Origin of the sequence: Actinokineospora enzanensis DSM 44649 (assembly GCF_000374445.1) — a bacterium.
Taxonomy (GTDB): domain Bacteria; phylum Actinomycetota; class Actinomycetes; order Mycobacteriales; family Pseudonocardiaceae; genus Actinokineospora; species Actinokineospora enzanensis.
Genome location: NZ_KB894425.1, coordinates 57,672 through 113,956 on the forward strand (window position 1 = coordinate 57,672; position 56,285 = coordinate 113,956).

At 72.4% G+C, this 56,285-nt stretch carries 60 protein-coding genes (1 of these 60 only partly in view); 45 read left to right on the forward strand and 15 right to left on the reverse strand.

All coding sequences use genetic code 11. From position 1 onward, the window contains the following. Positions 1 to 37: 37 nt before the first annotated feature. A complete protein-coding gene (locus C503_RS40585) occupies positions 38 to 883 on the reverse strand; it encodes a PucR family transcriptional regulator (RefSeq protein WP_342663402.1) in 846 nt (281 codons plus the stop codon). 114 nt (positions 884 to 997) lie between these two features. Here C503_RS40585 and C503_RS0124065 point away from each other — a divergent pair, with 114 nt between their 5' ends. After that, positions 998 to 1,372: a TFIIB-type zinc ribbon-containing protein gene (locus C503_RS0124065; protein WP_084477285.1), complete on the forward strand. Its 375-nt coding sequence runs from the start codon at positions 998 to 1,000 to the stop codon at positions 1,370 to 1,372. Positions 1,373 to 1,385: 13 nt separating this feature from the next. Beyond that, on the forward strand, positions 1,386 to 1,991 hold the full coding sequence (locus C503_RS0124070) for a P-loop nucleotide/nucleoside kinase family protein (RefSeq protein WP_018684792.1): 606 nt from the start codon (positions 1,386 to 1,388) through the stop codon (positions 1,989 to 1,991). 203 nt (positions 1,992 to 2,194) lie between these two features. On the opposite strand, the gene C503_RS0124075 is transcribed toward C503_RS0124070, so the two are convergent. Next, positions 2,195 to 2,701, reverse strand: a complete 507-nt coding sequence (locus tag C503_RS0124075; RefSeq protein ID WP_018684793.1) for a DinB family protein — start codon at positions 2,699 to 2,701, stop codon at positions 2,195 to 2,197. A 125-nt stretch (positions 2,702 to 2,826) separates the two neighbouring features. Between C503_RS0124075 and C503_RS0124080 the strand changes: the two genes are divergently transcribed. The 6 genes from C503_RS0124080 to C503_RS0124105 all read left to right on the forward strand — a co-directional run bounded on the left by C503_RS0124080 (position 2,827) and on the right by C503_RS0124105 (position 6,406). Then, positions 2,827 to 3,261, forward strand: coding sequence for a helix-turn-helix domain-containing protein (locus C503_RS0124080; RefSeq protein WP_018684794.1), 435 nt, complete (start codon positions 2,827 to 2,829; stop codon positions 3,259 to 3,261). Further along, a complete protein-coding gene (locus C503_RS0124085) occupies positions 3,258 to 3,932 on the forward strand; it encodes a hypothetical protein (RefSeq protein ID WP_018684795.1) in 675 nt (224 codons plus the stop codon). The genes C503_RS0124080 and C503_RS0124085 overlap by 4 nt, the downstream gene beginning before the upstream one ends. A gap of 81 nt (positions 3,933 to 4,013) precedes the next feature. Further along, on the forward strand, positions 4,014 to 4,307 hold the full coding sequence (locus tag C503_RS0124090; RefSeq protein ID WP_018684796.1) for a DUF2516 family protein: 294 nt from the start codon (positions 4,014 to 4,016) through the stop codon (positions 4,305 to 4,307). Beyond that, complete coding sequence (locus C503_RS0124095) at positions 4,301 to 5,035, forward strand: alpha/beta fold hydrolase (RefSeq protein WP_018684797.1); 735 nt, start codon at positions 4,301 to 4,303, stop codon at positions 5,033 to 5,035. Before C503_RS0124090 ends, C503_RS0124095 begins: the two co-directional genes overlap by 7 nt. Further along, positions 5,022 to 5,585, forward strand: coding sequence for a YbaK/EbsC family protein (locus C503_RS0124100; protein WP_018684798.1), 564 nt, complete (start codon positions 5,022 to 5,024; stop codon positions 5,583 to 5,585). The genes C503_RS0124095 and C503_RS0124100 overlap by 14 nt, the downstream gene beginning before the upstream one ends. Before the next feature lie 128 nt (positions 5,586 to 5,713). Then, positions 5,714 to 6,406 carry a response regulator gene (locus C503_RS0124105; RefSeq protein ID WP_018684799.1) on the forward strand — a complete coding sequence of 231 codons (693 nt, stop codon included), beginning with the start codon at positions 5,714 to 5,716 and terminating at the stop codon, positions 6,404 to 6,406. Here C503_RS0124105 and C503_RS0124110 read toward each other — a convergent pair. Beyond that, positions 6,395 to 7,516 carry an LOG family protein gene (locus tag C503_RS0124110; RefSeq protein ID WP_018684800.1) on the reverse strand — a complete coding sequence of 374 codons (1,122 nt, stop codon included), beginning with the start codon at positions 7,514 to 7,516 and terminating at the stop codon, positions 6,395 to 6,397. The genes C503_RS0124105 and C503_RS0124110 overlap by 12 nt on opposite strands. A gap of 43 nt (positions 7,517 to 7,559) precedes the next feature. Here C503_RS0124110 and C503_RS0124115 point away from each other — a divergent pair, with 43 nt between their 5' ends. Further along, positions 7,560 to 7,994, forward strand: coding sequence for an SRPBCC family protein (locus tag C503_RS0124115; RefSeq protein ID WP_018684801.1), 435 nt, complete (start codon positions 7,560 to 7,562; stop codon positions 7,992 to 7,994). A 143-nt stretch (positions 7,995 to 8,137) separates the two neighbouring features. Then, positions 8,138 to 9,571 (forward strand): NF041680 family putative transposase, encoded by a 1,434-nt coding sequence (locus C503_RS0124120; RefSeq protein ID WP_018684802.1) that lies wholly within the window; start codon positions 8,138 to 8,140, stop codon positions 9,569 to 9,571. A gap of 172 nt (positions 9,572 to 9,743) precedes the next feature. Here the strand turns inward: C503_RS0124120 and C503_RS0124125 are convergent, their stop codons facing one another. From C503_RS0124125 to C503_RS0124145, 6 genes are all read right to left on the reverse strand, one after another. Continuing rightward, positions 9,744 to 10,931 (reverse strand): acyl-CoA dehydrogenase family protein, encoded by a 1,188-nt coding sequence (locus C503_RS0124125; protein ID WP_018684803.1) that lies wholly within the window; start codon positions 10,929 to 10,931, stop codon positions 9,744 to 9,746. 154 nt (positions 10,932 to 11,085) lie between these two features. After that, positions 11,086 to 11,238, reverse strand: coding sequence for a hypothetical protein (locus tag C503_RS48045; protein WP_245572574.1), 153 nt, complete (start codon positions 11,236 to 11,238; stop codon positions 11,086 to 11,088). Between the two features lie 454 nt (positions 11,239 to 11,692). After that, positions 11,693 to 12,565: a formyltetrahydrofolate deformylase gene (purU, locus tag C503_RS0124130; RefSeq protein WP_245572575.1), complete on the reverse strand. Its 873-nt coding sequence runs from the start codon at positions 12,563 to 12,565 to the stop codon at positions 11,693 to 11,695. A gap of 261 nt (positions 12,566 to 12,826) precedes the next feature. Beyond that, entirely contained in the window at positions 12,827 to 13,588 is a 762-nt protein-coding gene (locus C503_RS0124135) for a MerR family transcriptional regulator (RefSeq protein ID WP_018684805.1), read from the reverse strand. A gap of 66 nt (positions 13,589 to 13,654) precedes the next feature. Then, complete coding sequence (locus C503_RS0124140; protein WP_018684806.1) at positions 13,655 to 14,470, reverse strand: hypothetical protein; 816 nt, start codon at positions 14,468 to 14,470, stop codon at positions 13,655 to 13,657. A gap of 4 nt (positions 14,471 to 14,474) precedes the next feature. Beyond that, positions 14,475 to 14,960, reverse strand: coding sequence for a DUF2505 domain-containing protein (locus C503_RS0124145; protein ID WP_018684807.1), 486 nt, complete (start codon positions 14,958 to 14,960; stop codon positions 14,475 to 14,477). Positions 14,961 to 14,985: 25 nt separating this feature from the next. Here C503_RS0124145 and C503_RS0124150 point away from each other — a divergent pair, with 25 nt between their 5' ends. Beyond that, the gene (locus C503_RS0124150; protein WP_018684808.1) at positions 14,986 to 16,074 is read left to right on the forward strand and encodes a UDP-N-acetylmuramate dehydrogenase; all 1,089 of its coding nucleotides are present in this window, start codon (positions 14,986 to 14,988) and stop codon (positions 16,072 to 16,074) included. On the opposite strand, the gene C503_RS0124155 is transcribed toward C503_RS0124150, so the two are convergent. Then, positions 16,055 to 16,801, reverse strand: a complete 747-nt coding sequence (locus C503_RS0124155; RefSeq protein ID WP_018684809.1) for an SDR family NAD(P)-dependent oxidoreductase — start codon at positions 16,799 to 16,801, stop codon at positions 16,055 to 16,057. The two genes, C503_RS0124150 and C503_RS0124155, sit on opposite strands and share 20 nt — an antisense overlap. A 185-nt stretch (positions 16,802 to 16,986) precedes the next feature. Between C503_RS0124155 and C503_RS0124160 the strand changes: the two genes are divergently transcribed. From C503_RS0124160 to C503_RS40600, 13 genes are all read left to right on the forward strand, one after another. Next, the gene (locus C503_RS0124160; protein WP_026316647.1) at positions 16,987 to 18,159 is read left to right on the forward strand and encodes a L,D-transpeptidase; all 1,173 of its coding nucleotides are present in this window, start codon (positions 16,987 to 16,989) and stop codon (positions 18,157 to 18,159) included. A gap of 47 nt (positions 18,160 to 18,206) precedes the next feature. Further along, on the forward strand, positions 18,207 to 18,986 hold the full coding sequence (locus C503_RS0124165) for an alpha/beta fold hydrolase (protein WP_018684811.1): 780 nt from the start codon (positions 18,207 to 18,209) through the stop codon (positions 18,984 to 18,986). A gap of 6 nt (positions 18,987 to 18,992) precedes the next feature. Then, positions 18,993 to 20,285 (forward strand): D-inositol-3-phosphate glycosyltransferase, encoded by a 1,293-nt coding sequence (gene mshA, locus C503_RS0124170; RefSeq protein WP_033400983.1) that lies wholly within the window; start codon positions 18,993 to 18,995, stop codon positions 20,283 to 20,285. After that, positions 20,282 to 20,812: a type III secretion system chaperone family protein gene (locus tag C503_RS0124175; protein ID WP_018684813.1), complete on the forward strand. Its 531-nt coding sequence runs from the start codon at positions 20,282 to 20,284 to the stop codon at positions 20,810 to 20,812. The genes mshA and C503_RS0124175 overlap by 4 nt, the downstream gene beginning before the upstream one ends. Positions 20,813 to 20,881: 69 nt before the next feature. Beyond that, positions 20,882 to 21,859, forward strand: a complete 978-nt coding sequence (locus tag C503_RS40590) for a DUF4349 domain-containing protein (protein WP_084477287.1) — start codon at positions 20,882 to 20,884, stop codon at positions 21,857 to 21,859. 485 nt (positions 21,860 to 22,344) lie between these two features. Beyond that, complete coding sequence (locus C503_RS0124185; protein WP_018684815.1) at positions 22,345 to 23,091, forward strand: phosphoglyceromutase; 747 nt, start codon at positions 22,345 to 22,347, stop codon at positions 23,089 to 23,091. Positions 23,092 to 23,494: 403 nt separating this feature from the next. Continuing rightward, positions 23,495 to 24,736 carry a sensor histidine kinase gene (locus C503_RS0124190; RefSeq protein ID WP_018684816.1) on the forward strand — a complete coding sequence of 414 codons (1,242 nt, stop codon included), beginning with the start codon at positions 23,495 to 23,497 and terminating at the stop codon, positions 24,734 to 24,736. Continuing rightward, positions 24,733 to 25,422, forward strand: a complete 690-nt coding sequence (locus C503_RS0124195) for a response regulator transcription factor (protein ID WP_026316650.1) — start codon at positions 24,733 to 24,735, stop codon at positions 25,420 to 25,422. The genes C503_RS0124190 and C503_RS0124195 overlap by 4 nt, the downstream gene beginning before the upstream one ends. Positions 25,423 to 25,456: 34 nt before the next feature. Continuing rightward, entirely contained in the window at positions 25,457 to 26,410 is a 954-nt protein-coding gene (locus C503_RS0124200) for a Ppx/GppA family phosphatase (RefSeq protein WP_018684818.1), read from the forward strand. A 97-nt stretch (positions 26,411 to 26,507) separates the two neighbouring features. Further along, positions 26,508 to 28,202: a hypothetical protein gene (locus tag C503_RS47390; RefSeq protein WP_211222451.1), complete on the forward strand. Its 1,695-nt coding sequence runs from the start codon at positions 26,508 to 26,510 to the stop codon at positions 28,200 to 28,202. Next, positions 28,199 to 28,996 carry a sugar phosphate isomerase/epimerase family protein gene (locus tag C503_RS0124210; protein ID WP_018684819.1) on the forward strand — a complete coding sequence of 266 codons (798 nt, stop codon included), beginning with the start codon at positions 28,199 to 28,201 and terminating at the stop codon, positions 28,994 to 28,996. The genes C503_RS47390 and C503_RS0124210 overlap by 4 nt, the downstream gene beginning before the upstream one ends. A gap of 176 nt (positions 28,997 to 29,172) precedes the next feature. After that, the gene (locus C503_RS0124215; RefSeq protein WP_018684820.1) at positions 29,173 to 30,099 is read left to right on the forward strand and encodes a proline dehydrogenase family protein; all 927 of its coding nucleotides are present in this window, start codon (positions 29,173 to 29,175) and stop codon (positions 30,097 to 30,099) included. Positions 30,100 to 30,254: 155 nt separating this feature from the next. Then, the gene (locus C503_RS40600) at positions 30,255 to 31,115 is read left to right on the forward strand and encodes a thioesterase family protein (RefSeq protein ID WP_051114929.1); all 861 of its coding nucleotides are present in this window, start codon (positions 30,255 to 30,257) and stop codon (positions 31,113 to 31,115) included. 9 nt (positions 31,116 to 31,124) lie between these two features. Here the strand turns inward: C503_RS40600 and C503_RS0124225 are convergent, their stop codons facing one another. Further along, the gene (locus C503_RS0124225; protein ID WP_018684822.1) at positions 31,125 to 33,185 is read right to left on the reverse strand and encodes a hypothetical protein; all 2,061 of its coding nucleotides are present in this window, start codon (positions 33,183 to 33,185) and stop codon (positions 31,125 to 31,127) included. Between the two features lie 89 nt (positions 33,186 to 33,274). On the opposite strand from C503_RS0124225, the gene proC reads away from it, so the two are divergent. The 5 genes from proC to C503_RS0124250 all read left to right on the forward strand — a co-directional run bounded on the left by proC (position 33,275) and on the right by C503_RS0124250 (position 36,821). After that, positions 33,275 to 34,105, forward strand: a complete 831-nt coding sequence (gene proC, locus C503_RS0124230; protein WP_018684823.1) for a pyrroline-5-carboxylate reductase — start codon at positions 33,275 to 33,277, stop codon at positions 34,103 to 34,105. A 120-nt stretch (positions 34,106 to 34,225) separates the two neighbouring features. After that, on the forward strand, positions 34,226 to 34,441 hold the full coding sequence (locus C503_RS0124235; RefSeq protein ID WP_018684824.1) for a helix-turn-helix domain-containing protein: 216 nt from the start codon (positions 34,226 to 34,228) through the stop codon (positions 34,439 to 34,441). 134 nt (positions 34,442 to 34,575) lie between these two features. Further along, positions 34,576 to 34,677 carry a 30S ribosomal protein bS22 gene (locus C503_RS44850; protein WP_018684825.1) on the forward strand — a complete coding sequence of 34 codons (102 nt, stop codon included), beginning with the start codon at positions 34,576 to 34,578 and terminating at the stop codon, positions 34,675 to 34,677. Between the two features lie 174 nt (positions 34,678 to 34,851). Then, a complete protein-coding gene (locus C503_RS0124245; RefSeq protein WP_018684826.1) occupies positions 34,852 to 35,880 on the forward strand; it encodes an NAD-dependent epimerase/dehydratase family protein in 1,029 nt (342 codons plus the stop codon). Next, positions 35,877 to 36,821, forward strand: coding sequence for a lysophospholipid acyltransferase family protein (locus tag C503_RS0124250; protein ID WP_033400984.1), 945 nt, complete (start codon positions 35,877 to 35,879; stop codon positions 36,819 to 36,821). The genes C503_RS0124245 and C503_RS0124250 overlap by 4 nt, the downstream gene beginning before the upstream one ends. Positions 36,822 to 36,828: 7 nt before the next feature. On the opposite strand, the gene C503_RS0124255 is transcribed toward C503_RS0124250, so the two are convergent. The 4 genes from C503_RS0124255 to C503_RS0124270 all read right to left on the reverse strand — a co-directional run bounded on the left by C503_RS0124255 (position 36,829) and on the right by C503_RS0124270 (position 41,352). Continuing rightward, a complete protein-coding gene (locus C503_RS0124255; protein ID WP_018684828.1) occupies positions 36,829 to 38,088 on the reverse strand; it encodes a cytochrome P450 in 1,260 nt (419 codons plus the stop codon). 37 nt (positions 38,089 to 38,125) lie between these two features. After that, positions 38,126 to 39,016: an HAD family hydrolase gene (locus C503_RS0124260; protein ID WP_026316651.1), complete on the reverse strand. Its 891-nt coding sequence runs from the start codon at positions 39,014 to 39,016 to the stop codon at positions 38,126 to 38,128. A 100-nt stretch (positions 39,017 to 39,116) separates the two neighbouring features. Further along, positions 39,117 to 40,595 (reverse strand): DUF5667 domain-containing protein, encoded by a 1,479-nt coding sequence (locus tag C503_RS43545; RefSeq protein ID WP_169514607.1) that lies wholly within the window; start codon positions 40,593 to 40,595, stop codon positions 39,117 to 39,119. A gap of 103 nt (positions 40,596 to 40,698) precedes the next feature. Continuing rightward, positions 40,699 to 41,352: a sigma-70 family RNA polymerase sigma factor gene (locus tag C503_RS0124270; protein ID WP_018684831.1), complete on the reverse strand. Its 654-nt coding sequence runs from the start codon at positions 41,350 to 41,352 to the stop codon at positions 40,699 to 40,701. Between the two features lie 207 nt (positions 41,353 to 41,559). Between C503_RS0124270 and C503_RS0124275 the strand changes: the two genes are divergently transcribed. From C503_RS0124275 to C503_RS0124350, 16 genes are all read left to right on the forward strand, one after another. Further along, positions 41,560 to 43,113 carry an AMP-binding protein gene (locus tag C503_RS0124275; RefSeq protein WP_018684832.1) on the forward strand — a complete coding sequence of 518 codons (1,554 nt, stop codon included), beginning with the start codon at positions 41,560 to 41,562 and terminating at the stop codon, positions 43,111 to 43,113. A gap of 9 nt (positions 43,114 to 43,122) precedes the next feature. Further along, entirely contained in the window at positions 43,123 to 43,356 is a 234-nt protein-coding gene (locus C503_RS0124280) for a glutaredoxin family protein (RefSeq protein ID WP_018684833.1), read from the forward strand. Positions 43,357 to 43,411: 55 nt separating this feature from the next. After that, positions 43,412 to 44,998 carry a molybdopterin-dependent oxidoreductase gene (locus C503_RS0124285; RefSeq protein ID WP_018684834.1) on the forward strand — a complete coding sequence of 529 codons (1,587 nt, stop codon included), beginning with the start codon at positions 43,412 to 43,414 and terminating at the stop codon, positions 44,996 to 44,998. Between the two features lie 109 nt (positions 44,999 to 45,107). Next, the gene (locus tag C503_RS0124290; protein WP_018684835.1) at positions 45,108 to 45,791 is read left to right on the forward strand and encodes a fasciclin domain-containing protein; all 684 of its coding nucleotides are present in this window, start codon (positions 45,108 to 45,110) and stop codon (positions 45,789 to 45,791) included. Between the two features lie 315 nt (positions 45,792 to 46,106). After that, positions 46,107 to 47,030 carry a redox-sensing transcriptional repressor Rex gene (locus tag C503_RS0124295; RefSeq protein ID WP_018684836.1) on the forward strand — a complete coding sequence of 308 codons (924 nt, stop codon included), beginning with the start codon at positions 46,107 to 46,109 and terminating at the stop codon, positions 47,028 to 47,030. Then, positions 47,027 to 48,376 carry a glutamyl-tRNA reductase gene (locus tag C503_RS40610; RefSeq protein ID WP_051114930.1) on the forward strand — a complete coding sequence of 450 codons (1,350 nt, stop codon included), beginning with the start codon at positions 47,027 to 47,029 and terminating at the stop codon, positions 48,374 to 48,376. Before C503_RS0124295 ends, C503_RS40610 begins: the two co-directional genes overlap by 4 nt. Next, positions 48,376 to 49,332, forward strand: coding sequence for a hydroxymethylbilane synthase (gene hemC, locus C503_RS0124305; protein ID WP_018684838.1), 957 nt, complete (start codon positions 48,376 to 48,378; stop codon positions 49,330 to 49,332). Before C503_RS40610 ends, hemC begins: the two co-directional genes overlap by 1 nt. A 20-nt stretch (positions 49,333 to 49,352) precedes the next feature. Then, the gene (locus C503_RS0124310) at positions 49,353 to 50,885 is read left to right on the forward strand and encodes a bifunctional uroporphyrinogen-III C-methyltransferase/uroporphyrinogen-III synthase (protein ID WP_018684839.1); all 1,533 of its coding nucleotides are present in this window, start codon (positions 49,353 to 49,355) and stop codon (positions 50,883 to 50,885) included. A gap of 62 nt (positions 50,886 to 50,947) precedes the next feature. Further along, positions 50,948 to 51,925 (forward strand): porphobilinogen synthase, encoded by a 978-nt coding sequence (hemB, locus tag C503_RS0124315; protein WP_018684840.1) that lies wholly within the window; start codon positions 50,948 to 50,950, stop codon positions 51,923 to 51,925. Positions 51,926 to 51,976: 51 nt separating this feature from the next. Then, positions 51,977 to 52,462, forward strand: coding sequence for a hypothetical protein (locus tag C503_RS0124320; protein ID WP_018684841.1), 486 nt, complete (start codon positions 51,977 to 51,979; stop codon positions 52,460 to 52,462). Then, positions 52,459 to 52,929, forward strand: coding sequence for a hypothetical protein (locus C503_RS0124325; protein WP_018684842.1), 471 nt, complete (start codon positions 52,459 to 52,461; stop codon positions 52,927 to 52,929). Before C503_RS0124320 ends, C503_RS0124325 begins: the two co-directional genes overlap by 4 nt. A gap of 42 nt (positions 52,930 to 52,971) precedes the next feature. Next, a complete protein-coding gene (locus C503_RS40615) occupies positions 52,972 to 53,511 on the forward strand; it encodes a hypothetical protein (RefSeq protein ID WP_156893433.1) in 540 nt (179 codons plus the stop codon). A 162-nt stretch (positions 53,512 to 53,673) separates the two neighbouring features. Beyond that, positions 53,674 to 54,081: a hypothetical protein gene (locus C503_RS46160; protein WP_018684844.1), complete on the forward strand. Its 408-nt coding sequence runs from the start codon at positions 53,674 to 53,676 to the stop codon at positions 54,079 to 54,081. Between the two features lie 41 nt (positions 54,082 to 54,122). Next, positions 54,123 to 54,449, forward strand: a complete 327-nt coding sequence (locus C503_RS40620) for a hypothetical protein (RefSeq protein ID WP_018684845.1) — start codon at positions 54,123 to 54,125, stop codon at positions 54,447 to 54,449. A gap of 36 nt (positions 54,450 to 54,485) precedes the next feature. Continuing rightward, positions 54,486 to 55,805: a glutamate-1-semialdehyde 2,1-aminomutase gene (hemL, locus tag C503_RS0124345; protein ID WP_245572577.1), complete on the forward strand. Its 1,320-nt coding sequence runs from the start codon at positions 54,486 to 54,488 to the stop codon at positions 55,803 to 55,805. Further along, positions 55,802 to 56,285 carry the 5' portion of a histidine phosphatase family protein gene (locus C503_RS0124350; RefSeq protein WP_018684847.1) on the forward strand. 146 nt of this gene lie beyond the right edge of the window, so the window shows 484 of its 630 coding nt (coding positions 1-484); its start codon is at positions 55,802 to 55,804; its stop codon lies off the right edge, out of view. The genes hemL and C503_RS0124350 overlap by 4 nt, the downstream gene beginning before the upstream one ends.

Here is a 56,285-nt window from a genome sequence, read left to right on the forward strand (position 1 = left end):
GACCCGTGGTGACCGGCCCGCCACCGAATTCACCTGTCTACGCCGAAGTAAGTCCGAACAGCCGCAGCGCCAGTTGGATCTCCAGCGCTCGCTCCTGCTCCTGCCAGCCGGAACCCAGCAGCGAGCCGATCCGCTCCAGCCGCTGCACGACCGTGTTCACGTGCACGTGCAGGAGGTCCTTCGCCCGGGTGAGGTTAGCCCCGGCGGAAAAGTACGCCTCCAGCGTGCGTAGCAGCTCGGTGCCGCGCCGCTCGTCGTACTCCAGCACCGGCCCGAGCGTGGCGTGCACGTAGCTCTCCAGGTCCTCCGGTGTGTGCTCGCCCAGCAGCAGGCCGACGAAACCCAGGTCCGACCGACCGCCGCCCTGGCCCGCGCGGCCCAGCGCCGACAACGCCCGCGCGCAGCGCTCCGCCTCGGCGTGCGTGCGGGCCAGGGCGTCCACTCCGGACACCGGGCCCGCGGCGCCGACCGTCACCGGTGTGTCCACTGTGGAAGTCAGGATGGCCGCAAGGCGGGCGGCGGACTCGCCGGGGTGGCTCGCGCGCACGAGCAGGACCACGTGGTCGGCGTGCACGCCCGCCAGATCCGCGTGCGGCGCGGCCGCGGCTGCCAGCCGCCGTCTGGGCAGGTGTTCGGACAGTGCCACCAGCACCGCGCGCGGCACGGCGAGATCGATGCCGAGCCGGTGTCCGCGGGTGAGTAGGGCAACTGGGTCCGAGCGCGCGCCCGTCAGCAGGTCCGCGAGCAACTCGCCGCGCGCGTCCTCGGTCGTCCGGGCGGCGGCTTGGCGCAGCAGCACCAGCACGAGGGCGGTCAACCCGGTTGCCCGCCGCCCGGCCCCGTTCTCGGCGAGCAGCGCCCGCGCGGCGTCGTGAGGCCTCACGCGGGCCATCGTCGCACCGATTCCCGCTGCACGCGCCCGTACGTGAGGATCTGTCATTCCCAGACGGGTCGTCGGCGCCGACACGGGCGCGGTCATCTGCGTAGGCTTGCGGGCGTGATTTGTCCGAAGTGTCAAAACGTGATGCGCACCGTCGACCGGCTCGGCGTGCACATCGACCAGTGCGAAGGCTGTCGGGGAATCTTCCTCGACCGCGGTGAGCTGGAGCAGATCGCTGCCGCCGAGCAGCGCCACTACTCGCCGCCACCGCCCTACCAGGGCGCGCCCCCACCCACCGCCGCCTACCCGCCGCCCGCGCAGCACTACCCGCAGCAGGGGTACGCGCAGGGCTACCGCGACTCGCCCCCGGGATACCGGGACTCGCCTCCCGGGTACCGCGACTCGCCCCCCGGATACGGCCACCAGGGTCACCACGGCCACTACGGGCACAAGAAGCGCAAGAAGAGCTTCCTCGAAGACCTCTTCGACTGATCCGTTGCACCCGATGATCTGCCCGGCCTGCGGTGAGTGGGCCGAGGCGCCCCGGGTCGACGGCGACGTCCGGGTCTGCCCGTCGTGCGGGCACCGGGAGCCGTTCGCGCGACTCCCGCTGTTCGCGCTCACCGGGCCCAGCGGCACCGGCAAGTCGACCGTGTGCCGCGGGCTCGGCGGCCTGCTGGGCGGCCGCGCCGTCGTGCTGGAGCAGGACGTGCTGTGGATCGGCGCGCTGCGCGACCCGTACGACGACTTCGGCTCGTTCCGCCGGACCTGGCTGCGGATGGCGGCCATGCTCAACCAGAACGGCAGGCCGACGGTGCTGTGCGGCACCGTGGCACCGCCGCAGTTCGAGCAGCGCCCGGAGCGTGCGCTGTTCAGCGAGATCCACTACCTGGCCCTGGTGGCCGACGACGACGTGCTCGACCGCAGGCTGCGGGCCCGTCCGGCCTGGCGCGGTTGGGACGACGAGCAGCGGATCGCGGACATGCTGGCGTTCAACGCCTGGGTGCGGTCGACGGTGACCACACCACCGATGACCCTGCTGGACACCTCCGACACCCCGGTCGCCGAGACGACCCGCGCTGTCGCCGACTGGGTCCTCACCCGCCTCTGACCCCGGTTGTCCACAACCTCCCCGACTTATCCACAGGCCGCCGCGAACCATTGTTTCCGCAGCTCAGCAACCGATAGGCTGAGAAAGGGCCCCGGGCCCCAGGGAGGGCGGGGCCGGGTCGCGGGATGATCTTGAAAGTGGAGATGATCTTGGAGTGGGGTGGGGTCTCGGGCTGGTGATCGGTGCGTGGCAGGCGCGGTGGATCAGGGGCCGGTGGAGCCGTCGACGGCCTCGCGGAGCAGGTCGGCGTGGCCGTTGTGGCGGGCGTACTCGTGGATCATGTGCTGCAGCACCAGGCGCAGCGAGACGTCGGCGTCCCAGCGGGGCTGGTGGAAGGTGGCGTCCAGGGAGTCGATGCCCGCCTCGATCCGGCGGGCGTGCTCGACCTCGTCCCGCCAGGCGGTGAAGGCGGACGCGCCGTCGGCGTCGGTCGTGTCGAAGGCGGCCTGGTAGTCGAGGCTGTCCGACCACACCAACGGCAGCTCCTCCCGGTTGACGATCATGCGAAACCAGGTGCGCTCGACCTCGCACATGTGCCGCAGCAGGCCGAGCAGGGACAGGGTGGACGGCGGGGACGCCCGGCGGCCGAGCTGCTCGTCGGTGAGTCCCTCGCACTTGCGGGCCATGGTCGCGCGGTGGAAGTCGAGGAAGCCGCGCAGCGTCTCGCGTTCGGTGCCGGTCAGCGGTGGCGTGGGGCGCTCGGTGGTCATGGGTCGATCCTTCCGCGATCCGCGGACCGGTGTGACGTGATCCACCGGACCTGCGCAAGCATTGCGCTTGCAGTAGCTAGCACCCGGGCGTACCGTCGGAGGCGGCACGGGGAGGTGGTACCGGGATGGACAACTCGGGTGAGGGTGCGTTCGACCGGGTCGCCGACCTGGGCCGGGACATCGGCGAGTACATCAAGCAGCAGCGCAACCTGGCGAAGATCTCGTTGCGCCAGCTGTCCCGGCTCGCCGGGGTCTCCAACCCGTACCTGAGCCAGATCGAGCGTGGCCTGCGCAAGCCGAGTGCGGAGATCCTGCAGCAGATCGCCAAGGGGCTGCGGATCTCCGCCGAGGCGCTCTACGTGCAGGCCGGGATCCTCGACCTGCCGACCGGGGGACCGGTCACCGACGCCGTGCGCGCCGACGAGCACCTGACCGAGCGGCAGAAACAGGTGTTGTTGGACATCTACGAGTCCTTCCGCCGCGAGAACTCCGCCGCCAAGTCCACACCGGACGCCACGGCGTCCACAGTGGAACCAGAACCGAGGAGTGAACGAGAATGACGCCGACCACCGACGACGCCCGCAAGGCGGGCGGGCAGGCCGTGGCCGTGGTGCACACCGCGATCGAGCAGGCGCGCACCCCCTTGCTGGCCGCGCTCGGCGCGGGTGACCTGGCCGCCCGAGCCGTGCTGGACGCGGTCACCCGGGCCCGCGGCCGGGCCGAGGCGACCCGCTCCGAGCTGCCCACCGACCTGACCGGGCTGCGCGAGCGGCTCGACCCGGCCGAGCTGCGCAGGCTGCTCGACGAGTACACCGCCGCGGCCGTGCGGCTCTACCAGCAGCTGGCCGACCACGGCGAGGACGCGCTCGGCAAGCTGCGCGAGCAGCCGCAGGTCAAGAAGCTGGAAGAGGTCGTCGAGGAGGCGATCGCGGCCGCGCAGAGCCGGGTCGGCGGTGCCGCGGGCGACGCCCGCACGCTGGCCGAGGAGGTCCTGGCCAAGGTCACCGGCAAGACCCGCGCGGCGGGCGAGCAGGTCGCCACCGCTGCGCAGGACGTGGCCGCCGACGTCGCCGAGACCGTGCTGGACGCGGGCGACCAGGTCGCCGAGAAGGCCAAGGCGGGCGCGGACAAGGTCGCCGACCAGGCGGACAAGAGCGCTCCCACCCGCAAGCCCGCCGCCCGGACCGGCGTGAACACGCGCAAGCCCGCGGCGAAGCCGACCGAGGACTGAGCACCGGCTCCGCGCGCTCCCGACGGGTGAGCGCGCGGAGTCTTGTGGTGGACATGCCGGGGACACACGTAGTCTGACGGGGTGCCACAGTTCGCGTACTGGATCCTGAAGGTCATCGACTGGGCCGCCGTGCCCGTCGCGGTCTTCGCGCTCGTCCATGCGCTGATGCAGCGGCCGGATGCCTACTCGGCCGCCGAGCGCCTCACCAAGCCCGCCTGGGTGGGCATCACAGCGGGGGCCACGGCGGCGCAGTTCCTGTTCAGCTTCGCGGGCACGGGCTGGATCTTCTGGATGGCGAGCCTGGTCGCGGCCCTGGTCTACATCGTGGATGTCCGCCCCCGACTGATCGAGGTGCAGCGCGGCCAGCGGTGGTGATTTCCCGGGCGTACGGCTCGGGTGACCCACGCACGGTGGTCGTGCCCGGGTTGGGTGCCACCGCCGGGGAGGCGCGGATTCCCGCGTCCGGGTTGCCGGGTACACGGATCGTGCTGACCCTGCCGGGTCATGTGGACGCTCCACCCGCCCCGGCGGAGTACTGGACCTATCCCTCGATCGCGGCCGACATCGCACCCGTCGTGCGCACTGCCCGCCGGGCGATCGGGGTGTCGCTCGGCGCGGGCGCACTCTGCGCGCTCGTTGCCGACGAACCGGACATCCTGGACCGACTGGTGCTGATGCTGCCCGCTGTGTTGGCGAAACCGCGGCCGACCGGGGCAGCCGCGGTCGTGCTGGACATGGCCGCGGCGGCCGACAGCGGTGATCGCGACCGGCTGCGTGCCCTGGTCGCCGAGACGTCCCCGGTCGGACCGGCGGCCTACATCGAGGAACGCACCACCGCGCTGCTGCGGCTGGGACCGGCGTTGCGGGCCGCGTCCGGCCAGCTTGCCGTCACCGATCCGGTGACGCTCGACCGGGTGACCGCCGACGTGCTCGTCATCGCCGCGACCGGGGACCGGCTGCACCCGTCCGAGGTGGCCGAGGAGGTGGCGGCCGCCTTCCCCCGCGCCCGACTGGCGCGCTTCGACTCCGCCGCCCCGCTCGTTACCCACCGCGATGACGTGCGCGTTCTGGTGCGGGACTTCCTCGATCATGAACGGCGCTAACATCGGGTCGGTGACCTGGACAATCGCCGGAAGCCTCACCGTTCTGCCCGCCGCCGACCACCCCGAACTGCTCGCCGATCCCGTGGTCAAGGCGCTCGCCGACCTGGACGCGAGCCGGATCGGTGTCGCGGAGATCGACCCGGGGCTCGCCGACACCGCCGCCTTCTGCGAGCACTACGGCTCCTCGTTGAGCGCCTCCGCCAACTGCGTGGTCGTGCTCGGCAAACGCGGCGGCGAGGAACGGCTGGCCGCCTGCCTGGTACTGGCCACCACCCGCGCGGACGTGAACGGCGTGCTGCGCAAGCAGATGGACGTCCGCAAGGCCTCCTTCGCGCCCATGGACCGGGCGGTGAGCGACAGCGGTATGGCCTACGGCGGCATTACCCCCATCGGGCTGCCCGCCGAATGGCCGCTCTACATCGACGCCGCGGTCGCGGCCGCGCCGGAGTTGGTGATCGGCAGCGGAATCCGCGGCAGCAAGTTGCTGGTTCCCGGTGATCTCATGGCCGCGCTCCCGGGCGCCACGGTGGTCGAGGGTCTCGCGCGTTGACCACCCGCCGATAGACCGAACGAGCGTCCTTTGCCCCGACGATCGTCGGGTTGACGCCACATTCCCTGTTCCGCTTCGCATTCCTGTGCTTGCATACGCCCCGTGGGCGGGTAAGGAGGGGCACGGAAGTGACTACACAGACCGAGATCGATGGAATAGCCGTCGAGCGGGGGACGATCCGGGTCGGCGTCGTTGACGACGAACCGATGGCGCGCTCGTTCGTGACCAAGATCCTCGGAGCGGCGGCCGACGTGGAGGTCGTCGCCGAGGGGGCGGACGGTGCCGAGGCCCTGGAGCTGGTGCGCACCAGGGAGCTCGACGTACTGCTGCTTGACCTGCGCATGCCGCGCATGGACGGGCTCGACACGCTCCGCGAGCTGCGGAGACAGCCGCGGGTACCCGCGGTGGTGGTGTTGACGACCTTCCACGCCGACCAGGCCGTGGCCACCGCGCTGCGGCTCGGTGCGAAAGGTTTCCTGCTCAAGCACATCGAGCCTGCGGAGCTGGTGCGCGCGGTGCGGGTGGCGGCCAACGGCGGCGCGGTCCTCGATCCGACGCTGACCAACGACCTGATGGGCCACCTGGCCACGCACCACCTGGACCGGATCGGCGCGGCCGCCGAGGTGGCGCGGCTGTCGGCCCGGTTGCGGGACGTGCTGCGGCTGGTGGGCCTTGGCCGCAGCAACGGCGAGATCGCCGAGGAACTGCGGCTCTCCGACTCGACCGTGCGGGGTTATGTGTCGGAGATCCTGGCCGCGACCGGGTGCGCCAACCGGGTGACCGCGGCCGTGCTGGCCCAACGCGCCGGTCTACTGGACTGACGCGTAGGAGATCAGGAACTCGACCGCTTCCGCGGTGTCGTCGGTGATCAGTATCCACCGTTCGGCAGGACGCCCGGCCGCGAGCTTGCGCACCAATGGCGCGGCCGGGACGTCCTCGGTCCAGAACCGGGTGCCGAGGAATATCATCGGCGCCGCCGGACCGACCGAACCGTAGTGGTTCTGCGTGTAATCCTGGAATACTTCCTGCACCGTCCCGGCGCTGCCCGGGGTATAGACGATCCCGCCCGTGGCCACGGTCAGCAGACCTTCCTCGCGGACGGAGTTGGCGAAGTACTTCGCGTGCAACTCGCAGAACGGGTTCGGCGGTTCGTGACCGTAGAACCAGGTCGGTATGCCAATCGTGCGGGCGGTCGGGTGGGCGGGCAGGTCCACCGCGAGGCCCGCGGCGAGCCAGCGGCCGATCTCGGCGGCGTCCACGGTCGCGCCACTGGCGAACCGGGGCGCCGCCGCCAGCCCGGCCAGCACGTCGTCCACTGTGGACCTATCGGTGAGCCGGACCCCCAGCGGCACGGCCTCCATCGCACCCGGGCCACCGCCGGTCAGCACGGTGAAACCCGCCTTGCCCAGCAGCACGCCGAGCTCCACCGCGTCCCGGTACCCGGCGGAGTCGCGGGTCAGCGCGTGGCCGCCCATCACCGCCACCGGCAGGCCGGTGAGCACCTCGTTCAACGCCTCGGTGATGCCGTGGTCGTGCAGCCGCTCGGCCAGCGCGTGCAACGGGTCCGGCCGCGCGCCCCGGGCGCGGGTGTGCTGGTAGATCCGCGCGTCCGGTGTGTCCGCATAGGACTCTGGGCGTGCCGGGTCGAAACCCGCGAACAGCTCCGCGCAGGTGTAGAGGCGTGACCGGTACACATCGTGCGGTAGACCGGGCACGATCGGGAACAACAGGGCACCCGCCGCGTGCGCGCGTCGCTGGGTCTCCGGGCGGAGTGTGCAGCCCAGGAAGAGCGCGCCGTCCAGGGCAGTGCGCAGCAACTGGTCGACCTCGGGATCGGTGAGATCCAGGCTGATCAGCGTCACCCGGATCAGGTCCCGGCCCGCGGCCCGGTGACGGCGCAGCATGTCCACATCGGTGATCTCGATCCGCACGTCGGTAGCCTACGGAGACCCGGTCGCCGACGTACGGAGAACCATGAACCAGGTGCAGGCGCTCGCCGAGCGCACCATCGCCGCCCCGGTCGAGCGGGTCCGGGCCGCGGTCGCCGACTACGTTGGCGTGCGCGCGCGGATCCTCAGCCCGCACTACGGCGAGTACGAGGTGCGGTCGGGCGGGATCGGCGCGGGCACCGTCGTGCACTGGCGGCTCCAGGCCACCAGCAAGCGGGTGCGGGACTGCCTCATCGAGGTGAGTGAACCCACGCCGGGCAGCCTGGTCGAGACCGACCGCAACTCGACGCTCATCACGACCTGGACGGTCGAGGGCAACCAGAACACCTCGACCGTGCGCGTGGCCACCACCTGGGAAGGCGCCAACGGCATCGGCGGGTTCTTCGAGCGGCTGTTCGCCCCGGCCGGTCTCAAGCGCATCCACGACCAGGTGCTGGCGAACCTGGCCAGGGAGCTCTAGCTTGAGTTTTAACCTCTGAGCTGCTGGGTGAGACCCTGGTTGATCATGAGTGAAGCCCTTGGTTGATTCTTCTTCTTGCGACAGACGAAGATCGAGACCAAGGGCTTCAGTTGATCAGTGTGCACCATGCTCACGGCACGAGCGTGTCCGGGGAGTTGTCCGGGTTGCGGCAGGAGTTCTACCGATGCCTGCTCACACGCGCGGACGCGTTGTTCGAGCTGACAGACGCGGTGTTGTGCGCGGACGGGCCGGTGCGGTCGGTCGCTGAGCTGTCGCTGGCGGGTGAGCATCGTCGTGGTCATGGCAGCGGCTATGCCGCGCTGGCCCAGGGGCGGATCGACGTCGACCGGTTACGCACCGCGCTCACCGCGGTGTCACTGCCGCGTGCCGCTGACGGGCGGTTGGTGCTGGCGGTGGACGTGACCTGCTGGCTGCGTCCGGAAGCGCACACCTGTCCGCAGCGGATCCTGTGTCACACCTACGGCCGGGGCAAGGACCAGCACATGATGGTGCCGGGCTGGCCCTACTCGGTCGTCGTCGCACTGGAAACCGGGCGCGGTTCGTGGACTGCGCCGCTGGACGCGGTCCGCCTCGCACCCGGCGACAATACCGCGAGCGTGACCGCCCGGCAGATCCGCGACGTGGTGGTCCGCCTGATGACCGCCGGGCATTGGCGGCCGGGAGACCCGGACATCCTGCTGGTCGCCGACGCCGGCTACGACGGACCCCGGCTGGCCCACGTCCTGGCCGACCTGCCGATCACTGTGCTGGTCCGGATGCGCTCCGACCGGGTCCTGCACCGCCCGGTCCCACTACAGCCGCCCGGCACGATGGGCAGGCCCCGCCGCCACGGCGGCGAGTTCGCTTTCGGCGACCAGGCCACCTGGGGCACACCGGATATCACCATCGAGACCACGACCCGGCTTTATGGTCCCGCGCTGATCCGGGTCTGGGACCGGCTGCACCCCAGGTTGACCCACCGCATCGCCTGGGCCGACCACGACGGGACCCTGCCCATCCTGGAAGGCACCGTGATCCGACTCGATGTCGAGCGCCTGCCCTCGGGCGCGATCCCGAAACCCGTGTGGCTCTGGCACTGTCGCACCGGCCTGGACCAGGCCGAGGTCGATCTGGCCTGGCAGGCGTTCCTGCGCCGCTTCGACATCGAGCACACCTTCCGCATGCTCAAGCAGACCCTCGGCTGGACCACCCCGAAACTGCGCTCACCCGAGGCCGCGGACCGCTGGACCTGGCTGCTGATCACCGCCTACACCCAACTCCGCCTCGCCCGCGACCTCACCGAAGACCTGCGCCGGCCTTGGGAGAAACCACGATCAGCCCAGCGACTGAGCCCGGCACGAGTCCGCCGGGGGTTTCGGAACCTACGCTCGCGACTCACCTGCCCGGCCGCCGTCCCGAAACCCTCACGCCCAGGCCCAGGACGTCCCGCTGGAACACCCAACCACCGGCCCGCCACACGACACGACGTCCACCCCGTCACCAGCACCAACAAACAGAAGACCAAGCGCGGCAACAAGAAGACATCCAACAATCCACAGCCCCGCCGAACAGGTTAAAACTCAAGCTAGGCGCTGTCCTGTAAGTCCGGCACGCGCTATCCGCGCCCGCGCGGCCTCTGGCCGCACGGGCGGAAAGCCCAAGTACAACCCGGTACGTGCGGCTTCCCGCCCGCACGCCCAGAGGCCACGCGGATCACGGATCTCGCGCACCAGACTTACAGGACAGCGCCTAGAGCAGGGGCGTGGTGGGCGGCAGGCCGCACAGGGCGCGGCCGTAGTGCTCGATGCCGGTGTTCGGCAGCATCGACGCGTGCGTGGACAGCGCCTGCACGTCCCGCGCCACCTGCTGGATCGGCATCCGCTCGCCGATACCGGTCGCGCCCGCCGCGTTGCGCAGCATTTCGACGGCCTCCGTGCAGAGCCGGACCGCGTAGCTGATCAGGCCCCACACCCTGGGCTTGTCCTCGGGCCCGTACGGCGCGCCGGTCTCCCGGCGGTCCTGCATCAGCGCGGCGGCCTGGTAGGACAGTGCCTCGGCGGCGTCGATCTTCATCCGGGCCTCGGCGGTGACCTGGTGGGTGATCGGCGCCTCGCGGTGCGACGGGTATCCGGTGTAGGCGATCGGGCCGCGCTCGGGCAGCCGGTCCACGTGCAGCTCGTAGGCGTGCTTGGCCATGCCGATCAGCGAACCGGCGGCGCTGGTGAGCAGGTAGGGCAGCAGCGGGGCGTGGTAGAGGCCGGATTCGGCGTTGCGGGCGCTCGCCGGGTTCTGGCTGAGCACGCGCGCCATCGACAGCGCCTTCACGGTGGGGACGAAGATGTCCGTGCCGCACATCGTGTTGCTGCCCGAACCCTGCAGGCCGCTGACGAACCAGTCGTCCTCGACACTCAGCTCGCGGGTGGGGATGACGAAGTGCATGACCTCGGGCTCGTCGCCCGCCAGCACCGCGGGCTGGACGCACCAGGTGGCGTCGAGGCAGCCGCTGTTGAACGGCCAGCGCCCGGAGACCAGGTAGCCGCCGTCGGTGCGCACGGCCCGGCCCGCCGGGATCAGCGTGGCGCAGTGGAAGGCCTCGGGGTCGGCGAAGACCTCGTCCTGGACCTCGTCGGGGAACAGCGACAGCAGGAAGACCGTGTCCGTGTAGATCGTGCTCACCCAGGCGGTCGAACCGCAGCCGCGGGCGACCTCGATATACGCCGCCAGTTTGGTCCGGATATCGGATTCGGCACCACCGAACGCACGGGGCAGGGCGATTGTGGCGAGGCCCGCTTCGCGAAGTGCTTTCAAGTTCTCCGCCGGGACGCGACGCTCCCTGGCACAGCGCTCCGCGTTCGTCCGCAGCAGCGGGACCAGGTCGGCGGCCCGCCGGACGAGCTCGACGGAGGCCTGCTCGGGGTGGCCGGGGATGTGCGTCACGACGGTGCCTCCGAAAAACAATTCCCCAGTCGGCCATTTTTCGGCAACACCATCCCACAGCGATTCCGGGAAAAGGCTGGACCGCGGTGGATCGCACCCGAATGCAGTCCGGCGGACACCCGTGGTGATCACGGACCGGCGGCGGCTGCGCCGATCAGGGGGTGGGTCGGCCGACCACCCGCGGGAAAGATGACCGCACGCGTCGAGGTGCCTGGGTGGACCGGCCTGGACTGGCCTGGCCCGCCTGGGCGATGACGTGCGGCAGCAGCCGGGTGGCCAGGCCGCGGCGGGCGCACCGCGCGGCCACAGCACCATGCTGATGGCCGCGAGGTCGCCGCTACGGGTCAGGATCGCCGAGGCGACAAGGTCGCCTGCGGTGTCGGCCAGGCCGTAGCCCTGGCCGACGTGCAGCGGGGACTCCCACTTGCGGTCTTCACGCCCACTCCCGGTCGTCCGCCCGCGCGATGCGGGCGGGCACGTCGGCAGTGGACAGCGGAACAGGTCGCACCTCTCGTACATCCCCAGTGGTCACACCGCAGATGGTCGCGCCGGTTTGCCTTGCGCGGCAACCGAATTTGCCGCCATAGCGCTCGCGAGGGGTGTTCGTCAAACGGCTATCCCCACCCCATCGTGGCACTGACAGCGCAACCAGGGTCGGCCTACTGTGGCGGCATCGCACCAGAGAGGAACCTGTTATGTGGCAACCACTCCGTCGCACCGGAGGGACCGGCCGTCGCCCTCGGCCGATCCCGTTCCGGGGGCTAGAAGACGACGGTCTTGTTGCCGTGCAGCAGGATCCGGCTCTCCAGGTGCGCCCGCAGACCGCGGGCGAGCACCACCTTCTCGATGTCCCGGCCCTTGCGGACCATGTCGGCAACGGCGTCGCGGTGGCCGACCCGGATCACGTCCTGCTCCACGATCGGACCCTGGTCCAGCTCGGCGGTCACGTAGTGGCAGGTGGCGCCGATCAGCTTGACCCCGCGCTTGTGGGCCTGGTGGTACGGCCGCGCCCCGACGAAGGAAGGAAGGAAGCTGTGGTGGATGTTCAGCGCTCGCCCCGCCCACTCCACGCACAGCTCCGCGGGCACCACCTGCATGAACCGGGCCAGCACGATCGCGTCCGGGGAACAGGCGTCCACCAGCTGGCGCAGCTGGGCGAAGGCCGCCGCCTTGCCCTCCGCGTCGGCGGCCGGGAACGGCACGTGGTGGAACGGGATGCCGTGCGCGCGGGTGATCCCGGCGAGGTCGTTGTGGTTGCCGATCACGGCCCGCACGTCCACGTCCAACTCGCCACTGTGCACCCGGCCGAGCAGGTCGTAGAGGCAGTGCCCCTCCTTGGACACCAGGATCACCACCCGGCGCCGCACCCCGGTGTCGATGACGCTCCAGTCCGATATGGGGCTCAGCTCCGCGGCCACCCGACCGAACCGCTCGCGCAGCTCGTCCATGCCGAAGGGCAGCGAGTCGGCGCGCACCTCCTGGCGGGTGAAGAACCAGTTGGTCTCCTGGTCGGTGTGGTAGGCCGCCTCGACGATCCACCCGCCCGCCTCGGCCAGGAACCCGGCGATCCGGGCGACGACACCCGTGCGGTCCGGGCAGCCCAGCCTGATCACATAACGACGCTCGTTCGACACCCGCCAATCCTCGCAGCCCCTGTCCACTCGACCGTCCATCCGGGCACGTCGGGTGGCTCGGCCCGGCTCGTTCGGCCGCTCACGCGGTCGATTCTGGACCGGGTGCGCGGTGCGGTGGCGGGCGGCGCGCGGGTTCGTCAACGGGTGTGGACGCGGTGTCGACTGTCGGGTTCGCCGTCGGGCCGGGAGATCTGCAGCTCTCCCGGGCCTCTGGTCGGTCGCGTGCGGACCTCGATCCCGGTCCGGCCTGACCCGGTCCGGCTACGTCAGGCGGGTGCGGGCGTATTCGGCGATGGCGGCGCGCAGGAACTCGGCCAGCCTCGGGTCGGTCTTGTCGAGGTTGGTCCGGAACCGCGGGTCGTCGGCGTAGAGGTTGCCCAGGCCCGGGTACGAGGCGCGGTCCGGGGTCCAGAAGTTCCGGATCCAGTGGTAGTGGCCGTCGATGGTGTCCTGCACCGGGGCGTCGGCCGCGGCGCGGCCAGCGTCGAGGTGCGCGACCAGCTCGTCGAGGATGGCCGTCCACTCCTGGCCCTGGGAGCGCCACCAGCCGCCGTCCTTGTCGGCGACGCCCTCCTGGGCGGCGTCGACCCGGTCGGCGCCCCAGCGCTGCCGGGCCTCCTCACGGAGCTGGTCCTGGGTGGCCGCGTCGAAACCGTCGAACCAGTGCGCGGCGGACTTGCCGGTCATCGTCCTGTCTCCTTCCACATCGGTGATCGTCCGGGACACGGTGGCGGCCAGGCGGTCGAAACGGTCGCGCTCGGCCAGCAGCCAGCGGTGGTGCGTGCGCAGCACCGTCACCTCGTCGCGGCCCTCGCGCACGATCTCGGCGATGGCCTCCAGGCCAAGACCGAGCTCGCGCAGCACGAGGATGTGCTGCAACCGCAGCAGCTGCTCCCGCTCGTAGTAGCGGTACCCGTTGGCGCCCACGTGCGCGGGCGGCAGCAGGCCGATGTCGTCGTAGTGCCGCAGCGTCCGCGAGGTCACCTTGGACATCCGCGCCACCTGTGCCGTCGACCAGGCCATCGTCGCCTCTCCCACCTGGGCTTTCGTGTCCCGGGAACAACGGTAGAAGTTGACGCGGCGGAAGAGTCAAGCGTTCGGCGCGACTGCCGCCCAGGAGAGCGTCAGCTCGCCGAGGCGCCAGCGGCGGCGGTCGTCGAGCACCGGCCAGCCCTCGGCCGCCAGCAGCCGGGCCGACTCCACCCACCGGGCGCGCGGGCCGAACGGGGCGAACGGGGCCGCGGTCGCCCAACAGGCGTCCAGCGCGCACAGCAGCTCGTGCACCGGTTCGCCCGGGACGTTGCGGTGGATCAGCGCCTTGGGCAGCCGCTCGGCCAGATCGGACGGCCGGTCGATGCCCGCGGGCAGGCAGGACAGGGTGAACGTGCGCGGGCCCTCCGCGTCGAGCAGCACCCAGGAGCACCGCCTGCCGATCTCGTCGCAGGTGCCCTCGACCAGCAGGCCGCCCGGGGCCAGGCGCGCCAGCATGGTCGCCCAGGAGCGCGCGGCCTCGTCCTCCGGGTACTGGCGCAGCACGTTGAACGCGCGCAGCAGCACCGGGCGGGTGCCCGCGAGCTCGAAGCCGCCGCGGCGGAAGTCGAGCGCGGGCGGGTCGGCCGCGGGTTTGGCCGCCTCGACCCGCTCGGGGTCGATCTCCAGGCCGAGTACGCGCACGTCCGGCGCCACCGCGCGCAGGCGGGTGGCCAGCTCCACGGTGGTCACCGGGGTGGCGCCGTAGCCGAGGTCGACCACCAGCGGGTCCTGGCCCGTCAGCGCCGCGCGCACGGTGGACGAGCCGACCAGCCAGCGGTCGACCCGGCGCAGCCGGTTCGGGTTGGTGGTGCCGCGGGTGGGCGCGCCGAGCGCGCGGGCCCGACCCGCGGCCAGGCGTGGGGTGCGGGCCACGCGGTCAGTACTCGGCGGCGAACGCGGCCTCGTTGGCCAGCAGCGTGCGCACCTGCTCGGCGATCACGGACTCGATCTTGCCGCCGACCAGCGGGATGCGGACTTTCACCTCGGCGTCCGTGCGCAGCTCGCTGCCCGCCGCGGTGTCCGCCAGCCGATAGCGGCCGCGGATCTCGCCGGGGACGCCCGCCACCGCGGCCGCGGTGGTGCCGACGAACTCGTCGCCGTGCGGGCGCCAGGTCTCCGAGCGCTCCACCACCAGATCGCCCTTGACCAGGCCGCGGACCACCGAGGGCAGCTTGGCGGCGGGGATGCCCTGGCGCAGGGTGTAGCCGACCGTGGTGCCGTCGGTGGTGTATGCGACCAGGGCCGCGTCCTGGCCGCCGAGGGCGCGCAGCCGCTCGCGCAGGAAACCCTGGTCGACCAGTCGGGCGTGCACGGTGGCGGCCGGGGCGGGGAATCCCGCGCGGTGCTCGATACGGCTGGTCATGCGCGGGAGGTTACCGTTGGCGCCCGTGACCAGCCTCCCCCTCGGTGCCGACGTCCGCGGCGGCGTCCCGCTCAGCGGATACACGACCCTGCGGCTCGGCGGGCCCGCCGCCCGATTCGTCTCGGCGGGGACCGCCGCCGAGGTAGTCGACGCGGTGCGGGCCGCCGACCGGGACGGCGGTCCGCTGCTCGTCCTCGGGGGCGGCTCCAACCTGGTGGTCGGCGATCTCGGCTTCGACGGCACGGTCGTGCTGGTCGCCAACCACGGCAGCAAGATCGACTGCACGGTGCCGGGACGGGTCCAGCTCACCGTGGAGGCGGGCGAGGACTGGGACACCGTGGTCGCGGGCACCGTCGAGGCCGGGCTGGGCGGGCTGGAGTGCCTGTCCGGCATCCCCGGGCTGGTCGGCGCGACCCCGGTGCAGAACGTCGGCGCCTACGGCGTCGAGGTGGCCCAGGTGCTGGTGTCGGTCGACCTGCTGGACCGGGCCACCGGCGAGGTGCGCACGCTGCGCGCCGACGAGCTCGGGCTGGGTTACCGGACCAGCGTGCTCAAGGGCACCGACCGGGCCGTGGTGCTGCGCGCGCGGTTCGAGCTGGTCGACGACGGGCTGTCGGCGCCGATCCGGTACACCGAGCTGGCCCGCGCGCTGGGGGTGCGGCAGGAGGAGCGGGTGCCGGTCGCCGAGGCCCGGGCCGCGGTGCTGGACCTGCGCCGGGGCAAGGGGATGGTGCTCGACCCGGCCGACCACGACACCTGGAGCGCGGGGTCGTTCTTCACCAACCCGGTGGTCGCCGACGCGGCGGCCGGGGAGATCCTGGAGCGGATCGCCCACGCGGTCGGGGCCGACACGCCGGTGCCGCGCTACCCGGCGGGTCCGGGCGCGTCCAAGCTGTCGGCGGCCTGGCTGATCGAGCGCGCCGGGTTCGCCAAGGGCTACACCCGGGGGCGGGCCGCGTTGTCCGACAAGCACACGCTGGCGCTCACCAACCGGGGCGGGGCCACCACCGCGGACCTGCTCGCGCTGGCGCTGGAGGTCCGCGACGGTGTGCTGGCCGCGTTCGGGGTCGAGTTGCGCCCCGAACCGGTGCTGGTCAACTGCTCGCTGAACTGACCCGGTGGGCGCGCGACGCGGAAGCCTGGGCGCGCGGCTTGAGCACGATCTGGTCCAGGTTCACGTGCGCGGGCCGGGTCACCGCAAACGCGATCACCTCGGCTACATCGTCCGCGGTCAGCGGCTGCAGGCCGGTGTACACGCCGGACGCCCGCTCGGCGTCGCCCTCGAAGCGGGTCAGCGCGAACTCGGTCTCGACCATGCCCGGCAGGATCTCGGTGAACCGCACCGGCTCGCCCAGCAGCTCGCCGCGGAGCGTGCGGTGCAGGGCGGACTGGGCGTGCTTGGCGGCGGTGTAGCCCGCGCCGCCGTCGTAGATCTCGATGGCCGCGATCGAGGTGACGGTGACCACGTGCCCGTCGCCGGACGCGATCAGCTTCGGCAGCAGCGCCTTGGTCATCCGCAGCGTGCCGAGCACGTTGGCCTCGTACATCCAGCGCCAGCGCTCCTCGACCGCCGCGTCCACGCGGTCCAGGCCCTGGGCGCCGCCTGCGTTGTTCACCAGCACGTGGCACTCTGGGACCCGGTCGGTGAACGCCTGGACCGAGGCAGGGTCCGTGACGTCCAGTTCGACCGCCACGCCGCCGACCTCCTCGGCGACCTCGGCCAGCCGGTCGAGTCTGCGGGCGCCGAGCACGACGCCGAACCCGGCCGCCGACAGGTGCCGGGCGGTCGCCGCCCCGATGCCCGAACTCGCTCCGGTCACTACCGCGATGGGGTTGTCCACGGCACCGATCCTCCCCGCCGGGGGTGCGGCGGCGGGCGGTGGGACCCTATGAGCACGGTCACATCCGACGAGTTCGCGGCCCGACGCACCCCACCCCGGGCCCATACGTCCTAGTCGGTGGGGGAAGATTTGACACGGGAGGTTCCACGGTGAGATCTACGGCTTCGCCCGTTCGCAAGCGCGGTCTGATCGGTCTGTTGTGCCTGGTCCTCGCGCTGCTCGCGGCCTGTACCTCGGAGACCTCCGGCAGCGGCGGGCCGTCCGGGAGCGGCGGCGGGGGCGCGGGCGGCGGCGGGCAGTCGGACGCCCCGCCGGTGGCCAAGCTGGCCGTGAGCCTGGCCGCGAACGCCGCCGACGTGCCGCCCGGTGACCCGGTCAAGATCACCGTCACGGACGGCACCATCGACACGGTCGACCTGCTCACCCCCGACGGCAAGGCGGTCAAGGGCGCGGTCGCGGGCGACAAGCTGAGCTGGACCTCCAGCGAGGTGCTCGGCTACGCCAAGACCTACAACTACACCGCATCGGCGACCGGCACGGACGGCAAGAAGGCGGAGCTGAAGGGCTCGTTCAGCACGCTCAAGCCCGCCAAGACGCCGCGCGCCACGATCAACCCGGCGGACAACGCCACGGTCGGCGTCGGCATGCCGATCAGCGTCAAGTTCCCCGAGGGCAAGGTCACCGACAAGGCCGCGGTGGAGAAGGTGCTGGCGGTGCAGACCTCCACCAAGGTCGAGGGTGCCTGGGCCTGGCTGAACGACCAGCAGGTGGACTGGCGGCCCAAGGAGTACTGGCCCGCCAACACCAAGGTCACCGTGACCGCCAAGCTGTACGGCCTGGCCTACGGCGGCGGCGCCTACGGCAAGGCCGACCTGAGCAGCACCTTCACCATCGGCCGCAACCAGGTGGTCAAGGTCAACACCCCGGACCACAAGATGAACGTCTACCGGGACGGCTCGCTGTACGCGAGCTATCCGTCGAGCAACGGCGCGGACGACAACCCGGACCGGAACACGCCCAACGGCACGCTGATCGTGATGGAGAAGGACCCGATCGGCGACTTCTCGAACCCGAAGTACGGCTACACCAACGTGATGAAGAAGTGGGCCGTGCGGATCTCCAACCACGGCGAGTTCATCCACGAGAACAACGACAACCGGGCCAACATCGGCAAGGCCAACACCTCGCACGGCTGCGTGAACCTGCTGGAGGCCGACGCCAAGGCCTACTTCGACAGCGCGCTGATCGGCGACCCGGTGGAGATCACCGGTTCGAAGGCGACCATGCCGACCACCTCGGACGTGTACGACTGGCTGCTCTCGTGGGGGCAGTGGCAGAAGATGTCGGCCATCAAGTGACCTCGGGCCGGGCCCGGCTCCGCGGTGCGGGCGGTGCGTGCCTTTCGGTGCGCACCGCGGGGGACCCGGCCCGACCGCCCATCGTCCTCGTGCACGGCTGGGCGCAGTCCGGCGGCTGTTGGGCGGCCCAGTTCGACGATCCGGAGCTGTGCCGGGCGCACCACCTGATCGCGTTCGACCTTCGCGGGCACGGTGACTCGGACATCCCGGCGGACGGCTACGGGGACGCCGCGGTATGGGCCGACGATCTCGCGGCCGTGCTGGCGTTCGCGGGCGCGCCCGCGGTCGTCGTCGGCTGGTCCTACGGCGGCCTGGTGATCACCGACTACCTCCGCGCGCACGGCGACGCGGGCCTGGCGGGGCTCGTGCTGGTCGGCGCGCTCACCGAGATCGGCCGCGACCGGCCCGGCGCCCGGATCGGCCCGGCCATGCGCGCGGCACTGCCCGCAGCGCTGTCCGAGGACCCGGCGGTGGCCGTGCCCGCTGTTGTCTCCCTCACAACGGCGATGGCCGCCGAGCCGCTGCCCGGCCCCGTGGTGCAACGCTGGGCGGGCACGGTGCTGGGGGTGCCGCCGCACGTCCGCAGGGCCCTGTTCAGGCGGGACGCGTCGAGCGCCGAGGTGCTGGCGGGCATCTCGGTCCCGACCGCCGTCGTGCACGGGACCGCCGACGCCGTGGTCGACTCGTCCGCCGCCGAGTACGCGCTGGGGAAGATTCCGGGGGCCACGGCGCGTTGGTTCCCAGGGGTCGGGCACGTGCCCTTCGCCGAACGGGTGGACGAGTTCAACGGGGTGCTCCGCGAATCCGCGGAGGTGCGGAGGGGGTGAACCGGGGTGGTTCCCAGGTTGCTTGGGCGTCCACGCAGGGTCGCGGTGCTGTCGGTGCACACATCCCCGTTGGAACAGCCCGGGACCGGGGACGCGGGCGGGATGAACGTCTACATCACCGAGACCGCCACCCGGATGGCCCGGCGCGGGATCGCCGTTGAGGTGTTCACCCGGGCCACCGCCTCCTACCTGCCACCGGTGGCCGAGCTGGCGCCCGGGGTGCAGGTGCGGCATGTGTCCGCTGGGCCGTTCGAGGGGTTGCAGCGCGCGGAGCTGCCCAGCCAGCTGTGCGCGTTCACCGCGGGCGTGCTGCGCGCGGAGGCCCGGCACGAGCCAGGCCACTACGACCTGGTGCACTCGCACTACTGGCTGTCCGGGCAGGTCGGCTGGCTGACCAGGGAACGCTGGGGGGTGCCGCTGGTGCACTCCGCGCACACCCTGGCCAAGGTCAAGAACGCCGCGCTGGCGGTCGGGGACGCTCCGGAACCGCGGGTGCGGGTGATCGGCGAGCAGCAGGTGGTGGACGAGGCCGACCAGCTGATCGCGAACACCGAGGTGGAGGCCGGGCAGCTGGTCGAGCTGTACGCGGCGACGCCGGAGAAGGTGCGGACCATCGCCCCCGGGGTCGACCTGGACCGCTTCCGGCCGGGTGACCGGCAGGCCGCACGGGCCCGGCTGGGCCTGCCGCCTGCCGCGACCGTGATCGCGTTCGTCGGCCGCATCCAGCCGCTCAAGGCACCGGACGTGCTGCTGCGCGCGGCGGCCGAGCTGCTGGCGCGCGGCACCATCGCCCGGGACCGGCTGGTGGTGCTGGTCGCGGGCGGGCCGTCGGGCTCCGGGCTGGACCAGCCCGCCGCGCTGCAGGAGCTGGCCGCGTCGCTGGGCATCACCGATGTGGTGCGGTTCCTGCCGCCGCAGGCCGGGGAGGCGCTGGCCACCGTGTACCGGGCCGCCGACCTGGTGGCGGTGCCCAGCCACAACGAGAGCTTCGGCCTGGTCGCGCTGGAGGCGCAGGCCTGCGGCACGCCGGTGGTGGCCGCGGCGGTGGGCGGGCTGCCGGTGGCCGTCGCCGACCGGGTGTCCGGTCTGCTGGTCGACGGGCACGCCACCCCGGACTGGGCGGACGCGCTCGGCTCGCTGGTCACCGCGCCGGGCCGGGTGGCCGAGCTGGCGGTCGGCGCGGTGCGGCACGCCCGGGAGTTCTCCTGGGATCGCACCACGGACGCGCTGATCGCCGCCTACGTGGAGGCCGGGCACGCGCTGCGTTACTCCCTGCCGCGTGCTGGAGTGGCGGTGTGACCCTCCCGGACTCCCTCGACCAGGTGATCGCCGCGACGCTCGACGAGCGCGAGCTGCGCTACGACCACCCCGCGCCGGGCCGGTTCCTGGTGACCCTGCCCGGCACCAAGAAGCAGCAGACCAACTGCTGGCTGATCGTCGGCAACCACGCGCTGTCGGTGGAGGCGTTCGTCTGCCGCAGGCCGGACGAGGCGCACGAGGAGGTCTACCGCTTCCTGCTGCGCCGCAACGCCCGCCTCTACGGGGTGCACTACACGATCGACAGCCTCGGCGACATCCACCTGGTCGGCCGGGTCAGCCACGCCGCGGTGACCCCCGACGAGCTGGACCGGTTGCTCGGGCAGGTGCTGGAGGCGGCCGATGGCGACTTCAACACCCTGTTGGAGATCGGCTTCGCCACCGCGATCCGCCGGGAATGGGACTGGCGCACCTCGCGCGGCGAGTCGCTCGCCAACCTTCAGGCCTTCACCCACCTGCTGGAACCGGATCGGCAACGGCCCCGTGTCGCAGGCGAGTCCGACTCGTGATCGTCCGCGCCGCAACGGCCTGATCCGCTCGGCTCGTCTGGAGTGCAGACGAGCTGAGGGAGACCAGGGATGGTGCGAAGAACTGCCCGGGTGGCCGGGTTGGTGTTGACGGCGGGTGTGCTGATCGGGGCCGCGGCCTGTACGAGTACCCAGGGCGAGTCGGCCGCCGGGATGCCGATGATGACCGGGGTGCCCCAGCGGCCGGACACCGCGGGCGGGTACGACAGCGGCGGGGCGAAGGCCGAGGCCAACTCGGGTGCGGCGAGGGGAACCGGGGCAGCCCCGGAGGCGCCGGGGCAGTCGACGGGTGGGCCCGCGGTGCCGCAGCCGGGGGTGGACCGGAAGCTGGTGCGGACCGCGAGCCTGGAGCTGAGCTCGCCCAAGGTCGCCGACGCGGCCGCGAGCGCCCGGCGGGAGGCCGCCGCGGCGGGCGGCTACTCCGGTCAGGAGCAGGTGGACGACGACCTGGCGACATTGACCCTGTATGTGCCGTCCGACCGGCTGGACCAGGCGGTCGAGCGGCTGCGGGCGGTCGGGACGGTGCGCAACCAGGGGCAGACCGCGCAGGACGTGACCGAGCAGGTCGTCGATGTGGACAGTCGCATCGAGACCCAGCGGGCGAGCCTGAACCGGGTGCGCGCGCTGCTCGACCGGGCCACGTCGATGTCGGAGATCGTGCAGCTGGAGTCCGAGGTGTCCCGGCGCGAGTCGGACCTGGAGTCGCTGCTCAAGCGGCGGGATGCGCTGGCGGGCAGCGTCGCGATGTCCACGGTGAGCGTGCGGATCACCCGTGAGGGCGCGCCGGTGCCCGCGGTGGAGAACCGGGACTCGTTGGGCGGCGCGCTCGGCGACGGCTGGTCCGCGTTCGTGAGCACGGTCAAGGTCGTGGTGCTGGCCCTGGCCAGGCTGCTGCCGTTCGTTCTGGTCATCGGTGTGCCCGGCTATCTGATCTGGCGGGCCCGCCGGAATCGTCCTGGCAGGACGGTGTCGCCGCCGTCCGCGCCGACGTCGGTGCCGCCCGGTACCGGGACGGCGCACGAGGCGTGAGGGACGCGGGATGAGAGTCGCGGGGCGGTTCGAGCGAGGGGGAGTCGCGTTCTCGAACCGCCCCGCGACTGCCCGCTGCTTCCCGTGGCGGGGGGCACCCGGGAGCCTCGCGGGACCGGCGGCTCGGCAGGGGAGTCGAGCCGCGCGGGACGCCACCCGGACCAGGGAGTGCGTGGGAGCTGATCCGGCGCGGCTTAGGTCAACTTGTCAGATGCCGGACACCAGCACAAGGCCAACAGTTCCACCGATCGTGGATGTCGCAGACGGTTAGTAACTATTCGGTCACGACATTGCGTGTTCTTGCAACTATCCGTGCAAGATCCCTCGTTCGGACGCGGTTCGTACCCCCAAACGGGTGTTACGCGGTCGTGTTATCCCGCCGCCTGGTCCATCACACTTCGGCCGCCCGGTCCACGCCGGGACGCGCCCAGGCCGCGGCCGACCGCTCGGCGAGGCGGCCCGCGCCGGTCTGGCAGTCTTTCGCCATGGCCATCGGAACCCTGGTGCTGCTCCGCCACGGCGAGAGCGTGTGGAACGCGCAAAACCTCTTCACCGGCTGGGTGGACGTCGCCCTGTCCGACAAGGGCGTCGCCGAGGCGACCCGCGGCGGCGCGCTGCTGCGCGAGGCCGGGATCCTCCCGGACGTCGTGCACACCTCGCTGCTGCGCCGGGCGATCACCACCGCGCACCTCGCGCTGGACGCCGCCGACCGGCTGTGGATCCCGGTCAGGCGGGACTGGCGGCTCAACGAGCGGCACTACGGCGCGCTGCAGGGCAAGGACAAGAAGCAGACCCTGGCGGAGTTCGGCGAGGAGCAGTTCAAGCTCTGGCGCCGCTCCTACGACACGCCGCCGCCGACCATCGAGCCGGGCAGCGAGTTCAGCCAGGACGCCGACCCGCGCTACGCCGACCTGGCCGGGCAGGCCCCGCTGGCCGAGTGCCTCCAGGACGTCGTGGCCCGGCTTCTGCCGTACTGGGACGCCGAGATCGTGCCCGACCTGCGCGCGGGCCGGACCGTGCTGGTCGCGGCGCACGGCAACTCGCTGCGCGCCCTGGTCAAGCACCTGGACGGGATCTCCGACGCGGACATCGCCGGGCTCAACATTCCCACCGGCATCCCGCTGCGCTACGACCTGGACGACGACCTGAAGCCGGTCACCCCGGGCGGGCAGTACCTCGACCCGACCGCCGCCGAGGCCGCCATCAGCGCGGTCGCCAACCAGGGTCGCTGAGCCCTTCGGGCCGCCCGGTGCCACGTCCGCGTCGGGCGGCCCGCCCGAACCCCTTGGTGAACCCCGGTTCTTTTCGCGACCACCCTCGAATTGGACAAAGTGGACAGCCGGCCCGTCCATTTGAGAGTCCTTTGTAGTCCGCCGGGGGCGGCGTCGACGCGCCGGGCGCGAATGACACTACGAGGAATCATCGATCGGGGGCGTTCCCTCGAACGCTGGATGGCCGGCGCGGTATCTGGACGCCCGATGGCACGGCCCCGCTCGATTACTCGCCAGTAGGACACGGACGGGTGAACGAGGGTCGACTGAACGGGGAACAACCGGGCGCCCGGATGTCGGAACGGTCACCAATGCCCTGTCCGGGCTGGTCAAAGGCCCGGTCCGACTGCTTACGATCCTTGACGTGGCCGCACCGGTCTATCTCGCGCTGTCGCTCGGCACCCTGCTGATCGGCCTGTTCGTCGGCTTCCTGGTCGGTCGGTCCCGATCCAGGACCGCCGGCCGCACGCCGACCGGCCCCACGGTCGCCGAACTGGTCGAACGGATCATTCTGTCCACCCACACCGGCGTGGTCGTGCTCAACAGGTTCGGCGATGTGGTGATCCACAACCCGCGCGCCGAAGAGCTCGGCCTGGTCCGCAACAACCGCGTCGACGACCGGGCCCGCAAGGCCGCCGAGGTCGTCGTGGAGACCGGCGACCCCATCGAGGTCGACCTGTCCCCGCTGGAGGCACGCGGCGGCCGCACCCCGGAGGCGGTGCTCGGCGAGGTCCGCCCGCTCGGCGACGGGTTCACCGCCGTCGACGCCGACGACCAGTCCGACGCGGTCCGCCTGGAGGCCACCCGCCGGGACTTCGTGGCCAACGTCAGCCACGAGCTCAAGACTCCGGTCGGCGCCATGGCGCTGCTGGCCGAGGCGGTGCTGGACGCCGCCGACGACCCGGTCGAGGTACGCCGGTTCACCACCAAGATCCTGCACGAGGGCAACCGGCTGGGCACCCTGGTCACCGAGCTGATCGCGCTGTCCCGGCTGCAGGGCGCCGAGCGCCTGCCCGAGATGAACACCGTCGACGTGGACGCCGTGGTGCGCGAGGCGATGGGCCGCGCGCAGCTGGTCATGGAGTCCACCGGCATCGACGTCACCACCGACGAGGAGAGCGGCCTGCTCGTCCAGGGCGACCGCACCCTGCTCGTCACCGCACTGTCCAACCTGCTGGAGAACGCCCTCGCCTACTCCCCGCCCGGCAGCCCGGTGTCGATGAGCCGCACGCTCGCCGACGGGTTCGTCGAGATCGCGGTCACCGACCGCGGCATCGGCATCGCCGAGGAGGAGCAGCAGCGGGTGTTCGAGCGCTTCTACCGGGTGGACAAGGCCCGCTCGCGGGCCACCGGCGGCACCGGTCTGGGCCTGGCCATCGTCAAGCACGTAGCGGCCAACCACGGCGGCGAGGTGCGGCTGTGGAGCAAGCCGGGCCTCGGGTCCACCTTCACCCTGCGCGTCCCCGCGCACGTCGAGTCCCCCGGCTCCGGCACGGCCGCGGCCTCGACCACCACGAACGGCGCGGAGCTGGCCAAGGTCGGCAGCCGCGCGACGCTGCCGTCGAAATCCGACGGCGTCGCGACCGATCACGGAGGAATGGCATGACGAGAGTGCTGATCGTCGAGGACGAGGAGTCCTTCGCCGACCCGCTTGCCTTCCTGTTGCGCAAGGAGGGTTTCACCGCCGCGGTGGCCGTGACCGGCCAGCAGGCGCTGGAGGAGTTCGACCGCAACGGCGCGGACATCGTGCTGCTGGACCTGATGCTGCCGGGGATGAGCGGCACCGACGTGTGCAAGGCGCTGCGCCAGCGCTCCGCCGTGCCGGTGATCATGGTGACGGCCCGGGACAGCGAGATCGACAAGGTGGTCGGCCTGGAGCTGGGCGCCGACGACTACGTGACCAAGCCCTACTCGGCGCGCGAGCTGATCGCCCGGGTGCGCGCGGTGCTCCGCCGCGGCGGCGAGGCGGGCGGCGACGGCGAGCTGCTGCCCCAGGTGCTCGCGGCCGGACCGGTCCGGATGGACGTCGAGCGGCACGTGGTCACTGTGGACGGCACCGACATCCCGTTGCCGCTCAAGGAGTTCGACCTGCTGGAGTACCTGCTGCGCAACGTCGGCCGGGTGCTCACCCGCGGCCAGCTGATCGACCGGGTGTGGGGGGCGGACTACGTCGGCGACACCAAGACGCTGGACGTGCACGTGAAGCGGCTGCGCTCGAAGATCGAACCGGACCCGGCCTCGCCGCGGCACCTGGTCACGGTGCGCGGCCTCGGCTACAAGTTCGAGTCCTGACCGGCCCGGCCGACCACACTGTACGGTTCCGCACGTGCGCCTCGGTGTCCTAGACGTCGGTTCCAACACCGTCCACCTGCTCGTGGTGGACGCTCGTCGGGGTGCCCACCCCACGCCCGCCAGGTCGGAGAAAACCGTGCTGCGGCTGGCCGAACGGATCACCCCGTCCGGCCAACTGTCCAAGGTGGGCGCCGACGAGCTGGTCGCGGCCGTGGCCGCGGCGAAGGCATCCTCCGCGCGGCTGGGCTGCGCGGACCTGATGGCGTTCGCCACCTCGGCGGTGCGCGAGGCGGGCAACTCCGCCGCCGTGCTGCGCCGGGTGGCCAAGGAGACCGGGGTGGACCTGCGGGTGCTCTCCGGTGAGGACGAGGCCCGCTACACCTTCCTCGCGGCCCGCCGCTGGTACGGCTGGTCGGCGGGGAACCTGCTGGTCCTGGACATCGGCGGCGGCTCGCTGGAGATCGCCGCCGGGATCGACGAGGACCCGGACTTCGCCTGGTCGCTGCCGCTGGGCGCGGGCAGGCTCACCCGCACCCGGTTCACCGCCGACCCGCCCGGCCGCGACCAGGTCGAGCGCACCGCGGAGTGGATCGCCGCCGAGCTGGCCCCGGTGGCCCGCCGGGTGGTCAAGTACGGGCCGTTCGACCGGGCGGTGGCCACCTCCAAGACCTTCCGCACGCTGGCGCGGCTGACCGGGGCGGCGCCGTCCTCGGCCGGTCCGCTGGTGCCCAGGGTGCTCACCGACACCGCGCTCAGCCAGCTCATCGCGTTCATCTCCCGGATGTCGGCGGCCGACCTGGCCCAGCTGGAGGGGGTCAGCCCCAGCCGGGCGCACCAACTGGTGGCCGGTGCGCTGGTGGCGCAGGCCACTATGCGAGCGTTGTCACTGCCCGCGGTGGAGATCGGGCCGTGGGCGTTGCGCGAGGGCGTGATCCTGCGACGGCTGGACCAGACGAATGGCGAGGACCAGACTGTCTCCTCGGACTGAACATGATCCGGACGGCCGCCCCCGGCGACGGTAGGGTGCCGCCAGCGAAGCGTGCGGGCACTGGACGGATCTGCCCGCACGGGGCACGGTGGAGTGGATGAGTCAAGAAGGCGGTTCGGAGCGCACGCAGCGCACTGTGGCCGAGTTGCTGGCCAAGTACGGCGGCAACTCGGGCGAGAGCGCACCCAGGCGGCGGCGCCGCAAGCCCGACGACGCCTCGGACACCGCACCTCAGGCGATCATCGACCGGGTGCTGTCGGACAGCGGCAAGATGCTGCCGATCCGCGAGGACGCCGCGCCGCACGAGCGCGCCTCGCACCGCCAGGGCCGCCAGCCGTCCCCGCCGCCACCGGTGCGCGGGTCCGAGCCCGCGACGCCGCCCGGCGGCAGGCGGGCCGACCGCGTGCGCGGACCGGGCACGCCCGCGGGCTCGGCCGTGAACGGGCGCGCCGACCTGGGCCAACCGCCGACCGAGCAGCACCCGCCGGTGCGCCCGACGCCGCGTGCGGACGGGCCGCCCACCGAGCACCATCCGCCGGTGTCCCCGGAGCCCCGTCCGGGTGGGCACGGCGACCAGGCCCCGCTCGGCGCCCGACAGGCGCCGCCGCGGGTCGAGCAGCCGCGCCCGGAGGTCCACCCGGACCAGCGCAGGCGCGTCGAGCCGCGCGGTCCCGAACAGCGTGGCCCGGAACAGCGTGGCCCGGAACAGCGTGGTCCTGAGCGGCCCACGGCCAGACCGTCGGTCGAGCCGCGTCGGGAGCCCGAGCAGCCGCTTCCCCAGCAGCAGGCGCACCGCCCGCTCGGCGCGCGGCCGGACGCGGGCGAACCGCACACCGAGCAGCTGCCCCGGGTGCCCGCGGCGGACGAGCCGGACCCGGGCGAGCCGCCCGCTGGCCTGGCCAAGGGGCCGAACCGGGCCCCGCTGGTGCCGCGCCGCGGGCCGGGCAACGCCCGCCGCCCGCAGCTCAACCAGCCCACGCAGCAGAGCCCGGCGGCCCAGCCGTCCCAGCAGCTGCCGATCCCGCAGCCGTCCCAGCAACTACCGGTGCCGCAGCCCTCGCAGCAGCTACCGGTCCCGCAGCCGTCCCAGCAGCTGCCCGTGCCGCAGCCGTCGCAGCAGCTGCCGGTGCCGCCGGGCGCGCAGAGCGGTCGGCCGTCGCGGCCCGGGTTCCCGCCCGGCCGGCCGCCGGGCGAGTTCGCGGGCGACTCGGCCGAGACCGCGGTCGATCCGGACGGCCCGCCCGCCGAGTTCCACGAGGAGTACGAGGGCTTCGACGAGAAGGCGGCCAACCGGTTCACCGACTACCGGGCGCACGACGACTTCGCCGAGCCCGGCGACCGCGACGGGGCCGACGGCCCGCGCGCGGACCGGACCCGGCGCGGGGTCGACGTGCTCGACGACGAGCGCGACGAGTTCGCCGACGGGGACCGCGACTACCCGGACTACGACGATGACCGGGACGACCGGGACCGGGACGACCGGGACTCCGACGGATTCGACGACGAGGACGACGAGCGCGCCCCCGCCTCGGCAGGCCGGGAGTGGCTGATCATGGTCGGCCAGCTCGGCCTCGGCGTGGTCGGCGGCGCGGTCGTCTGGCTGGCGTTCAACTGGCTGTGGCGGGCGTTGCCCGCGGCCGCGCTGGTCGGCGCGCTGGTCGTGATCGTCGGCCTGGTGCTGATCGTGCGGAAGGTGCGGCGCGCCGAGGACCTGCAGACCACCGTGCTCGCGGTGCTGGTCGGCCTGCTCGCCACGGTGTCCCCGGCGGCGTTGCTGCTGCTCGGTCGTTGACCCGGATCCCGGTCGGCCTGTCCACCGCCTCGGTGTGGCCGCGGACCGCGTCCACCGGGTTCGCGCTGGCCGCAGAGCTGGGCTACGACGGCGTCGAGGTGATGGTCTGGGCCGACCCGCTCAGCCAGGACGTCCCCGGCCTGCGCAAGCGGTCGGCGCGCACCGGGGTGCCGGTGCTGGCGGTGCACGCGCCGTGCCTGCTGATCACCCAGCGGGTCTGGTCGGCAGATCCCGAGGTGCGGCTGCGCCGGGCGGTCGAGGCGGCGCAGGACCTGGGGGCGGGCACGGTCGTGGTGCACCCGCCGTTCCGCTGGCAGCGCCGCTACGCCGACGGGTTCGCCGATCTCGTGGCGGAGCTGGAGGCGGACAGCGGGGTCGCGGTCGCGGTGGAGAACATGTTCCCGGTCCGGCGCGGCCTCGGGGCGCGGTCGGTGGAGATGACCGCGTTCCGCCCGTCGATCGACCCCACCGACGTTGGCCACCGCAACTACACGCTCGACCTGTCGCACACCGCGGCCGCCCGGGTCGACGCGCTGGCCCTGGCCGGGCGGATGGGCGCCGGGCTGCGCCACCTGCACCTGGCGGACGGCACCGGACTGCCGAAGGACGAACATCTCGTGCCGGGGCGGGGGAACCAGCCGTGCGCGGCGGTGTGCCGGGCGTTGGCGGCGGGCGGGTTCGACGGTCAGGTCGTGGTGGAGATCAGCACCCGGCGCGCGCGGACATCGGAACAGCGGATGAATGATCTCGCCGAGGCGCTCCGGTTCGCCCGGACACATCTCGGTGGACACTGACCGGTAGGTGCCGACCAGTAGGCGCTGTCCGTCGGACACCGGGAAGTCGGTGTCGGAAAGCCGCATCGGGGCGGCTGACTTATGTGGACGATGAGTGGACATTAGGCGGTTCAGCGGAAAGGTGGGACGACCGGACGGATGATGGCTCGATAGGACATGGGCCGTACAGTCTCATCGTGAACCCGTTGCGTTCGTTGATTCTGGCTGCCGCGCGAAACGGCACCATCCGCCGTCTGGTGGCGACCGCTCCCGTGAGCCGGGACGTGGTGCGCCGCTTCGTGGCGGGCGAGACCACCGCAGACGCGGTCGCCGTGACCCGGCGACTCGTCCAGGACGGTCTCACCGTCACCCTCGACTATCTCGGTGAGGACACCACCGACACCGCCCAGGCCGAGCGGACCGTCCAGGCCTATCTGGACCTGCTCGACCGGCTGCACGCCGAAGGGCTGGCAGACCACGCCGAGGTGAGCGTGAAGCTGTCGGCCGTGGGGCAGATGCTCGACGAGGATCTGGCACTGGCGAACGCCAAACGGATCTGCCAGGCGGCGGAGGCCGCGGGCACGACGGTCACCCTCGACATGGAGGACCACACCACCACCGACTCGACCCTGCGCGTTCTGGCCGAGCTGCGCCGGACCTGGCCGTGGGTGGGCGCGGTGCTCCAGACCTACCTGCACCGCACGCTCGACGACGCGAAGCGGCTGTCCGCCGAGGGTTCCCGGGTCCGGCTGTGCAAGGGCGCGTACAAGGAGCCGGAGACGGTCGCCTTCGCGGACAAGACCGAGGTGGACAAGAGCTACGTGCGCTGCGTCAACGCGCTGCTCGCGGGCGACGGGTACCCGATGTTCGCCACGCACGACCCGCGCCTGGTGCGCATCGTGGACGAGCGCGCCGAGGCACACGGCCGCAAGCCGGGCAGCTTCGAGCACCAGATGCTCTACGGGATCCGGCCGGACGAGCAGCTGCGGCTGGCCCAGCAGGGCCACACCGTCCGCGTGTACGTGCCATTCGGCGAGGAGTGGTACGGCTACCTCATGCGCCGGATGGCCGAACGCCCGGCCAATACGACCTTCTTCCTCCGCGCCCTGGCGACCCGCGGATAGGCCGTGTTCCACGACCGCGCGGCGGCGGCGGTTCCCGAGGAGGTTCCGCCGCTCCGGCCGCGGTCAGCCCGCCGGGCCGGGGACGAAACCGGGCGAGCGAGCCGATCGGTGACACAGCGCAAAATTGCCGACCGGGGCGTGGCAGGCTATCGGCCATGAGTAGTGCTGCTGGGCACGGCGACGTTCGGGCGGGCGGGTCCGCCGCCCCGGGTGGGGCGTTCGCCGCGGCCGTCCGGGTGCGGCCGCTGGGCGACGGGACGTTCACCGCCGACCTGCCCGCCGCCTGGACGGTCGGCGGGCGCCCGCACGGGGGGTTCCTGATGGCGTTGCTGGCCAAGGCCGCCGTGGCCACGCACAGCGGCGCCGGGGCACCCCTGGTCGACCCGCTCTCGGTGAGCGCGCAGTTCCTGCGCCCACCCGGGGTGGGGCCGGTCCTGCTGCGCACCGATGTGCGCAAGTCGGGGCGGCGGACCACGGTCGTCGCGGTGCACCTGGAGCAGAGCGGGCACAGCTGCGTGGAGGGCGTGGTCACCACCGGCAGGCTGCCCCGGGAGCGGGCGGCCTGGGCCGACCTGCCCAACCAGCCCGCCGAGCCGCCGGGCAACGCCATCGACCTGGCCTCGGTGCCGTCGGCGGCGGGGTTCAAGCTTGGCGAGATGTGCGATGTGCGGCTGGACCCGAACGGGGCCGGTTTCCTGCACGGCCACATCGGCGACCCGCTGCGGCTGCGGCTGTGGACGCGGCCGCGCGGGGAGCAGGCCGACCCGTTGTTCGCGCTGGTGGCCGGGGACATCTCGATGCCGGTCACGTTCAACCTTGGCCGGTTGGGCTGGTCGCCGACGGTCCAGCTGACCGCGCACCTGCGGTCCCGGCCCGCGCCGGGCTGGCTGCGCATCCAGGTGGAGTCCAAGGCGGTGCACGGCATGTGGTTCGACTCGGACGCCACCGTGGTGGACTCCACCGGCAGGCTCGTCTGCCAGGCCAGGCAGCTGGCGCTGTCGGCGGTCAGCGGCTGAGTTTTCCGGTCATTCGTAGCGACCGCTGGATGTCCATGGCGAGCGCAGGCCCCAGGCCGCGCGCACGTCGTCGATCTGCACCGTCGCCATGCCCCGGTGCGCGCCAAGCGACTGCTTGGCGGCGGCCAGCAGGTCGAACGTGGCGACCAGGTCCGGCTCCGCGCGGACGCGCTCGTCCCGCTCGCGGGTGAACAGCTCCAGCACCGTCGCGCAGTGGTAGAGGTAGGTCGAGGTCTGGCCGCGCAACGGCGCCAGGTCCTTGTGCGCGAGGTCGTGCCCGCGCCACTTCCGGACCGCCTCCAGCAGTGACACCGGCGTCGGCCGCAGCCCGCGGATCTCGCGCAGGAACCGGGTCGAGTCGACGTCCACCTCCAGCCTGCCCACCGCCACCTGCACCGCGTGCGCCTTGCGATCCAGGTCCTCGCCCACCACCGCCGCGCAGACCTCGTCCAGCGTCGGCGGTTCCGCACGGCCCGCCGCGTAGCCGACCATGGCGCGCGCCACCCGGCGGACCTCGCGGGGCAGCCCGCCGCCGAGGCAGTAGGCGAGCCGGGCGAACGGTTCCGGCAGGCCGACCACCCAGCTGTCCAGCAGCCGCACGGTGTCGGCGAGGCTGAGCGGGTCGATGCGGACGATCTCCTGGAACGCGCTGTCGAACGCGTCCCGCACGGCCAGGCCGCGTCGCTCGAACGCGGCCAGCGCGTCGTCGGACACCGACACCACGAACTGGGTGCCCGGCGCGCCGAACAGACCCTTGATCTCGTTGAGGAAATGCTCGGCCGACTCCGCGGTGGTGATCTTGTCCAGCTCGTCCACGGTGATCAGCACCTGGTGTCCGGGGCGGGCGGCCGCGTATTCACCGAGAAAGCGGTGGAACGCGTCGGAGATCTCCGGATAGGTCAACGGTTTCTCGGCGAGCTGCCTGCTCGTGCTGAACGAGCCCTCCGCGCCGCCGACCGCGAACTTGCCCGACCATCCCGTGGTGTGGGTTTGCAGATAACGGATCTGGGTCAGCTGCGCGCGGGCGAGCACCACCATTCGGTCTTGTGTGCGCGGATTCCCGGACAGCCAGCGCGCGGCCACGAGCAATCCGTGCCCGACGGCCGGGAGCAGATCGACGAGGAGGTTGTAGAAAGCCAGGAAAGCGCCCGCGCCCAACAGGACCGCGGGCAGCAGCCGCCAATCGATGGCGGTGAGCAGGTCCACCGGGACGCGGCTGAACACCGATCCCCAACCGACCACGGCCGCGGTCGCCAGGTAGGTGGCGCCCAGCGCCAGGACCGTGAGCACGGACATGCGCGCCAACTCGTAGCGGGTGCGCGCCCAATAGTGGCGGCGGAGCGTGGTCCGGGTGCTGGCGGAGATCACCGCCTGGCATATGCGGGCGAACAGGTGCAGCACGAACTCGCGCGGGTCGTACTGCACCGGCGCGGACACCGAGATCTTCAGCGCCGTACGGTCCTGCTGGGACAGTCCGGCGAAATGCTCGATCACCGTGCTCTTCCCGACTCCGCGCGGCCCGGCCAGTCCGAGCGCGCCGGTGCCGACCCGCCGCGCCGCCGCCTGGAAGCGGGCGACGCCCTCGGTGACCGCGGGACTGGGCGTCCGGTCGCCGCTGAGACCGGGCGCGCCGTCGGCGGGCAGGTCCAGACTGGTGCGCAGCACCGGCTCCAGGTGGGTGTTGAGCAGGCGCCGCAACAACTCGGTGACGTGCGCGTCCAGCAGCCGGGTGCCATGCGGGGTCGGGGTGGTCGGGGGCGGGGCTAAGCGGGACCGCACCTTGTCGGCCAGCCTGCGCGACCACGAGGTGCGCCGCCGCCCCTCGACCATCGCCGTGTCGAACGCGGCCTGCATCCTGGCATTGATCACCGCGATCTCGGCGCGCGCCTCGGCCGCGATCGCGCGCAGGGTCACCTCCCGGTGTTGCACGGCCTCGGCGAGCAGCACCTGATCGGGAATGCCCGCGCGGGCCAGGCCCGCGGCGATATCAGGCTGCTGGAGCGCGCGCCGGGCGCTGAGGTCGAACGCCTGCTCAAGCAGGTGTTCGGTGGCTCGGGGAGCTGGGCCCATCCGTACTCCGATCGTGGTCCGTCCGACACCGAGATCGTTCCCGGACCCGTTCCCGTTAATTCCGGGAACCGGTGATTAGCCTGGATGCCATGACTCAGGCGAACGCGCGCCCGGTGATCGCGGTCCTCGGCGCGGGCAAGATCGGCGAGGCGCTGCTGTCCGGGCTGCTGCACGGCGGCAGGCAGGCCGACGAGCTGCTGTTCACCGAGCGCTCGGCGACCCGCTCGGCGCAGCTGACCGACACCTACGGCATCGACTCGGTGGACGTGCCGACCGCGGCCAAGAGCGCCGACGTGCTGGTGGTGGCGGTCAAGCCGCAGGACATCGACCCGCTGCTGGACGAGCTGGCCCCGGCGGTCGGCGCGGACACCCTGATCGTGTCGTTGTGCGCGGGCCTGCCGACCGCCCTGTTCGAGCGCAGGCTGCCCACCGGGGTACCGGTGGTCCGGGTCATGCCGAACACGCCGATGCTGGTCGGCGAGGCCATGAGCGCCATCTCCCCGGGCAAGCACGCCACCGCCGCGCACCTGGCCGTGGTCGAGGAGCTGCTGACCGTGGTCGGCAAGGTCGTGCGGGTGCCCGAGTCCCAGCAGGACGCGGTCACCGCGCTGTCCGGCTCCGGCCCGGCCTACTTCTTCTTCCTGGTCGAGGCCATGATCGACGCGGGCATCCTGCTCGGCCTGCCGCGCGCGGTCGCGGAGAAGCTGATCGTCCAGTCGGCCGTCGGCGCGGCCACCATGCTGGCCGAGACCGGCGAGCACCCGGTCACCCTGCGCGAGGCCGTCACCTCGCCCGCGGGCACCACCATCATGGCCATCCGGGAGCTGGAGAACCACGGTGTGCGGGCCGCGCTGCTGGCCGCGATCGAGGCCGCGCGGGACCGCTCGCGGGAGCTCGGACGGGCGCACGAGGCAGATTGAGCCGAAAGTGACGTCGCACTAGTCACACGTGTCCCGCTACTCTCGATCGGTACACGTGCGTGTCGAATCCGTCGGTGGGGAAGCCGGCGGCGCGACGCGTGGTTAAGGACGCGGTGGATCATGCCTGCGAGCAAGCACTCCGATCCACCCGGCCTCCCGCAGGTGCAATTCCTGACGGTGGCCGAGGTGGCGGCCCTCATGCGGGTCTCGAAGATGACGGTTTACCGGCTCGTGCACAGCGGCGAGCTACCCGCGGTGCGGGTGGGCAAGTCGTTCCGGGTGCCGGAGAAGGCCGTGCACGACTATCTGCAGAACGCCTACTTCGACGCCGGGTGACCGCCCGCCGACGAGGGCGAGAAGACCGCCGGGTACTCTGGTCAGCCGTTGTGCCTGGTGTCTAGGCGCGCGTCCGTGACGTCGCCGCATCGCCAGCGCCGGACACCGGAACGACTGGAAGACGAAGGAACCACATGGGCTCGGTCATCAAGAAGCGTCGCAAGCGCATGTCGAAGAAGAAGCACCGCAAGCTGCTGCGCAAGACTCGCGTCCAGCGTCGCAAGCTGAAGAAGTAGGCGGTACGCGTCTTCCGGCGTCCGCTCCCGACCGGGCGCGGACGCCGTGGCGACTCTGCGGCGTGGGCCGGGGACAACCCATGTGACCTGCGGTGACAGTGCGTTGTCGGACCCGGGTGGGGCGGCACCGGGGGTATCGTCGGTGCCCTCGACGCCCACTACCCGGGGGTTCCCGTGTCGCCACGAGTCGTCCTGGTCACCGGTGTCGGCGGCTACCTGGGCGGGCACCTCGCCGCCCGGCTGGCGGCCGACCCCGCCGTCGGGCGAGTGCTCGGCGTGGACACCGTCGCCCCGCACCGCGAGGTCCGCGACCTCGCCGGGGGCGGGCTGGAGTTCGTGCGCGCCGACATCCGCAACCCGCTGATCGCCAAGGTGATCACCGGGGCCGAGGTGGACACGGTCGTGCACGTGGCGCTGACCGCCGTCCCACCGGGCCCGGCCCGACGCAGCGCGGTGAAGGAAGCCAACGTCATCGGCGCCATGCAGCTGCTGGCGGCCTGCCAGCGGGCACCGTCCGTGCGGCGGCTGGTGGTCAAGTCCACCGCCGCGGTCTACGGCGCGGGCGCCCGGTCACCCGCCGTGCTCACCGAGGCCGACCCGCCGCGCGAGGTGTCCTCGAACGGGTACGCCCGGGACGCGATCGAGGTCGAGGAGTACGTGCGCGGGTTCGCCCGCCGCCGCCCGGACGTGGCCGTGACCGTGGTCCGGCTGGCCAACCTGATCGGTCCCCGGGTCGACACCGTGCTCACCCGCTACTTCGCGCTGCCCGTGGTGCCGACCGTGCTCGGCTACGACGCGCGCGTCCAGCTGCTGCACGCCGAGGACGCCCTGGCGGTCCTGGAGCGGGCGGCCACCCATTCGATACCCGGCGTGTTCAACGCGGGCGCGGACGGCGTGCTGATGCTGTCGCAGGCCATCCGCCGGGCGGGCCGGGTGCCGTTACCGGTGCCGGGCGCGGCCATGCCGATGGCGGGCCGGTTCCTGCGCGGCGCCCGCCTGGTCGACTTCTCCGCCGACCACGTCCGCTACCTCACCCACGGCCGCGTCCTGGACACCACGCGGCTGCGCGAGGTGTTCGGGTTCACCCCGCGGTGGACCACTCGGCAGGCGTTCGACGACTACGTGCGTGGGTCGGGATTGCGGCCGGTGCTGCGCACGGGCCTGGTCGAGGCCGCGGAGCGCGGATTGGCGGGGACGCGATGAGAGAGGCCCGGGTGATCCCGTTCGACCGAGCCCGCCGAGCGGCGCGCGAGGAGCCGCCCGTCGAACCGACGCCATCGCGCCCCGACGCCCCGGCAGCACCCACTGGCCTGCGGCAGAGCCTGGCGAACGTGCTCGGGTTCGCCCGCAGAAGGCTGACCGGCGACTACCAGGTCGACAGGTTCGGGTTCGATCCGGAGCTCACCGAGGCGGTGCTGCTGCCCCCGCTGCGGCCGATCTACCGGAACTGGTTCCGCGTGGAGGTCAGCGGCGCCGAGCACATACCGGCCCGGGGCGGCGCGCTGATCGTCAGCAACCACTCGGGCACGCTGCCGTTGGACGCGTTGATGACCGCGGTGGCCGTGCACGACAACCGGCCCGGTCGACACCTGCGCATGCTGGGCGCCGACCTGGTCTTCCAGATCCCGCTGCTGAGCGCGTTGGCCCGGAAATCGGGTCACACCCTGGCCTGCATGTCCGACGCCGAGCACCTGCTGCGCGCCGGTGAGCTGGTCGGCGTCTGGCCGGAGGGGTTCAAGGGGATCGGCAAGCCGTTCGCCGACCGGTACAAGCTGCAGCGGTTCGGCCGCGGCGGGTTTGTCGCCGCCGCGCTGCGCAGCGGCGTGCCGATCATCCCGTGCTCGGTCGTGGGCGCCGAGGAGATCTACCCGAAGATCGCCGACAGCCGAACCCTGGCCCGGCTGCTCGGCCTGCCCTACTTCCCGGTCACGCCGTTCTTCCCGCTGCTCGGCCCGCTGGGCGCGATCCCGCTGCCGACCAAGTGGCACATCCGGTTCGGCGAGCCCATCCCGGTCGACGAGTACGGCCGGGACGCGGCCGAGGACCCGATGCTCGTGTTCACCGTCACCGACGAGGTGCGGGAGACCATCCAGCAGACCCTCTACCGGCTGCTCGACCAGCGCGGGAACCCGTTCCTGGGCTGACCGGGCGTCACGCCCGGACCGGCAGGCTGCGGAAGCCCCCGATCACCACTGTCGGACGGCGGCGTGGCGTACCGGCGAGGCGGAGCCGCGGCAGCGCCTCGGCCAGCGCGGTGAGCGCCAACTCACCCTCCAACCTGGCCAGCGGCGCGCCAAGGCAGTAGTGGATGCCGGAGGAGAACGCCAGGTGGTCGCCCCGGTTCGGGCGGCCGATGTCGAACTCGTCCGGCCGGGTGAACACCGCCGGGTCCCGGTTCGCCGCGCCGATGGCGACCACCACCATGGTGTCCTTGGCCAGCGGGACCCCGCCGATCTCGGTGTCCTCGTGGGCGAACCGCGAGTTCAGCCGCACCGGCGGCAGGTAGCGCAGCACCTCGTCCACGCCCGCGCCCGCCAGGCCCGGGTCGGCGCACAGCCGGTCCCACTGCTCGGGGTTGCGGGCGAACGCCCACACCGCGTTGCCGATCAGGTTGGTGGTGGTCTCGAACCCGGCTACCAGCAGCAGCTCACAGGTGGTGGCCAGGTCGGTCTCGCTGATCGTGCCGTCCGGGTCGGCGGCCAGCATGCCGCTGATCACGTCCGGGCCCGGCTCGCGGCGGCGCTCGGCGATCAAGCGGGTGAACAGCGCCCGCATCTCCCGGTTCGCGGTGCGCAGCGCGCGGGCGTGCCGCACCGACTTGATGCCGTCCAGCGAGGCGGCCAGCACCCGGCCGTAGCGGGCGAAGGTCGGCGCGTCGACGCCCGGGATGCCAAGCAGGTCGCTGATCACCCGGATGGGCAGCGGCGTGGCGAACTCCGCCATCAGGTCGAAGGTGCCCAGCGCCAGCGCGCGGTCCAGGTTCTCGTGGGTGGCTTTCTTGACGTTCGCGCGGTAGCAGGCGATCTCGGACGGGCTGAACGCGGGCCGGGCCAGGGTACGCAGCCGGGTGTGGTCGGGCGGGTCCATCTCCAGGAACGACGGGACCATCGCCACCTCGGACGGCAGCGGGGACGCCGCGAACGGGGGCGGGTTCACGCCATCGGTGCTGCGTACGCCGAACCGGCGGTCGCGCAGCACCTTCGAGCACAGCTCGTGGGTGGCGATCGTGGTCAGCCCGACCGGGCTGCGGTGCACGCCGCCGCCCGAACGCAGCTTGGCGTAGATCGGGTATGGGTCGGAGCGCCACGGCGGGGACAGCAGCCGCGCCAACGCGTCGCCGCGCGCGGCCATGGCCCACAGGATCGTCCACTGCGCGGTCAACCGGGCGCCCAGGCGTAACTCGGCCTCCATGCTCCCCGACCGTACTGGAGGGAACGTGAGAGCGGGCTCAGATCGCGCGTTTGCGGTAGGCCAGCCCGGCCGCCACGGCCCCGGCCACCGCGCCCGCGCCCAGCACCGACGGGACGCCGATCTTGGCCGCCTTGCGGCCGGTGCGGAAGTCGCGGATCTCCCAGCCGCGCTTGCGCGCGGTCTCGCGCAGCCCGCTGTCCGGGTTCACCGCCACCGCGGTGCCCGCCACCGACAGCATCGGGATGTCGTTGGAGGAGTCCGAGTACGCCGTGCAGCGGCGCAGGTCCAGGCCCTCGCGCGCGGCCAGCGAGCGGACCGCGTGCGCCTTCGCCGGGCCATGCAGCATCTCGCCGACCAGCTTGCCGGTGAACATCCCGTCGACGCTCTCCGCGACGGTGCCCAGCGCGCCGGTCAGCCCGAGTCTGCGGGCGATGATCGAGGCCAGCTCCACCGGGGTGGCGGTGACCAGCCACACCCGCTGCCCGGCGTCCAGGTGCATCTGCGCCAGCGCGCGGGTGCCCGGCCAGATCCGGTCGGCCATCAGCTCGTCGTAGATCTCCTCGCCGAGCGCGGTCAGCTCGGCCACGGTGTGACCGGCCACAAAGGACAGCGCCTGCTCCCGGCTGCTGCGGATGCCCTCCGCGGTCTCCTTGCCGCCGACCCGGAACATCACCTGCTGCAGCGCGAACTTGGCCAGGTCGGAGTTGGAGAAGAACTTGCGCGCGGCCAGGCCGCGGGCGAAGTGGAAGATGGACGCGCCCATCATGATCGTGTTGTCCACGTCGAAGAACGCCGCCGCGGTGAGGTCCACCGGGACCGCGGAGCGCGAGGGTTCCACCGCGACGGACGCCGCCTCGGCGCTGGCCTCGCCCGCGAGCGCGGCGAGGCGTTCCAACTCGGGGTTCCTGCCCCCTCGCCGCACGGACACCGCACCCCTCCTGGTTCCTGGGTCGTCCGAAGGCCGACCGCGTACGACCAGCGTAGCGATCCGGCAACCGGTTTCGCGCGGACCCGTGGACCGGGCCGCCTCAGCCGATCCTGATCCCGCCGAGGCCGGGCAGCAGCGGCGGCACCTCGATGGTGGGCAGCGGCAACGGCAACGGCACCGTCACCAGCGGCGGGGCCGTGGTGGTGGTGCCGGGGGCCGGTTTGGTCGTGCCGATCAGCGGTGGCAGCGAGATCAACGGCGGTGGCGTGGTGGTCCGCGGTGGCGCGGGCGCGGTGGTCTGCCCGCTCGGCCTGCTCGGTGGCGGGCCGGTGGTCGGTGGCGCGGCCGGGTCGGTCAGGTCCGGGGCCGGGCTGCCGCCCGCCTCGGTGCCCGACGGGGGGACCAGCACCCTGGGCGCGTCCGGCCGCGGGTCGCAGGTGCCGGTGGCGGGCAGGGTGCCGATCTCGTCCAGGTCGCCGGAGGACACCTGGTAGCAGGCCAGCCGGGCCAGCAGCGAGCTCGCCCGGCCCTCGATCCGGTCCAGCAGCGTCAGCGAGGCGGACACCTGGTTGTCGGTGCCGCCGGGCAGCCGCGGCCGCAGCGCGGCCAGCCGGGCGCCCTGCTGGTCGGCCCAGCCGCGCAGCGCCTCCAGCCGCTCGCCGCCGGGCTGGCCGCCCGCGTTCGCGCCGAGCGCGGTGAGCGCGCGGGTACCCGCGGTGGCGTCGTTGTCGAAGTCGCCCAGCGCGGCCAGGTAGCCGGTGGTGGGCGCGCTGCCGGGATCGGTGTAGCGCTGGGCCAGCGTCTCGATCTCGGTGATGCGCGCGGTGGCGAACTCCAGGTGCTTGAACGCCTTCTGCTCGTCGCCGAAGGTCAGGCCGAGCGAGGCGGCCTCGCCGGTGCGCTTGACGCCGTAGAGCGCGTCGCCAGGCAGCGCGTCGCGGGCCAGCAGCAGGCTCATGCCGGTGAGCGCGAACACCATGAGCAGCGCGGCCGTCGCGGCGACGGCGAACCGGCCGCGCACACCGGTGCCCTTGGCCGCCGCGGCGGTTCCTGGGCCGGTCGTGCGGGGAGTCGGGCTGGGCTTGGGCGGGCCGGGCGCGGAGTCACGCCGTCCACGCGGGGCACGACCCGAACGGGAGGAACGGACCGGCCTGGGCAGTGGGCGATCGGGTTCGCGGACGGGCAGCGGGTCTACGTCGGGAGTGGGATCGGTACCGGTCTCCGCCAAAGACTCGCCCATTCCGGCGAGGACCTTGGTCCGCATCCGGGCGCGCGCGTCGCCGTCGGGAGCGGTGTCATCGGTGAGTTGCGCGAGCAGCGCCACGATGGCGAGATCGTCGTCGTCGAACTCGGGGCCCAGCTCCAGTTCGGCCGCGCAGTCGAGGCGGCCGTTGTCTGCCACGCCATCGATCTCGGCGAGTTCGGTGATGTCGTTGGGGGAGAGCGGGAGTACGCGGTCCAGTGCGCCGGGGTCACCGCCGGACGGGCGCTCGTCGGCGATCCCGGGACGCGCCTGGGCCGCGCGGGGTCTGCCCCCGCGCTCGCCCTGGGGCCCTGAGGACCCCGGTCCGCTGTCCACCATCGCGCTCCGAGTTCTGTGGGTCTCGCTGTGGGTGAAACGACTCGGCCTGTCCCCGGGTTACGGCCCGGCCACGCGGCACATATCGATGCACCCCATCGGGTCAACGAAGTTCGCTCGGCAGCAGCTGCGCCAGCCTGCGCACCGCGCGGTGCTGCAGGGCCTTCACCGCGCCCTCGTTGCGCTTCATGATCTCCGCCGTCTCCGCCACGGACAAGCCCTGCAGGAAGCGCAGCACGATGCACTCCCGTTGGTCGTCGCCCAGCTGGTCGACACATCCCAGCAATGCCTCACGGGTGACCTTGGACATTACCTGCTGCTCGGGCCCGGCCTCGACGCGTTCGCTGTCCCGGATTTCCGGCGTGGTGACTTCCAACCGGAACCGGCTGGATTTCACGTGATCCAGTACCAGGTTGCGGGCGATGGTCACGAACCACGCGCCGACGTCCCGGCCCTGGTAAGTGACCGAGGTGATCCGGCGCAGCGCGCGTAAGAAGGTCTCGCTGGTGACGTCCTCGGCGAGCTCGCGGTCCCCGACCCGGAACAGCACGTACCGGTAGACGATCTCCACGTACCGGTCGTAGAGCCTGCCGAAGGCCACCGTGTCGCCCGCCTGGGCGGCCCGGACCAGCTCCCATGACTCGCTGTGGGCGCCGTCGGGCCGATCGCCGTCCGGCTCCGGGGAGGTGCCGTCGGCGCCGCCGGGGCCGGGGGTAACGGCCTGCCGAGCCGTGTCGGATCGCGTCTGGCGGGTCATCGGGCAGCCGCACACTCCCTCTTGCCCAGCGGTCGCGCCTCCGCTGGGCCTTCCTCAGCAGCTTACGTGGAGTTACTTCTCAGTAGGTAACGTTCGGTGGTCCAAGATTGGGACGAAGTGAGTAGTTAACCGTGCCGTGGGTGATCCGCGCCACACGCGTTGGTGGTACTCATTCGATCTCGGTTCCCGGCTTTCCGACGGAGGGGCATGGCGGTGGGCAGGACGGTCACGGCGGCGGATGGGGCGCCCACCGGGAATGTCGCGGACCTGGTGGCCGGGGCGAGCGCGAACGTACCGGTCCACCTCGGACTGGTCGACGGCTCGGGTCCGCGTTCACTCAGCTGGCGGCAAACCGACGCCGCCGTTGACCGCTACTCGCACGTCTTGACGGCCGCCGGGGTCACCCGCGGTGACCGGGTGGCGGTGCGGATGTCCAACAACCTCCCTGCTTGTGTCGCGTTGTTCGCCGTGCTGCGGGTGGGTGCCGTCGCCGTGCCGGTCGGCGTCGACGCCGCGCCCCGCGAGGTCGATCGGGTACTGGACCACAGTGGTGTGTGTTTCGCTCTGGGTGTTGCCGGGGTTACCGAAAATGTTTCGCCAACCGTGGCGGAACTACCCACGCCCGAGCTCCATGTGGACGATCACGAGCCGTTCGCGCCGGTCGGCGGGGGTGAGGACCTCGCGCTGCTCTGTTACACATCCGGCACCGCGGGCACACCGCGCGGGGTGATGCTCTCGCACCGTGCCCTGATGGCGAACGTCGCACAGTGCGCCGCGCTGCGGCCGCCGCCGGTCTCGGCCACCGACCGGGTGTTGCTGGCTGTGCCGCTCTCGCACGCGTACGGGCTGTCCGCGCTGCTGCAGGTGGCCGCGACGGGCGCCACCGGCGTGCTGCTGGAGCGGTTCACCGTCGAGTCGGCGCTTGGCGTCTGCCACGCCCGCCGGATCACCGCGATCCTCGGCGTGCCCGCGATGTATCGGGCGATGACCGCGGTCGACCGCGACCGGCTGGGCGAGGCGCTGGTCAGCGTCGGCCTGCTCACCTCCGGCGCCGCCCCGCTCGACCCGGCCACCTTCGCCTGGGTGCGCGAGGCGACCGGGCTGGTGATCCACGAGGGCTACGGGCTCACCGAGACCGGCCCGGTGCTCACGTCCACGCTCGTGGACGGTGCCGCCCGGCCCGGCGCGGTCGGCAAGCCCATCCCGGGCGTGCGGCTGCGGCTGGTGGACGCCGACGGCCGACCGGTGGCGGTGGCCGAGGATCCGGACGAGCCGATCGCGGCCGACTTCACCGACGGCTCGGAGACCGGGTTCGTCGCCGCGCGTGGACGCAACCTGTTCAGCGGCTACTGGCCGGACGGCGCGGGCGGGCCGGACGCCGACGGCTGGTTCCGCACCGGCGACGTCGGCTACCTGGACGCGGACGGCGACCTGCGGCTGGTCGACCGCGCCCACGACCTGATCATCGTCAACGGCTTCAACGTCTACCCGCGCGAGGTCGAGCTGGTGGTCGGCGAATTGCCCGGGGTGGTCGAGGCGGCCGCGGTCGGCGTGCCCGACGAGCGCGCGGGCGAGCGGGTCAAGGTCGTGGTCGTGCCGCGGCCGGGCGCCGGGCTGACCGAGGAGCGGGTGGTGGCGCACTGCGCTGAGCACCTGGCCCGGTTCAAGGTCCCGACCGTGGTGGAGTTCGTCGAGGCGCTGCCGCACTCGGTGACCGGGAAACTCCGCCGGGTGGGGTTGCGCGGACCGGCCGCGGGGTAGCGTCGGGCCATGACCCGGGTGACCGTGATGACCAGGCAGGGCTGCCACGCCTGCGAGGTGGCCGAGGAACAGGTCGCGCGGATCTGCGGCGAGCTGGGGCTGGGCTGGTCGACCGAGGACGTCGACGCCGACCCGGAGCTGCGCGCCGAGTACGGCGACCGGGTGCCGGTGATCCTGGTCGACGGCGCCGAGCACGGCTACTGGACGGTCGAGGAGGACCGGCTGCGGGCCGCGCTCGGCTGAGACCCGATCGGGGCTCTTGCCCGTCCGGGCGGCGCCGGGCTACGAAGGACTTATCGTGGACACTCTCGCGAGCACCGGGTCCGCGCCCCCGTCGGGGACCGCGGCCACACTGTCCAAGCGGGTCGCCGCCCTGGTCGGCGTCCTGTCGGTGGCGGCCGCGCTGGGTGCGGGGCACCTCGTGGCGGGCTTCCTCGACCCGAGCGCCTCGCCGTTCCTGGCGGTCGGCAACTCCGCCATCGACCTCACCCCGACCTGGCTGAAGAACTTCGCGGTCGAGAACTTCGGCAGCAACGACAAGCTCGTTCTGCTGCTGGGCATGGCCGTGGTCGTGCTGCTGTTCGCGGTGACCGCGGGCCTCGCGTCCCGGCGCAGGGCGACACCCGGCGTGGTGTTCGCCTGCGCGCTGGGCGGTTTGGGCATCTTGGCCGTATTGACCCGACCGGATCTGGGGCAGGTCGCGGTGTTGGCGCCGCTGGCGTCGTTGGTAGCTGCCGTGGTCGTCTTCCGCGGACTGCACCGGCAGGCCATGGCCCGACTGTCCACTTCGGAGAGCGAGGACCCGGGGGGCGCGGACGACAGCAGGCGGGCGTTCCTGCGCACCTCAACCGGGGTGGCGGTCGGCGCGGGCGTGCTCGGCGGTCTGGGACAGGTCCTGGCCGACCGGGTCGACGTCGAGGGCTCGCGCGCGGCCATCGGACCGCTCAAGGCCGCCGTGCCCGCGCCCGAGATCCCGCCCGGCGCCGACTTCTCCGCCGTCGGCACGCCGAAGTTCATCACCAGCAACGCCGAGTTCTACCGGGTCGACACCGCGCTTTCCGTGCCGCGCCTGCGCGCTGAGGAGTGGAAGCTCAAGGTGCACGGCATGGTCGCCCGCGAGGTCGAGTTCAGCTACGCCGACATCCGCTCCCGGCCGCTGGTGGCGAAGACCGTCACGCTCACCTGTGTGTCCAACGAGGTCGGTGGCCCGTACATCTCGACCGCCGACTTCCTTGGTGTCCCGCTGCGGGACCTGCTGCTGGAGGCGGGCGTGAGCCCGTTGGCCGACGAGGTGTTCTCGACCAGTTCGGACGGTTGGACCGCGGGCACGCCACTGGACACGTTGATGGATCCCAAGCGCGGCGCGCTGCTCGCGATCGGGATGAACGGTGAGCCGCTGCCGGTCGAGCACGGGTTCCCGGCGCGCATGGTCGTGCCCGGCCTGTACGGCTACGTCTCGGCGACGAAATGGTTGGTGGACCTGGAGGTCACCACGTTCGGTACCAAGACGTTCTACTGGGAGGACCGCGGCTGGGCGCGGAAGGCGCCGATCAAGACGCAGTCCCGCATCGACGTGCCGCGCGGGTTCGCCAAGGTGCCCGCGGGGCGGGTGGCCGTGGCGGGCATCGCCTGGGCGCAGAACACCGGCATCGAGAAGGTCGAGGTGCGGGTGGACGGCGGCCCGTGGCAGAGCGCCGAGCTGTCCGTGGAGGTCAACAACCAGACCTGGCGGCAGTGGCGGACGTTCTTCCAGCTGGACAAGGGCAGCCACCGCGCCGAGGTGCGGGCGACCGACCGCGCGGGCTACACCCAGGTCGAACAGCGGGTCGACCCGATCCCGGACGGCGCCACCGGCTGGCACGCCAGTCTGTTCACTGTGGACTGATCAAACCTGATACACGTTCACTCGATAGTGGGCAATTTTCCTTGCTGTGTCGCCAAACCACCCCGGCTCTGGCATCGAATCACCAGTGACTGTCCAGTTCCGAAACGGAGTGATCCTGGTGAGCAACCTCAAGCGGGCGATGGGCGTCGTCCTCACCGCCGCGGCGGTGACCGCGACCGCCGCCTGCGGCAGCAGCGACAACGGAGCGGCGAGCACCACCACCGCCGCGCCGATGACCACCACCATGGCGGCCACGTCCTCAGCGGGCGACGCGATGGGCAGCGGCAGCGGCGTCACCACCGCCGCCGACGTCTTCGGCCCGAACTGCAAGGACCTGCCGCAGGGCAGCGCCGCGGGCGGCCTCACCGCGATGGGCCCGCAGCCGGTGGCCACCGCGGCCAGCACCAACCCGCTGCTGACCAAGCTGGTGGCCGCCGTCAGCGCCATCCCCGGCCTGGCCGACACGCTCAACACCACCGACAACCTGACCGTGTTCGCCCCCGCCGACGCCGCCTTCGCCGCTCTCGGCGACGCGAAGTTCAAGGAGCTGGCGGGCAACCCGAGCGCGCTCGCCCCGATCCTGCAGTACCACGTGGTGCCCAAGCGCTACGACCGCGACGGCCTGATCGCCGCGGGCAAGGTCCAGTCACTGAACTCCGCGGGCGGCGACATCGCCATCCAGGGCAGCGGCGACAACCTCACCATCGGCGGCGCCAAGGTCCTCTGCGGCAACATTCCGACCAAGAACGCCACCGTGTTCGTGATCGACACCGTGCTCACCCCCAAGGCGTAGGGGTGCGGACACACCGCTGACGCCAGCGCGGATCGATCACCGGCGGATGGACGGACCCCGGTCCGTCCATCCGCCGCTGTCGTTCCTCCGCGCCTCCGGACCCCGCTGTTCCGGACCGCTGTCGGAACCTCGCCACATGATCGAACGACCGCCCGTGCCCAGCACCCGCGCCGACCAGCGACGAGGCTCCCGGGGTGTGTTCCCGGCCACCTCTGTGGGCTTGGTCAAGCCCCTGGCCACCGACTTTGTGCACACGTTCACAAGCGGTACCGTTAATCCCGACCCGGAGGCGAGAACTTCCTGAGGAGCAGCAGCGTGGCGGGACAGCGAGGCCAGCGGAACGGGGTCGGCGTCACCCCGCCCGCCCCCACCGCCGCGGAGATCACCACGCCGATCCCCCGGGTGACCGAGGTCCCCGCCGCCCGCGAGCGCGCCCGCGCCATCCCCGAGGCCGCCGTCGCCCGGCTCGCCGTATACCTGCGGGTGCTCTCCGGCATGCAGGAGCAGGGCGCGGGCACCGTCTCCAGCGAGGAGCTGGCCGTCGCCGCGGGCGTGAACTCCGCGAAGCTGCGCAAGGACCTCTCCTACATCGGCTCGTACGGCACCCGCGGCGTCGGATACGAGGTCTCGGTGCTGATCGAGGAGATCGAAAGGATCCTCGGTCTCACCCGCAAACACAGCGTGGCCGTGGTGGGAATCGGTAACCTGGGACATGCCCTGGCCAACTATGGGGGGTTCCCAGGACGAGGTTTTCCCGTGACCGCACTTTTCGACGTCGATCCCGATCTGGTGGGCGTGCCCGTGGGCGGCCTGCCGGTCGAGCACATCGATGACATCCCGCGCGTGTGCGCCGAGCGCGAGGTCTCCATCGGCGTGATCGCCACCCCGCCACCCGCCGCGCAGACCGTGTGCGACCGGCTGGTCGAGGCGGGCGTGCAGTGCATCCTCAACTTCGCGCCGGTCGTGCTGCAGGTGCCCGACCACGTCGAGGTCCGCAAGGTCGACCTCGCGGTCGAGCTGCAGGTGCTCTCGTTCCACGTCGCCCGCCGTGCCGACAACGGCGCCGCGGCCGAGCAGGCCGCCGCCGCTGCCGCGGTGGACTCCGTGGTCGACACCGTCGTGAACGCCCGTCCGGTGCGTGGTGGCGCCGTTGAACGCGGAACTGTTGAACGCGGCCCGTCGGCAGGCAGGGTCAACGGGGCACGGGTCAACGGAGCGGGCGGGATGGTGGTGTCGTGAGTGTCCTCGCCGTGGGAATGTCCCACCGCACCGCCGACGTGCGCGTGCTCGAACGGGTCACGGTCGCCGCCGTGGACGTGCCCAAGGTGCTCGGCGAGCTGCTGGCCTGCCCGAACGTCTCCGAGGCCGTGCTGGTCTCCACCTGCAACCGGGTCGAGGTCTACGCCGTCGTCGAGGCCTTCCACGCCGGGCTGGCCGATATCGCCGGGGTGCTCGCGCGGCACTCCGGCGAAGAGGTCGCCGCCCTGCACGACCACCTCTACGTGCACTACGCCGCCGCCGCGGTGCAGCACCTGTTCACCGTGGCCGCCGGGCTGGACTCGATGGTCGTCGGCGAGGCCCAGATCCTCGGTCAGGTGCGCACCGCCTACAGCGCCGCCCGCGAGGCGGGCACGGTCGGGCGCACCCTGCACGAGCTGGTCCAGCAGGCGCTGCGGATCGGCAAGCGGGTGCACACCGACACCGGCCTGGACCAGGTCGGCGGCTCGGTGGTGGCCGAGGCGCTGGCCGACGCCGAGGCCGAGCTTGGCGGCCTGGCAGGCCGTCGGGCGCTGATCGTTGGCGCAGGCTCGATGGGCGGGCTGTCCGCCGCCGCGCTGCGCCGGGCCGGGATCGGCTCGGTCGTGGTCGCCAACCGCACCCCGGCCAACGGCGACCGGCTGGCCGCGTCGCTGCGCGAGCAGGGCGTGTCCGCCACCGCGGTCGGCCTGGCCGACCTGCGTGACCAGATCTACGCCGCCGACCTGGTGATCTCCTGCACCGGCGCGGTCGGCGCGGTGATTACCACCGAGAGCGTGTCCCCCCGGTCCGACCGCCCGCTGGTGCTGTGCGACCTCGGGCTGCCGCGCGATGTCGCCGCCGGGGTCGCCGACCTCGCCGGGGTGCGCGTGGTCGACCTGGCCAGCCTGCAGCGCAGGCTGGCGGACGCCCCGAGCGGGATCGACACCCGCCGCGCGGGCGAGATCGTGGCCGAGGAGGTGCGCGGCTACCTCGCCGCGCAGCGCTCGGCCGAGGTCACCCCGACCGTCACCGCGCTGCGCAGGCGCGCGGCCGAGGTCGTCGACGCCGAGCTGCTGCGGCTGGACTCGCGGCTGCCCGAGCTGGACGCCTCGGTGCGCCAGGAGCTGGCGCACACGGTCCGCCGGGTGGTCGACAAGCTGCTGCACGCCCCGACCGTCCGGGTGAAGGAGCTCGCCTCCGGACCGCGGGGCACCGGCTACGCCGAGGCGCTGCGCGAGCTGTTCCAGCTCGACCCGCACAAGCCCGCCGCGGTGGCCGCCCCCGACGAGGTCGACGCGGCCGCCCGCACCTCGTTCCTGAACTCCGTTGTGGACGGTGGAAGCTGATGGACCGCGTCATCCGGATAGGCACCAGGGGCTCCGCCCTGGCCCTGGCCCAGACCGGCACGATCGCCGACGCGCTGGCCAAGGCGGGCGCCCGGGTGGAGATCGTCACCGTGTCCACGCCCGGCGACCGCTCGTCCGCGCCGATCGCCGAGATCGGTGTCGGGGTGTTCACCTCGGCGCTGCGCGACGCGCTCGCCGACGGCACGGTCGACGTGGCCGTGCACTCCTACAAGGACCTGCCCACCGCGCCGGACCCGCGGCTCTCGCTGGCCGCCGTGCCGCCGCGCGAGGACCCGCGGGACGCGCTGGTCGCCCGGGACGGGCTGACCCTGGGCGAGCTGCCCGCGGGCGCCCGCATCGGCACCGGCTCGCCGCGGCGCGCCGCGCAGCTGCGCGCGCTGGGCCTGGGCCACGAGATCGTGCCCATCCGCGGCAATGTGGACACCCGCGTCGCCATGGTCGCGAACGGCGAGCTGGACGCCGTGGTGCTGGCCCGCGCGGGCCTGGCCCGGCTCGGCAGGCTCGCCGAGATCACCGAGACCCTCGACCCGATCCAGATGCTGCCCGCGCCCGCGCAGGGAGCCCTGGCGGTCGAGTGCCGCGTCGACGACGTCGACGTCGAGCATCTCCTTCAGTCCACAGTGGACGACGATGCCACCCGCGCCGCGGTGGCCGCAGAGCGGGCCATGCTGGCCGCGCTCGAAGCCGGGTGCAGCGCGCCGGTCGGCGCGCTGGCCGATGTCGTGGAAGACCTCGACGCCGACGACCGGGTGGTCCTCCGCCTGTCGTTGCGCGGGGTCGCCGCGGCGTACGACGCGAACGACCCGGCCGGGGCCGTCGATGTCATGCGCGCATCGGCCACCGGTGACCTGACCGCAGGAGCGCAGCTCGGCCGCGCGCTGGCCGCCGAGCTGCTGGAACTCGGGGCCGGGGTGCTCTCCGGTCCCGAGGCGTAGTTGATGGGAAGTGGCCTGGTATGACCACCCGTGCACGAAAGTCCCCCGGACGCGTCGCCTTCGTGGGCTCCGGCCCCGGTGACGCGGGACTGCTCACCGTCCGCGCGAAAGAGCTGCTCGACCGCGCGGAGCTCGTGGTGACCGACCCCGACGTCCCCGCGGGCGTACTCGCCCTGGCCCGGCCGGGCGCCGAGGTACGGCCCGCCGTCGGGCAGCCAGCCGACGTGGCCAAGGACCTCGCCGCCGAGGCGAAGGCCGGACGCGTCGTGGTCCGCCTGGTCGCGGGCGACCCGCTGACGCACTCGGCGGTCGTCGCCGAGGCGCAGGCGGTCGCGCGCACCAGTGCGGTGTTCGACGTCATCCCGGGCGTCTCGCCGGGCACCGCGGTGCCCGCGTACGCCGGGATCGCGCTCGGCTCCACACACACCGAGGTCGACGTGCGCGGCGACATCGACTGGGCGGGCTTGGCCGCGGTGCCCGGCCCGATCGTGCTGCACGCCAGCGCCAGCCACCTCGCCGAGGCGGCCTCCTCGCTGGTCGAGCACGGGCTGGCGGCGCAGACGCCGGTCGCGGTGACCGCCGACGGCACGCACACCAGTCAGCGCACCATCGACACCACGCTGGCCTCGCTGGCCGCCGACGCGGGCGAGATGTCCGGGCACCTGGTGGTCACCGTCGGCCAGGCGGTCGGGCAGCGGGCCAAGCTGTCCTGGTGGGAGTCACGCGCCCTCTACGGCTGGCGGGTCCTGGTGCCGCGCACCAAGGACCAAGCAGGCGAGATGAGCGAGCGGCTGCACCTGCACGGCGCCATCCCCAGCGAGGTGCCGACCATCTCGGTCGAGCCGCCGCGCAGCCCGGCGCAGATGGAGCGCTCGGTCAAGGGCCTGGTCGACGGCCGCTACCAGTGGGTCATCTTCACCTCCACCAACGCGGTGCGCGCGGTCTGGGAGAAGTTCGCCGAGTTCGGCCTGGACGCCCGCGCCTTCTCCGGCGTGAAGATCGCCTGTGTCGGCGAGGCGACCGCGGCCAAGGTGCGCTCGTTCGGCATCAACCCCGAGCTGGTGCCCTCCGGCGAGCAGTCCAGCGAGGGCCTGCTGGCCGACTTCCCGCCGTACGACGACATCCTCGACCCGGTCGAGCGGGTGCTGCTGCCGCGCGCGGACATCGCCACCGAGACCCTCGCCGCCGGTCTGCGCGACCGCGGCTGGGAGATCGACGACGTGACCGCCTACCGCACCGTGCGGGCGGCGCCGCCGCCCGCCGAGACCCGCGAGATGATCAAGACCGGTGGGTTCGACGCGGTGTGCTTCACCTCGTCCTCCACCGTGCGCAACCTGGTGGGCATCGCGGGCAAGCCGCACGCGCGGACCCTGGTGGCCTGCATCGGCCCCAAGACCGCCGAGACGGCCCGCGAGTTCGGCCTTCGGGTCGACGTCCAGCCCGAACACGCCACGGTGCCCGCGCTGGTCGACGCGCTCGCCGAGCACGCCGCCCGGCTGCGCGCCGAGGGCGCGTTGCCGCCGCCGCGCAAGACCAAGCGCGCCCGGCGCTAGCTCTGACACGGGCGGCGTGCCCTGGCACGCCGCCCGTTTTCGTTGTCCGGGAAAGGACTCCCATGTTCCCCAGCCACCGCCCGCGCAGGCTGCGCCGCACGCCCGCGCTGCGCCGCCTGGTCGCCGAGACCGAGGTGCGGCCCCGGCAGCTGGTGCTGCCCATGTTCGTCAAGGAAGGCGCCACCGAGCCGGTGCCGATCGCCAGCATGCCCGGGGTCGTCCAGCACACCCGCGACACGCTGCGCAAGGCCGCCGTGGAAGCCGTGCAGGCCGGGGTCGGCGGGATCATGCTGTTCGGCGTGCCGCTGAAGCGCGACGCCACCGGTTCCGGCGGCATCGACCCGGAGGGCGTGCTCAACCTCGCCCTGCGCGACCTGCGCGCCGAGCTCGGCGACGACACCGTGCTGATGTCGGACCTGTGCCTGGACGAGTTCACCGACCACGGCCACTGCGGCGTGCTCGACGGCAACGGCGGCGTGGACAACGACGCCACCCTGGCCGTCTACGCGGACATGGCGCTGGCCCAGGCCGACGCGGGCGCCCAGTATCTCGGCCCGAGCGGGATGATGGACGGCCAGGTCGGCGTGATCCGCGAGGCGCTGGACGCCGCCGGGCACATCGACACCGGCATCCTGGCCTACTCGGCCAAGTTCGCCTCCGCCTTCTTCGGCCCGTTCCGGGAGGCGGTGGAGTCGCAGCTGACCGGCGACCGGATGAGCTACCAGCAGGACCCGGCCAACGTCCGCGAGGCGCTGCGCGAGGTGTCGCTGGACCTGACCGAGGGTGCCGACCTGGTGATGGTCAAGCCCGCGCTGGCCTACCTGGACGTGATCCGCGCGGTGCGCGAGGTCGCGGACGTGCCGGTCGCGGCGTACCAGGTGTCCGGCGAGTACGCGATGGTCGAGGCCGCGGCCGCGAACGGCTGGCTGGACCGGCGGCGCACGGTGCTGGAGACGCTCACCTCGATCCGACGCGCGGGCGCGGACGTGATCCTCACCTACTGGGCCACCGAGGCCGCGGGCTGGCTGCGCGAGTCCTGAGGTCGCGGGATGTGGTGAGATCTGTCGGGGACTGCCGGGTATGTTCGCGCGGTGACGGTGCCCGAGGAACCCCCGGTCATGCCCACCGCCGATGCGGCGGAGGACGCCGCGCCAGGTCGTGCGCCGGGGGTGGTTCGCGCCGGGTTCTGGGTGCTGCTGGCCGCGGGCGTCGTCGGCATCATCGGCGGGTCGCTGTTCTTCGCGCTGCGCGAGGAGTGGGCGCGGGACCAGGTGAAGCGGATGCCCGACCTGAACCTCGCCGACCAGACCCAGGCCGCGATCGGACTGTCCTGGTGGCTGGTGCTCGGCGCGGCCATGTTCCTGTCGTTCTTCCTGCTGCTGGGCTACCAGGCGCTGCGCGGGGTGCGGAAGGCGCGGACGCTGCTGCTGGTGATCGCGGTGTTCGCGTCGATCTTCGAGTACGCGCTTGGCCGGGTCACCATCTACGGCCAGCTCAGCTCGCTGCTGACGTTGGTCGGGATCGGCCTGTTCTATGTTCGCGGCGCCCGCCGCTTCTACCCGAGCCCCGACCGGTGACCGACGATCTCCCGGACCGCGATGGTCCGGTGTTGCATCGTGAGCACGGCTCGACCTGGTGGCCGGTGCTGTGGGGACCGCTGTTCTGCGCCGCCGGATACGGCGTTGAGGCCATGACCGGGCCGGTGCACCGACTGGCCTGGGTGCTGCTCGCGGTGACACTGGCCGGATTGGCGGCGGTCTGGGTGTCCGCCCGCCGCAAGGTCTGCCTCGTGGAATTGACGCCGAGCACGCTGCGGCAGGGTCGGGAGACGCTGGCCGTGGCGAGGATCACCCGGGTCACGGATGTCGGCGTCCCGGTGGGTGCCCGGCCACTCGGTGGTGGGTGGACCGTGCCGAAGAAGACCACCGAGATCCCGCTGGAACTCGCGGACGGCTTGGTCGTGCTCGGCTGGGCGCGCGACCCGGCGGCCCTGGTCGCCGAGCTGACCAAGCTGGTGGACCGGAACCGTGAGCGGCCGTCCTAAATCAGGTGTGCGACCGTGATCCGTACGCCATAGCGTTGACGCATGACATCGAGCGATCCTCAACAACCGCCCCGCTACGAACCCATGCCCGCCGCCCCGCCGGTGCCCGAGGCGCCGCCGGTACCCCGGCCGAAGTCCGTGGACACCGCGTTCAGCCTCTGGATGGCCAACGCCGGGCTGAACGTGCTCGGCTTCGTGGTGAGCATCATCTTCGGCCGCGACGCCATGCGCGCGGCCGCCCGCACCTCGCTGGAGCAGTCGCACCAGTCCCTGGCCGCGGAGAACATCGACAAGGTGGTCAGCGCCGCGCTGATCCTCAGCGGCGTGTTCACGGTGATCTTCTTCGGGCTGTACCTGCTGTTCGCGTTCAAGATGCGCGCGGGCCGCAACTGGGCCCGGATCACGCTCACCGTGCTCGGCGGCATCGGCATCGTGATGAGCCTGGTCAGCCTGCGCGGCGGCGGCGCGGGGATCGTCGTCGTGCTCACCATCGTGCAGGTGCTGTTGATCGGCGGCGCGATCGTGTTCATGTTCGTGCGCGACTCCGCGGGCTACTTCACCGCGAGCAACCGGCCGAGGTAGGCCAGGCCGGACCGTTCGCGCGATCGGGTGGCCGCGGCCGCGGACACCCGATCGTCTGCCGGTACTTCCCTGTACAGACGGCTTCTTCATCGATTCGGGACGCCGCGGTGGACGTGGCGCTCGCCTCGTAACACGGGACCGGCGCGCGGCTACATATCTCCCGTGACCGACCCGATCCCCGCCCTGGAGCCGGAAAACCTTCGTCGCCGCCCGCGCGCGGTAGTCGGGGCCGCGTGCGGCGCGGTGGTGGGCGCCGCGCTGGCCGCCGCCCTGCTGGTGTACTCCGGCCGGTCGCCGGGCTACCTGGGGATGGGCGCCGGGGTCTCGGCGGGCATCGCGCTGTTGCTGGCCTGGCCGGTGTTCGCGGGCAAGGCGTGGGCCAGGGTCGCGCTGCTGGCCACCGCGCTGCTGGCTGCGCTGTGCGCGCCCGCCGCGGCCAACGCGCACGCCGCCCCGCTGGCGCCGTACCTGGGAATCCTGCTGGTCGGCATCTGGGTGGCGGTGGTCACGCTGCTGTTGAGGGTCGACGCACGTGCGTATTTCGCGGTGGTGCGCGGCGGAGAGGTCTGACTGGGCGCGTGCGCGCCGGGCGGGCATGAGAGGCTGACCGGGTGACCGCGGCGGAGACCACCGAACCCGAGGCCCCCGGACTGCGGTGGCCCACCGGCGCCGGACCGCTCAACCAGCCGCGCCGGGCCGTGATCGCCGCCGTCGAACTGGTGCTGGCGGGCCTGCTGGTGTGGCTGGCGGTGTGGCTCTACGGCCGCGGCGTGGTGCCACTGAGCCGGATCCCCGAGCGGCCCGACCTGGACTTCGAGAACTACCTGGGCAACTGGATCGGGTCCGCGGTCGCCGCGGGCACGGTCGCCGCGCTGGTGCTGCTCGACGCCGGTCGACAGCTGGCGCTGGCGGTGCGCACCCGCTCCCGGCGGGCGTGAGCGCGGGCACTCGGCCGGGTTTGCGAGACTGGTCGGGTGACAGCTGAGGTGCAGGCACACGTGCGCGGCTCGGCCGCCCTGTTCGACCGGGCGCGGGCGGTCATCCCGGGCGGGGTCAACTCCCCGGTCCGCGCCTTCAACGCGGTCGGCGGCACGCCCCGGTTCATGGTCAACGGACTCGGCGCGTACCTGTGGGACGCCGACGACAACCGCTACGTCGACCTGGTCTCCTCATGGGGGCCGATGATCCTCGGGCACGCGCATCCGACGGTGGTCGATGCGGTGCGCGAGGCGGCGGTCAACGGGCTGTCGTTCGGCACGCCGACCGCGGGCGAGATCGACCTGGCCGAGGAGATCATCCGGCGGGTCGACCCGGTCCGGCAGGTCCGGCTGGTGAACTCGGGCACCGAGGCGACCATGAGCGCGATCCGGCTGGCCCGCGGGTTCACCGGGCGCAAGCGGATTGTGAAGTTCGCGGGCTGCTACCACGGCCACGTCGACGCGCTGCTCGCCGAGGCGGGCTCCGGCCTGGCCACCCTGGGCCTGCCGACCACGCCGGGAGTCACCGGCGCGCAGGCAGAGGACACGTTGGTGCTGCCCTACAACGACCTCGCCGCGGTGCGCGCCGCGTTCGCCGAGCACGGCCCGTCCATCGCGGCGGTGATCACCGAGGCGGCGGCCGGGAACATGGGCGCGGTCGCCCCGGTGCCCGGGTTCAACGCGGGCCTGCGCGAGATCACCCGCGAGCACGGCGCGCTGCTGATCATGGACGAGGTGATGACCGGCTTCCGCGTCTCCGCCGCGGGCTGGTACGGCCTGGACCAGGTCGATGGCGACCTCTACACGTTCGGCAAGGTCATGTCCGGCGGCCTGCCCGCGGCCGCGTTCGGCGGCCGCGCGGACGTGATGGCCGCGCTCGCTCCGGCGGGCCCGGTCTACCAGGCGGGCACGCTGTCCGGGAACCCGGTGGCCGTCGCGGCGGGCCTGGCCACGCTGCGCGCCGCCGACGAGAACGTCTACCGCGCGCTGGACGCCAACGCGAACCGGCTCGGCGCGCTGCTGACCTCCACGCTGGACAAGGCGGGCGTGCCGCACCAGGTGCAGTTCGCGGGCAACCTGGTCAGCGTGTTCTTCACCGAGGACCCGGTCGTCGACTACGCGGGCGCCAAGGCCGCGCAGACCTGGCGGTTCCCCCCGTTCTTTCACGCCATGCTCGACCACGGCGTCTACCCGCCGCCCAGCGCGTTCGAGGCGTGGTTCGTCAGCGCTGCCCTGGACGACGCGGCGTTCGAGCAGATCGCCGCCGCCCTGCCGCCCGCCGCCGAGGCCGCCGCGGCGGCGAAGGAGCCCGCGTGACCCAGACGATCGTCCACCTGCTGCGGCACGGCGAGGTGCACAACCCCACCGGGATCCTCTACGGCAGGCTGCCCGGCTTCCGCCTGTCCGACACCGGCCGCCGCCAGGCGATCACCGTGGCGGAATACCTGGGGGACAACGACATCACGCACGTGGTCGCCTCACCGCTGCAACGCGCGCAGGAGACCGCGACCCCGATCGCCGCCTCGCACCGGTTAGAACTGGCCACCGACGACCGGCTCATCGAGTCGGAGAACGTCTTCGAAGGCCAGAAGGTCTCCGTCGGCGACGGCGCGTTGCGGTCCATGCGCAACTGGCCCCACCTTCGCAACCCGTTCACCCCGTCCTGGGGCGAGCCATACCTGAAGATCGCCCACCGCATGCTCGGCGCGGTACACCGCGCCCGTGAGGCGGCAACCGGGCACGAGGCCGTGTGCGTATCGCACCAACTGCCCGTGTGGACAGTGCGGCGCTACCTGG

What these genes read in the sequence shown, in the direction of transcription:
- C503_RS0124070 (WP_018684792.1), top strand. Translation starts at nt 1,386, where the DNA reads ATGATCTGCCCGGCCTGCGGTGAGTGGGCCGAGGCGCCCCGGGTCGAC.
- C503_RS0124075 (WP_018684793.1), bottom strand. Translation starts at nt 2,701, where the DNA reads ATGACCACCGAGCGCCCCACGCCACCGCTGACCGGCACCGAACGCGAG.
- C503_RS0124080 (WP_018684794.1), top strand. Translation starts at nt 2,827, where the DNA reads ATGGACAACTCGGGTGAGGGTGCGTTCGACCGGGTCGCCGACCTGGGC.
- C503_RS0124085 (WP_018684795.1), top strand. Translation starts at nt 3,258, where the DNA reads ATGACGCCGACCACCGACGACGCCCGCAAGGCGGGCGGGCAGGCCGTG.
- C503_RS0124100 (WP_018684798.1), top strand. Translation starts at nt 5,022, where the DNA reads ATGAACGGCGCTAACATCGGGTCGGTGACCTGGACAATCGCCGGAAGC.
- C503_RS0124115 (WP_018684801.1), top strand. Translation starts at nt 7,560, where the DNA reads ATGAACCAGGTGCAGGCGCTCGCCGAGCGCACCATCGCCGCCCCGGTC.
- C503_RS0124135 (WP_018684805.1), bottom strand. Translation starts at nt 13,588, where the DNA reads ATGGCCTGGTCGACGGCACAGGTGGCGCGGATGTCCAAGGTGACCTCG.
- C503_RS0124145 (WP_018684807.1), bottom strand. Translation starts at nt 14,960, where the DNA reads ATGACCAGCCGTATCGAGCACCGCGCGGGATTCCCCGCCCCGGCCGCC.
- C503_RS40590 (WP_084477287.1), top strand. Translation starts at nt 20,882, where the DNA reads ATGGTGCGAAGAACTGCCCGGGTGGCCGGGTTGGTGTTGACGGCGGGT.
- C503_RS0124185 (WP_018684815.1), top strand. Translation starts at nt 22,345, where the DNA reads ATGGCCATCGGAACCCTGGTGCTGCTCCGCCACGGCGAGAGCGTGTGG.
- C503_RS0124195 (WP_026316650.1), top strand. Translation starts at nt 24,733, where the DNA reads ATGACGAGAGTGCTGATCGTCGAGGACGAGGAGTCCTTCGCCGACCCG.
- C503_RS47390 (WP_211222451.1), top strand. Translation starts at nt 26,508, where the DNA reads ATGAGTCAAGAAGGCGGTTCGGAGCGCACGCAGCGCACTGTGGCCGAG.
- C503_RS40600 (WP_051114929.1), top strand. Translation starts at nt 30,255, where the DNA reads ATGAGTAGTGCTGCTGGGCACGGCGACGTTCGGGCGGGCGGGTCCGCC.
- C503_RS0124225 (WP_018684822.1), bottom strand. Translation starts at nt 33,185, where the DNA reads ATGGGCCCAGCTCCCCGAGCCACCGAACACCTGCTTGAGCAGGCGTTC.
- proC (WP_018684823.1), top strand. Translation starts at nt 33,275, where the DNA reads ATGACTCAGGCGAACGCGCGCCCGGTGATCGCGGTCCTCGGCGCGGGC.
- C503_RS0124235 (WP_018684824.1), top strand. Translation starts at nt 34,226, where the DNA reads ATGCCTGCGAGCAAGCACTCCGATCCACCCGGCCTCCCGCAGGTGCAA.
- C503_RS44850 (WP_018684825.1), top strand. Translation starts at nt 34,576, where the DNA reads ATGGGCTCGGTCATCAAGAAGCGTCGCAAGCGCATGTCGAAGAAGAAG.
- C503_RS0124250 (WP_033400984.1), top strand. Translation starts at nt 35,877, where the DNA reads ATGAGAGAGGCCCGGGTGATCCCGTTCGACCGAGCCCGCCGAGCGGCG.
- C503_RS0124255 (WP_018684828.1), bottom strand. Translation starts at nt 38,088, where the DNA reads ATGGAGGCCGAGTTACGCCTGGGCGCCCGGTTGACCGCGCAGTGGACG.
- C503_RS0124270 (WP_018684831.1), bottom strand. Translation starts at nt 41,352, where the DNA reads ATGACCCGCCAGACGCGATCCGACACGGCTCGGCAGGCCGTTACCCCC.
- C503_RS0124275 (WP_018684832.1), top strand. Translation starts at nt 41,560, where the DNA reads ATGGCGGTGGGCAGGACGGTCACGGCGGCGGATGGGGCGCCCACCGGG.
- C503_RS0124280 (WP_018684833.1), top strand. Translation starts at nt 43,123, where the DNA reads ATGACCCGGGTGACCGTGATGACCAGGCAGGGCTGCCACGCCTGCGAG.
- hemC (WP_018684838.1), top strand. Translation starts at nt 48,376, where the DNA reads ATGGACCGCGTCATCCGGATAGGCACCAGGGGCTCCGCCCTGGCCCTG.
- C503_RS0124310 (WP_018684839.1), top strand. Translation starts at nt 49,353, where the DNA reads ATGACCACCCGTGCACGAAAGTCCCCCGGACGCGTCGCCTTCGTGGGC.
- hemB (WP_018684840.1), top strand. Translation starts at nt 50,948, where the DNA reads ATGTTCCCCAGCCACCGCCCGCGCAGGCTGCGCCGCACGCCCGCGCTG.
- C503_RS40615 (WP_156893433.1), top strand. Translation starts at nt 52,972, where the DNA reads ATGACATCGAGCGATCCTCAACAACCGCCCCGCTACGAACCCATGCCC.